This is a genomic window from Mediterraneibacter sp. ICN-202921, assembly GCF_037890075.1.
Taxonomy (GTDB): domain Bacteria; phylum Bacillota; class Clostridia; order Lachnospirales; family Lachnospiraceae; genus Mediterraneibacter; species Mediterraneibacter massiliensis.
Genome location: NZ_JBBKBE010000017.1, coordinates 1 through 57671, shown reverse-complemented (window position 1 = coordinate 57671; position 57671 = coordinate 1). Strand labels below are relative to the sequence as shown.

Below are 57671 nucleotides of genomic sequence, written 5' to 3'. Positions count from 1 at the left end.
TCACTGTATCACTTTCCAAACGGTTAATTCTGTACACAGCTTTCAGCTCTTCTACATCTGCCGCGATCCTGTCGATCTTCCTTTCCAGATATGTCTGCGTCCGTCCGATCTCATCAAGAAGGAAATCTTCTGTTTTAGCAAGCCTTTCATCAATCATCCTTGGCACCTGCTCCTGAATGATCTGCGGCACCTGCTCCTGGATGATCTGCGGCACTTGTTCCCGGATCACATCTGCCATTAATTCTCTTAACAATTTTACATCTTCTTTTTCTATCATACTACACCTCTGCTGTATGCAAAACAATCTCATTTATCCCCTGCATATATTCTAACATATTGCAGACTCTATGGCTATTAGGAAATTTGACAATATTCCAACTACACTTCTCCGCTGTATATGTCCTGACGCCGTGCTTTTAAAAGAGGCAGTTCCTTACGGATCTTTTCTACATAGTCCAGATTAATTTCATTGCTGATGTATCCTTCTTTTTCCTCCATCTCTTCTATAATATCTCCCCATGGGGAAACCAAAAGACTGTGCCCCCAAGCCACATATCCTGCCTCTCTATCTCTGGCGCTCGATGTGCCAGCTACAAAACATTGATTATCCAATGCCCTGCTGCGAAACAGAATCTCCCAATGTGCAGGACCTGTCGTCATATTAAAAGCTGCCGGGACAAGGATCATCTTGGCTCCCTGTTCTACCATCATTCTGCTCAGTTCAGGAAAACGAAGATCAAAACAGATACACACGCCCATTTTTCCAAATTCTGTCTCAAAGACCGTGCTGGAATCTCCGGCTGTCAATGTCTCTGACTCTTTAAAATATTGTCCATTTTCTATATCTATATCAAAAAGATGCGCTTTGCGGTGTTTTGCGATCTGTTCCCCTTTTCTGTCAAACACATACGCCGTATTATATATTTTGCCGTTCTCATCCACCTCCGGCATCGAACCAGCACAGAGATACACCCCATACATACGCGCCAGTTCACTGCATATTTTCCAGCTCTTTTCGCCTTCTCTTTCTGCATACAGCGGAAATTTTTCCGTCTGATAGGGACACGTGAACATTTCTCCCACAGTCACTATGTCCGCCTGCTCATGTGCTGTCCTCTTCAAATATTCTCCCAGCTGAGCAAGATTCTTTTCTTTTTCTTCATAGACACGCATCTGCAGCTGTACAATCTTCATAAGACTCTTATTACTCCTGCATCTTCCAGTATACTTTCTCTGCCGTAATAGGCAGCTCTCGTTCGATCACACCGACGGCATTTTGGATCGCGTTGGAGATTGCAGGCGACGGCGTATTGATCACGATCTCACCGATAGACTTTGCTCCAAATGGCCCTGTCGGCTCATAACTACTCTCAAACTCTACACGGATATCACCCACGTCCAGCCGACTTGGAATCTTATACTGCATAAAGGAATTGCTATAATTTTTTCCTTTTTTATTATAAACGATATCCTCGTACAACGCCATTCCGATCCCTTGCGCGATTCCACCCTCTACCTGGACACGCGCCAGATTCGGATTGATCACAGTTCCGCAGTCTACCACTGCCACATAGTCGATTGGCTCCACTTTCCCGGTCTCCTTATCAATCTCGACTTCTGCCATCCCCACCATAAAAGGCGGCGGAGAGATAGGAGAGGAAAATGCCTCACTCGCCGACAATGCTTCTCCATTGTTACACATGACTTGATTACCTATCTCCGCGCGCGCGATCGTTTCCCCTGTTTTCAGATTTCTTACGCACTGGCCGTCAAATTCTGTATCCTCTATATTACAGCTCAGATATTGCGCCCCACGAGCACATATCTTTTCAATCAGCGCCTCGCAAGTCTTTACCACAGCCATCCCTGTCACATACGTCGTACTAGACGCATACGAACCGCAGTCATAAGGAGAAGAATCCGTATCTACGCCATGCACCACGATATCCTTCATTTCACACCCCAGACATTCTGCTGCCATCTGCGCCAGGATCGTATCACACCCGGTTCCCATATCCGTCGCTCCGATCAGAAGGCTGTAAAAACCATCATCATTCACCTTGATCGCCACAGACGCCGTATCCACAGCGGAGATTCCGGAACCCTGCATGGCCATAGCCACACCAACACCCCGTACTTTCCCGTTGCCCATATCTCGGCACGGATATTTTTCGTCCCAGCCGATCATTTTCTTCGCACGCTCCATGCACCTGTCCAGTGCGCAGCTATTTGCCGGCTCTCCATAATACGCCGGCATTGTCTGTCCTTCGCGCACCATATTCTTTTCTCTGAGCACTGTCGGATCCATTCCCAGTATATCTGCCATCTCATTGACCGCCGATTCTACCGCGAAAATCCCCTGTGTGGCACCATAACCTCGATATGCTCCGGCAGACATGACGTTCGTATAGACTACATCATAAGTAAAACGAAACGCTTCCGCTTTTCCATATAAAGGGATTGATTTATGTCCCGACAGACCAACTGTTGTCGGTCCATGTTCTCCAAAAGCTCCGGTATTAGACAACGTATACAGATCGATTCCCCTTATCGTTCCATCCTTATCCGCTCCCAGGCGGACATGCATTTCCATTTCGTGACGCGGAGAGGAAGCGGTCAGTGACTCTTCTCTCGTATAGACGATCTTCGCCGGCTTTCCTGTCTTCCATGTCACAAGAGCCGGATATACTTCTGATACCGATGTCTGCTTTGCGCCAAAACCACCGCCGATACGAGGTTTTATCACACGAACTTTAGATTTCGGTATATCCAGTGCATTGGCCAAAATCCTGCGGATATGGAAAGGCACCTGTGTGGAGGAAACAATATTCAATCTCCCATAGGTATCCATATACGTATATGTCCGAAATGTCTCCATCATCGCCTGCTGGTTCGCCTTTGTGTGATAGACCCTGTCTACCACATGATCACAAGATTGCAGAACTGCTTCGATGTCTCCATCTTCACTGACTTCATGCGCGCAAAGATTCCTTTGATTATCCGCTCCGACCGGACACAGACTTTTCCAGTTGTCTTCTGGATGTACCAGGATCGGATTGTCTTTTGCCTTTCTGAAATCCAGCACCGGTTCCAGCACCTCATATTTGACTTTTATCAGCTTCATCGCTTTTAGGACTGCTTCTTCACTGTTGCCTGCCACGATCGCTACCGCATCTCCTACGAACCGTACCCGCTCATCTAAGATCAATCTGTCATACGGACTTGGCTCCGGATAGGTCTGTCCTGCCATTGTAAATCGCTTATCCGGGCAATCTTTATATGTTAAGACACACTCAATCCCCGGCACTATCAATGCGCGCGCTGTATCGATTTCTTTGATAAGCGCATGTGCGTGCGGACTTCTGACAATTTTTACTATCAGACAATCTGCGGGAGCCAAATCGTTTGTGTAGACTGCCTTGCCTGTCACGAGCGCTTTATGATCCACTTTTGGTATCGGCTGATTTACCGCTCTCATGCACTCACCTCCTCTGCCTTTCTCTTATGTTCCATATATTTCTGGATTGCCCGCAGCTGTCCCATATAACCGGTGCACCTGCACAGATTACCAGAAAGATATTCCTTAATCTCTTCTATAGAAGGATTGTTCAATTCCCGAAACATCGCAAGTACATTCATGATAAAGCCCGGTGAACAAAAGCCGCATTGTTCTGCCCCTTCATTTGCCAGAAATGTCCCAAACTCTTCCGCTTCTTTTTCTACACCTTCTAATGTCGTGATCTCATGTCCATCTGCTGCCGCTGCCAGAATAGAACAGGAAAGCCTGGACTTTCCGTCCACCCATACAGTACACAGGCCGCAATTCGTTGTCTCGCATCCGCATTTTACACTCCGGCATCCCAGATTTCTTAATACATCCAAAAGGATCGTATCCCCATCTGCCTCCACAGACACTTGTTTTCCATTTAATATAAATTGTACTTCCATCCTCTACTCCTCCGCTAAAATCGCCCGCATCGCGCGACATATCAACACTTCCGCGAGATGTTCGCGATAAGCAGCGCTTCCACGCATATTAGAACCATATACAAAACATGTGGCAGCTTCTCTGGCAAAGTGTGCAAGAGTTTCTTTATCCGCATCCTTCGGTACTTCCCACTGCTTCTCGATCAGAGCTGCTTTCATCGGCCTTGCTCCCACCGAAAAATACCAGGATTCCTGTCCATTTACGATTCCTGTTACCACCGCGCATGCCAATACAGGAAAATCTGTTTTTGTCTGCCTGACCGACTCATAATGAAATTTCCTCTTACTTTTCCGAATGATAACGGAAATAAGAATATCCTTATCTTTTTTCCTGTTTACAAATTCGGAAAGGCGGATCGTCCCACCGTCATATAGTTCTACAAAAGTATCTAACGCAAGCAGTGCGGTCAACACGTCCGAAAAACCGTATCTGCCATAAATACTGCCTCCCACCGTGGCCTGATTTCTAAACTGCACGCCAACGATATGACGGACAGATTCGGCGATTCCGTCCCCGTACATTTCCTTTAATCCTTCACATTCTTCTAACTGACGCAGCGTACACATGGCTCCGATCCTAAAAACATGATCCGTTTCCTCTATTTTGTCCAGTCCAAGTCCGGATAAGTCTATGATCGTCTTAACCTTCGCGTTTCCCAGACGCATCCACATCATCCCGCCCATTACACGGCTGTTTCTCGCCTGATTCAGCTCATATGCCTCCTCCAGGGTCTTTGGCTTCACATAATTACTGATTGTAAGCAAAACAAAGCTCCTTTCTGTATCTCTATACTTTCTTACCCATTTATCCTTTTCACCGCAGAAAAAAAGGTGTAAATGCATTCTCAGTCATTCACACCTTGTAAGCGTTTTTATTCTAGCACACTCTGTAAAAAATGTCAAAAATCATTCTTTATGTTTCACATGTCTGTGTATCACCATTGCCAGCTTAAATATGATCGCCTCATCAAACACCCGTATGTCAAGTCCCGTCAATTTTCTTATTTTTTCCAATCTGTACATCAGTGTATTTCTATGTATAAACAACTGCCTTGCCGTCTCCGAGACATTCAGATCATTTTCAAAAAAACAATTTACAGTATCCAGCGTCTCTTCATCCAAAGAGTCAAACCCACCTTTTATGAAGACTTCATTTAAATATCGTTCGCATAATGGCAAAGGGAGCTGATAGATCAAACGATTGATCCCCAGATGATTATACTGCAGAACTGTTGTTTCATCCTGAAACAAATATAAAAGCGCCAAAACATACAGAGATTCTTTATAGGATTCTTTTAGTTTTCGGATATCCGACACGATATTCCCGATTCCCACCACCGGTGTGGACGCAAACAGAGCTTCTGCTTTTTCCTGGAAATATTTCCCCATTTTCTCCAGTTCTTCTCTAGAAGTATTCGCCCGCACTTCCACGATCAAGATCACATCCGTTTCTGTCATGGCAAAAGCCTCGTATTTCCCTTGTTCTTCCATATCCTGAAAAAGGCTGTTCCATTCCCATTGCGGGTCTATATGACAGAATCGGAGAAGATATACCACCCGTGGCCTCAAAAGCGGAATCTTAAGCATATTAGCCCGGACATTTACATCTTCGGAAAGGATATTTTCCAGAAACAAATTTTTATAAAATAACTGTTGATTATATTTTTCTTCAAAATAAGACTTCATCCCGGTAAAACAAACGGACAAAATAGTAGCGTAATCCTCTGCTTTCTGATCTATGCCGTCTACAAAAACAGCAAATTTTATCACATTATTCTCATAAAAAATGCGATAGGTGTTTTTTCCTACAATAAAACATTCCTTTTCTTCGTTTGTCCTTTCCATCAGATTGAACGTATTTTTCTGTCCGATCAATTCTTGATTGCTGCATGAAATAATTTCCCTGTTGTCGATCACTCCAAAGGTTCTTGGGATACTGTTCTGCAACTGATACACATATCCCTGAAAGAATCTGTCCGCCATTTTTCACACCGCCTTTAATATTCTAACTGCCGCATCTGTAATGTATGCCTGCCTATCCGGGGAATCATTTATCTCCTCAGGTATATGCAAAATACATTAAACATTATACCATTTTCCCTGTACAAAACCAACAGAAAATAAGAGCATTTTTGTGTATCATCGCACTTTTAGAATACACATCCTACACTCTGCAAACAGGCAGAAAGTATACACTTTCTGCCTGTCCTTTATCGTCTATTCAATATAGCCTCTTTCTTGAAGATATTCTTCACTTGCTCCGGCTGCCATCCACCATTTTCTCTTATTTCTTCTAAAGGAGAAGTAGATCAAGAGATATGCCGCAACAACCAGCGCGATTCCTATAATACGCATAGCTCCTTCTGCGGAAAAAGCTTTATACACAAGGTACAATACCGGATTGGTCCCTACCGTCCATGACGCGATCCCAAGTCCTTGTGAAAATGCATTTGCCACAGAGTCCATCTGAGAAGCAACCCCTGCTGATTCAGCTGCTTTGGTAAATGCCGCGCATACGTCAGAATTTAAAACATTGGCAATATTAAACCAGATTGTTCCAGATATGACGGTCATTAAAATATCCCCTCTAAATACACAGATCAGACCTGCCGTCATAAATGCCATAGCCGGGATATCTGCCAGCATCAGAATCTCATTTCCCGGCATGATCAAAGATGTAAAAAATACGATTGGAATCAAGATCAACGCTGCTGCCATGTTGTCCCCATTTCCAAAGAAAACTGCCGGATCCATTGCTACGTGGAAGAATTTCCGATTAGATTTTCCTGACTGTGCTCTAGCCTGCATAGACTGACTTAAAGGAATGAGCCCTTTTACAAACAAACCGGATACCGATGGATAGATCACCATAACACCGGCGATAGTGATAGCAGTTGTCAGGATGCCAGACCAAGTCGTTATGTCTGTAAGCCCTGTCAAAGAACCTAAAACTGTGATCAGGACTCCTACGATCAGGCCGATGATCAAAGGTTCGCCCCAGAATCCAAATTTATCCTGCAGACTTTCTGCACTTACTGGTTTTGTTTTGATCTTTAATTTCATTACAATCCATCTTACGATCATAGCAAAGGGGGCGCCTCCCTGTGGAACACTTGTCAAAGTCAAGTTGTCATATCCGTTGAATTCCTGGAGGGACGGTGCGATGATATCTGCGATCAAAAGAACAACCAAGTTACACATAACCGCAGCTGCAACACCCAATGCAAAACTTCCTGTTGTAAACTGCACGATCACTGCCCAAAATACAAACTGATAATAATTCCATATATCTGTTGGCTGGAAAGTATCTACGATCTTCAGACCGAATAAAAGCAGATTTAATCCCAGACCAAGTACAAGATAAATATATCCTAATGTATTCGAATATACAACGACAGATGCGCCCTGCCATCCGATATCAATATAAGGCAGAGAAATACCAACCGTATCGGCCATTGCTGTTACATAAGGTGTGATCGCAGTCATGAGCACTCCTAAAACTGCATTAAACAACGTCAGGCCAACCGCCATATAGATCGCACCTTGGAAGGATTTTTTCACGCCCACCCGCATACACATACTGATGATAAAAATAATGATCGGCACGATGATCGTACTGCCAAAAATCCCCATCACATTATTGAGGGTATTTCCCAAATCTATTAATATTTGCATATGTTGTTACCTCCTTCTCATTTCTCTCAACTATTTTTTCTGATCGTATCTTTACTCTGCCATGATTCTTCTGATCTCTGCCAACAACTCTTCCGTAAACTGATCTGCTCCTACGCCTGTAAATAATGGAAGTCCTAACATAACCGGAGCGCCTGCCTTGTTCTGCGCATTTGTCTTACCTGTAACAACAATCAGATCATATCCTTCCAAATTTGGTACTTCTGTAATCTTATGCGGCGTAATAGAAAATGCAATTTTCTCTTTTTTCAAAATTTCTTTGATCTTGTCTGTCACGACTGTTGTTGTAAAAATCCCGCCTCCGCATGCTACAGCCATTTTGATTTTTGTTTTCATGTATCGTTTCCTCCTATTTTTTATTTTCTTTTATTCTGTCACCAGGTACGTATCCAGCAATCCTTTCATCTGGTGCATCAATTCTTCAGGGTCTATCATATCTTTTAGCCTTTGGAGTACTTCTTCATCTTGGAAGATTGTACTGAACTTTTTCAGCACAGCTGTCTGGTAACTTGGATCTGTGATGCCAAATAAAAATACAAGCGGTGCATCCACTGTCTCATCTGGATCTCCCATACACTTAAAAGATACAGGTTCTTTTAAAACAGCCATAGAAAAGAAAGATTTCAGGCATCCATCATGAATATGCGGAATCGCAATAGGAACAGCGGTAGGAAGTCCTGTTGGGTATTCTTTCTCTCTTGCCAAAACTGCGGTAATAAATTCCGGTTCGATCAATCCTTGTTCCAGTGCCTTACCGGCAAGCAGACGAATGATCTCTTCTTCGTTTTTCGCCTCTGCTCCGGTCAGCAGCAATGTCTGATTCGTATATAGACCTATCGTTTCCATCGCTTCCTCCTTTACTCTTCTCCAAATTTTGTTTTGATCAAAGCTACCAGGTCTTCCACTGCCGCCTGTTCATCTTCTCCCTCGGCGCTGATCTCTACTGTCGTCCCTTTGCACAATCCCTGGGCGATCAGCATAACAATAGACTTTGCGTTTGCTTTACAGCTGTCTTCTTCATCCATATTCTGGATCGTGATCTTACTTGCATAATTCTTTGCCAGATTTACGAAATCTGAAGCCGGGCGGGCATGCAGCCCTGTCTCGTTTTCAATCTTTACTTGTTTTGCATACATGGTCTTTGCTCCTTTTCATGCCTTACTCTAAAAACTCACTGTTCAGATAATTTTCCACCTGCACAGCTGTAGATAATTCCAATACTGTCCGCGACATCCTCTGCGCTTTACAGATATTCAATTGCGAAATCATCTTCTTGACCGAAGCTATGGAAGATGCGTTCATACTGAATTTCCGAATACCTAATCCTGCAAGAAGGGCTACAGCCTGTGGATTTCCTCCCATCTCCCCGCACACACTTACCGGTTTTCCTTGTCTGGTAAATGCTTCTACGATCTGTTTGATCAATCTGAACATGGCCGGGTGGAAACTTTGATAATATTTTGCCACACTGGGATTCAAGCGATCCACCGCCATTAGATACTGACATAGGTCATTCGTCCCGATACTTGCGAAATCCACTTCAGAAGCCGCAATATCCGCCATTAGTGCAATCGATGGAATCTCCACCATGATCCCTACCTTTACATGTCTCCCGTAAGGAATCTTCTCCTCTTCCAATTCAGCACGCACTTCCTGTACGATCTCCTTGGCAAAACGGATATCGCCTATACTGCCTACCATCGGGAACATGATCCATATATTTCCATAATATCCTGCCCGCAAGATTGCCCGAAGCTGTGTCTTAAAGATTGGTTTCATCTCGAAGCAAAGACGCAGTGCGCGCAAACCTAAGAACGGATTGTCTTCCTGCGGCAGTTCCAGATAGTCTAGCTTTTTATCTCCGCCAATATCCAATGTACGGATAATTACCGGTCTTTCCCCAAATACTTCTGCCACTTTTTTATACACTACAAATTGCTCTTCTTCTGTCGGCAGTTTCTTCTTACTCATATACAAAAATTCCGTGCGGAATAACCCTACACCGTCTGTATACTTCTCTAATTCCAGTTCATTTTTGTCTGCGGATCCTATGTTTAAACATACTTCTATCTTTGTTCCGTCTGCAGTCACCGGTTCAACACCTATATACTGCTTCATATCATTTTTCTTTTTTAGATATTCATCCCGCATCACCTGGTACTGCTTCTCCTGGGCCTGCGTCAGATTTGTCAGCACTTTCCCTGCATGCGCGTCCACGGCGATCTTCTCGCCATTTTCTGTATGTATGAGAATATCCGGCACTCCTAATACTGCCGGTATCCCATAATTTCTCGCAAGGATCGCCATATGAGAGGTATAGCCCCCTATTTCTGTTACAATGGCAAGTACATGCTCTTTTTGCATCGCCGCCGTATCGGAAGGAAGCAAGTCATGAGCGATCAAGATCACATCTCCCGGAAGAGAGGCCAATCCATTTTCTTCTTTTCCTGACAGCAAACGGATCATCCGCAGACTTACATCTTTTAGATCCGCCGCACGTTCCCGGATCAGCGCATCTTTTGCTTTAGAAATAACTGCGATATATCTGGCATAGACTGTCTGGACCGCATACTCCGGTGAAAAAAGATTTTCCCTTATTTCTTCTTCAATCTCCTCTCCCATCGCCTCATCCTGCACGATGTCTATGTGGGCCTGAAAGATCTTTCTTTGTTCTTCTTCTAATTCCTTATCTTCTGCCAGTATCTGCAGCTCTGCCTCTGCTTTCTTTAATACTTCACGATAGGCCTGGATGCTTTCTTCGACCTTTCCCGCTTCTATGAACGATTCTTCCACGCTCCGTCCGCAAGGTCTGTATTGGAACACATTCCCGATCGCTGCTCCGTCAGAAACGGCTGTTCCTTCGTAAACCATTTCACCACCTCATTTTTTATCAGCGTTCATTTTTCCTCGCTGTTCATTTACATAAATGTTTCAATGGCAAATGCCACTCCGCTTTCCTTGTTTGACAACGTAATCTTATCCGCGCAATTTTTCACACTTTCCATAGCATTTCCCATAGCAACGCCCAAACCTGCATATTGCAGCATATGCTTGTCATTTTCTCCGTCTCCGATTGCTATGATCTCATCTGGGGATATTTCATAATACTTAGCAATCCATCTCAACGCACTGCCTTTATCACTGCCTCCGATCTCAAGAGAAAAATCATAGGCTAGCTGGGCGCTCACTCTGCCTTGAAAATGTGTATCGATCCACATTTTTATAGAACGGATCCGCTCCGGTTCATCCAATACTAAAATCTTCCCTAAAGGTTCTCCTCTGTAACAAACTTCTATATCCTCTGTATAGATGACTTTTTGATCCATGCATTTTTCAAATATCTGCAAATACTTACTCTTAAGCTTCGAATAAACATTACCTTTTTGATAAAGCAGCGGTTCAAAGCCGTGTATTTTACAGTATGCTAAAATTTCTCTGCAGTCTGCTTCGCTGATCAGTTCTTCTCTCAATCTTTTTTGTCCTGTACAGTCTAAGATCACACTGCCATTCTGTGTGGCCACCACATCTTTTAGTGCGAGTTTTGCCAATATTTCTTTCAGCGCTTCGTATCCTCTTCCAGAAAACAAGATCACTTTTACGCCATCATCCTGTATTTTTCTGATCGCCTCTATATTCTTTTCAGATATTCTATGTTCCTCATCCAGCAATGTTCCATCCACATCTACAGCTAACAATTTATAGTGGGGTCTGCCTTGTTGCATGCCTTCTTTTTCCCCATGGGCTTTTTCTATCCTCTGTTGCAGACGTCGAAACATCTCCATATCTGCTGCCTTGATCATACCCATCTTATGACCTGGTTTCTTTTGTTCGTCATGATAATCAGAACCCGCGGTCTGGAATAACCTGTATTTTACTGCAATCTGTCTAAAATATTCTTCCTGTTCTTCAGAATGATACGGCGTATATACTTCCATTCCCTGCAGTCCGCAATCTGTCATTGCCTGCAGCTTGCATTCATCTTTTTTTGTAAACCATTCTCCCGGATGGGCAAGTACTGGAATACCTCCCGCTTCCCGGATCGCTCGTATCCCTGTGTAAATATCCACGATATATTCCGGAACATAACATTTTCTTCCTGCAACCAGATAGTCTTTGATAAAACGGATATAAGGTTTGTCTGCCTTACTCCCGCCCGGTCTGTATACGGATAATCTTGGATCCCCGTCGTTACGCGGATCCTGCAATATGGCATTTGCAAAATTAGTGATCACCGGTGGATGCGGATATGCCAATTTTTCAACCTGTGTCATGTCTACATAAAACCCTTCCTCCTCCAGATTTCGTTTAATCTTTGGAAGGATATCGATCCGGGACTTTTGTATCTTCTCGATCAGTCGGGAAAGGCTATGCTCTTTTTCTGTCTCAATCCCATATCCTAAAATATGTACCATCCTATTTTCATCAATACAGGAGAGTTCCAGCGCCGGGATCGTCAAGATCCCGGTACGCCTTACCTGCTCTTTTGCTTCATGGGCCGCCTCACAGGTATCATGATCTGCGATCACGATTGCTTCCATCCCATGTTCTTGCGCCTGTTCAAAAAGCTTCTGTACACTAAATGTTCCATCACTGGAATATTCGCTGTGTATATGTAAATCCACCGTTTTTCTTTTCATACTATCCTACTTCTTTAAATCAAATAAATCCTGATGTACGCCGATTCCCCAAAGATCAAGCGCCACTTTCAGTGACTCGCAGTCTTTTGCAGCCTCCTCAAGTGGGATTCCCTCTGCTGTCGCATCTGCCGCTTTGATCAAACTTTCTACTCCCGCTGCCGCGCCCATTGGATGTGCATGCATAGCAGCGCCTGCAGAAATAGAAAAGTCCATACCAAGATCATTTGCCACATTCGGAATCAGACCTTGATATACGCCTGCTGCCGGTCCCGGGAAGGTACGTTTCATACCACGGAAATCCGTCAGCAGAGACTGTGCGATACGTATGTATCTTTCTCTCTGGATATTCACTTTTCCGTATGCACACGGATAGATCACGATATCCGCGCCGCTCATACGCATAAATTTACCAAGTACAAGATGACTGGAAATCCCTGAATAGTGAGATTCGTACATTGCTCCCGCAAATGCCGGATGTGCCAGGATCGGCAGTCCCACTTCGTCATTTTCCGCAACCATCTGCATTGCCGGCCATCCCACCGTCAATGTATTGATCATCAGAGCCGGGATTCCAAGTTCTTTACACATTTTTGCCTTATCCAGCATTCTGTCCGGTCTGTCTGTAATATTTGGAGAATACAGTACACGTTTTCCTGTCTTTTCATATACATCTTTCAAAATATCTACGGCAATCTTTGCTCTTGCCTCTACCGTGCAGTAATCCGTATCACTGAACAGCTCGTCATCTTTGATCCAGTCGATTCCTGCCATAGCCAGTTCACGGATCAGTTTCCCTGCGTTTTCTGGCGTTGCACCTGTACACGGTTTGATCATGCTGACGATAAATGGCCGTTTCGGTACCCCTGTGATCTCTCTCAACCCATCTACCCCAAATCTTGGGCCTTTGAAACCGTCGGTAAATACCTTCGGGAAGTCAATATCGATCAGTTTTAATTTTCCAGACATTGAAATGTTTCCGATCACAGATGTCAGCACCTGTGGAAGATTAGCCCCCATATTTTCAAATGGGAATGCAATCTGGAAAACTGCCATACGTTCTTTCCCTTCTGCTTCCGGCATACCAAATTCGTAACAAGGGATCTCGTGTACCGCAATGACTTTTCCGCCGTGACGTCTTCTGACTTCCGGTGTCTCAAGAGGCACCGGTGCCCATGTTCCTGTCGTCTGCTCGATAGCCATAGAACCTACCAGATTCAACAGATCGGAGGTATATCCCTGACAGAAGTATGTGCAGATGATGTACTTTTCTTTATCGATCGACTCTGGTAATTTAAAAATGTTCTCATCATATTTCATTTTGTTGTCCTCCTTATTTTATGAAATATTTTTGCTGTCCCGTTACATATATGCGTTCTTATGTTCTCAACTCTATTGGCTGATATACTCTAGAAGCGTCAAAACCTTTTCCTTTTCCGCACAGTTTAGGCCTGCCGCCTCACATGCACACGGCGTCACGATCACATCATGCGCAGGTTCGCTTAAATCCATCATCCTGCGTCCTGCGATCACCGGAAGATTTTCTGGTTCTGCAAGTCCCAGCCCTCCGGCAAGAGAAGAGTCTGTCACATCATAGCCGCTTCTCTTTGGTAAGATCACCTCTGCGTTTGGAAACAGAGTCTGATACTCCACCTTTCTTGTAGGATACAGTCTTTGTATGATCCCGCTTTCATGAAGGACCACTTTATCTGTACCGGGTGCCTGGATTCCGTTTTCTGCCAAAAATGTATCTATAAATTTTATTTTATCTGACAGTTCCGGGAATTGAATCAGAAGTGCATCCAATACAAAACTGTCATCTGTTACGATACAGGTATATTTTGTCAATTTTTCTTTTATGCTTTCTGCATAGTTATTGGCCTCCTCTGTCTGTGCCAATGTCAATAGAAGATATCCACAATCTTTATATTCATTGGTGCAATATGCACACTTCCCTATCTTTTCACAAACTGCGGCAAACTGTGCGGCTGTCTGCTCTGCATGAAAAGAAGCCGGACTGATCAGGAAAAGCACCTCCGCTTCTTCTGCTCCTGCTCTGTATTCTTTATACTGTGCGTATACACACTCCCCCTGCAAAACTTTATCCACAAATGCCTTATATTTCTCTGGAACCTTATCTCCCGCAATGATCTCACTGCGGACATAACGCATCACTTCTGCCACTGGCGTATCGTCAATACTCCTTGTATCGGATTCATAGCTGTCTGTCGCCATAAATGCTTCTTTCGCCACATACTGCATGTCAAAACGGGTACCCATGGCTGTGAATACTGCCCCCATACCGGTGGAAGTATCTACACCCAGCACACGGCTGACCGGGGCAAAATCCGCAATAATATCACTTGTCAGACAGTTAGATGTTCTGTAATACAATTTCGAAAATTCTTGTGTTGCCATTGCCTTTCCCCCATTTCTTTATATTTTTGCAGCCGCGTTTTTACCAGCCAGATAAGCCGATGCGGCAGCGATTCCGGCTCCGCTTCTCTCACTTGCGAAATTTTGTCCTCCAAGAACATCTCCGCATGCAAAAACGCGTCCATTATATTTTGTATCACATACAGACATATCCTCTTTTACCTGTACGCCCATTCGCATGAACTCCTGTCCGGCAGGATGTAGGGCATCTCTGTCCAGCTGCTCTGTCGTTACTTTTCCCAAATGCTGCTCCAGAAGTTCTACCCACACCTCTGTATGTCTCGCTTTGATCCCGCCGCCCACGAAACCGCCGGTTGCCAGGACTACAGCAGGAACTTCTGCTATCTCTGTATGACCGGGATGATACTGATCTGTCAATCCACTTACATACTCTACTTTTACTTTGTCATCTGCCGCCTCTATTTTCTTTACAAAGGAACCACGCAGCAGTTTTGCACCTTTTTGTTCCAATCCTCTATACAAGGCACGTGTAAAGCGATAACCGACAACAGAATTTCCAAGAGCAGCTACCTCTGCGATTTTGCAGCCACACGCTGCCTTTAAATCTGCCAAAATCTCATTATAATGGAGATATCCCAATACAGGTGGGAACAAGATAGTATCAAAAGCGTATCTATTGTTCATACAGAAGGTTTTGATCAAAGAAACCAACTCTTCCTTTCCTGCTTCTGTATCCAGATAATCCGCCAGTTCCCCATCACTTATTTTTCTTCTGTCTCCCCAGCCTTTGATCTGGATCTCTGTGGAAAAATAGGTTGCTTTTCCGCCTAATTTCTTCTGATACTGCTGGTAAGACATTGCCGCTGCCTGCGCGTTAAACGCTACATTTCCTTTCACGCCTACGACCAGGATCCTATCCTGTTTTCCGGGAACAACTGCCCCATCATACGCCATCGAAGGAACATACGCATTGACGGAAAATGTTCCCATCATATTTGGTATCCAGGCATTTTTTCCATCGAACCCTTTCAATGTATAGCCGCCTGCCTGCGCAAGAGAAAGCAGTGCTTCTGTCCCTGCGTCTAATTCCTCTTTACATTTGGCATATACATGATCCGGATATTTTTCAAGAAGCTTTTTGATCCCTTCTTTATATGACGGGCAGATGGAAGGAGTCTCTCCTGGTATTACGCCCATAATATCTATAGCTCCGGCAGAAATCTCACTGCTTCCTCCGTTTGGGAAAACCATCGTCACATGTTTTCCGGCCTGTAAAGCTGCATCTGCAGCAACGCAGGCTGCAGTTCCCCCGCCGATCACAAGCACATCAGTCTTATTCGTATTCATGATTTGCCCTCCTTATTCTAAACTTAATACGTCATAACTGCCTAAGCCTACATACATTTCCTGCATCAGTTCTGACAGTGGAAGCTGGTCTCCATACTGTGCCGCAAAATAGATTCCTTTCCATCTTTCCTGTACATAACCAAGCACACATTCTTCTGCCTGAGCCGGTGTCATATCGAGTGCCTGCTGTGCGATACCGCCTGCTTTATAAATAGAAAATGTTCCTTGTTCCTGCCCCATTCCGATCCGAGTCCGGCGGCGCAGATCTTTGAAATTCTCCACGTCTTCTTCTTGGAAGGAATAACATACTTCAGAGCCGATCATCTGTACTGCATCGTCGATCACATATGCCTGTTCCGGATATTTCTCTAAAATAGCTTTTGCAAATTCACCATAACGTGCGGTAAATTTATGTGCCGCATACCGGGAGATATGATATTTCTCATGGATCTCCTGGGCTTCTTTTTCTGCTTCTTCTTTCGTTGTAGCGCCATAGATCAATTCTTTATCCGACGTACATGGCAGTACTTTGCCTACCAGTTTTTCACAGGCCATATCGACCGCAACTTCTGCCATCAGACGGGCTGTCGCATATTTTCCTCCGGTAATGGTGATCATACCGGATATACCTTCCATTTCTTCATGGTCCAGAAGGAACATTCCACGGCTGATATTTCTTCCTGTCTCCTCGCCTGTCGTGTAGAGCGGACGTACACCGGTACAGAGTCTGAGCATTCTTGCTTCCCTCAGTTCTGGAATGATCTCTGCTACGGAATCTTCCATAATCTTGATTTCGTCCATTCCTGGATCTGCATCATCCGGATCCTCTACGTCTACAGAAGAAGTTCCAAGAAGCGCCGTATTCTGGAAGCCCTGACTCACCAAGCCGTCGCCATCCGCCGGAGTACGTAAGATTCCGATCAATGTCTTAGTCGGACGCATACTATAGATTCCGGTAGAACCTTTATTTGGTTTCATCGGTATAGCAAAACCTGCCATCTCTGTGATCTGTGAACACCATGGTCCCGCCGCATTAATAACTAATTTTGCATACACTTCATAAATCCTGTTTTCTGTTTTATCTAATACTCGTAACCCTACGACCCGATTTTCTTCCATCAGCGCCCCGATCACTTCATGATGTGTACGGATCTGCGCGCCTTTTTTCTTTGCGTCATATGCCTGCGCGATACACAATCTAAATGGATCAAATCCTGTGTCGATCGTACGGAGCGCGAACCGGATATCCTTTGTCAAAAGGGGTTCCTCACTGATTGCCTCTTCTACAGAAATAACTTCATAGGGAAGTCCGATATCATCTGCATTTTTCATCCATTTTTGTGCAAATTCCATCTGCTCATCTGTTTTTGCCACCCAGATGGCATCTGTCGGATCCACTACCTGGGGCACGATCTTGCGGTATACTTGATTTTCCTGCAGACATTCTCTTGCCGTCTGAATATCAGACACCACGTAACGGGAACCTCCATGCAGCGCAGAATGACATCCGCCTGAAGTTCCGGCAGCCAGGTCATCCCTCTCCAGAAGCAGGGAGTTTGTAAAACCACGCAGTACCAGGTCACGTATAACGCCTGTTCCTGTGGTTCCGCCGCCGATAACTACCACATCAAAATTTTCTCGCATAACTTACGCCTCTCTTCCTAATTTTTTTTCGAACCGGCTGAAATTGTCTACATCATATCATTGTTTTTTTGCACAATCAAATCATCTAATTCTTGTGTTTTTTCGTTTTTTTGACGATACTATATACAGACTGCCTCAAATATTATCATTATTTTAGGGCAATCCGTACAGTTTCTTTCTATATTCCCCAAAAAATCTCTAAAACATTTTACATAGTGCTCTATTCTGGCCTCTTTTTTTCTACCTATAAATTTTCCAACTTTTTCTATTTTCGTATCCTTGTTTTTGTTGCAAATAAAGAAAGCAGCAATTTGTTTAAATTGCTGCTTTCTAACATTCTATCTATAAAAATATACCTATGCAAAAACTATCTTTTCGCACTTTCCCGCTCCACGCTATCTGTAAAGAGCATCCTCCTGCGGCAAGGCTATCTTATTCTCCCATAACCTTCACACAGATTTTTTTCTTGCGTGTTCCGTAAAAATCTGCATAAAAAATCTGTTCCCAATTTCCCAGGTCCATCTGCCCCTCCGTCACTGAGATTATTTCACTGCGTCCCATAAAGTTTCGCTTTAAATGTGCAGGGGCATCTTTTTCACTTTGGTTATGACGATAACATGGAACTTTGCAGTCTGGAATCAAGGAATCTAAAAATTCCAGCGTATCCTCTATCAGGCCTTCTTCATCATCATTAATAAAAATAGACGCCGTCGTATGCTGCACAGATATAATGATGACGCCCTCTTGTATACCACTCTCCTCCAGGATCATTTCCACATGGTTTGTAATATTTTTGACCGTCTCTTTCTCATTAAATTTAAATTCCAGATATTTACGATATGAAATCAAACTATATGCCTCCTACTTCTGCCCATAATAAGCATTCGGTCCATGTTTTCTGTAATAATGTTTATCCTGCAGTTCCTGCGGCGCCGGCTTTACATCTGGATTTATCCTCTCTGTCTGTGCCGCCATCTTTGCCACTTCTTCCAAAACGACCGCGTTATGTACTGCCTCGTGCGCGTCTTTTCCCCACGTAAACACGCCGTGATTCTTACACAGAACTGCCGGCATCGCCATATATTCCCTTTCTTTAAAATGCTCTACGATCAGAACGCCTGTATTCTTTTCATATGCCTCGTCAATCTCTTCCTTTGTCAGATTTCTGACACAGGGAATTTCTCCATACATATAATCCGCATGTGTAGTTCCATAACAAGGGATACCCCGTCCTGCCTGTGCCCAGCTTGTTCCCCAGGGCGAATGTGTATGCACGATCCCTGTGACTTCCGGCATGCCTTTATAAATTTCCAAATGCGTCGGGGTGTCAGAAGACGGATTATATTCCCCTTCGATCTTATTTCCTTCCAGATCCATCACAACCATATCTTCCGGTTTCAATTTCTCGTACTCTACGCCGCTTGGTTTGATCACAAAATATCCTGTCTTTCTGTCGATCTCACTGACATTTCCCCATGTAAAAGTCACAAGCTGATATTTAGGCAGAAGCATATTCGCCTCATATACTCTTTGTTTTAATTCTTCCAGCATGATTTTTCTCTCCTTTTTCTCTCTTCTATAGCTTTCTGTATCCTGTTTTTGGTAAAAAATTCTATTGCTTCCTATCCAAAATGGCACGCATCTTCTGATTCGACTGCGCCAAATCCTGTTTCCAGTTTTCTCCGCCCAGATACCAAAATTCTGTCACATACTTGCGGATCCCCATTTTCCATGCCTTGTCAATGATTTCTTCAAACGGCACATGTCCCTGTCCATACAGAAGATCCCGGAAAATGCCTGGTTTTGTCTCTTTTAAATGCATGGCTGCCATATGTGCTCTTCCTGTTTCTATATCGTCCAATACATTTTTCCCATAAGAAACAGCTGCATTCATAATGTTTCCACAGTCTGGATAGACATTCAGGTACGGCGATTCATTTGCCTTTACATACGCCATAGCCTTTTCCACCGTATTCATAAATTCTGTTTCCATCGTTTCAAATCCCATCACGATCCCAAGACTGGAGGCCATCTGCACCGCTTTTGTGAGATTCTTTGCAAAACGTTCCCTCGTCTCTTCACTGCCTTCTTCATAGTAGACATCATATCCGGCGAGCTGAATGATACGGATCCCCAGATCATCTGCGAGCACAAGCGCCTTTTCCATGATCTCCATACCACGTCTGACCGTCTGTTCATCATTGCTTCCAAGAGGATATTTCCGGTGCCCGCTTAAACACATCGTACGGACAGGCACACCTACTTCATACATGGTCCTTACTAATTCCAGACGTTCTTCTTTTGTCCAGTTCAGACGCCCCAGCTTTTCCTCTGTCTCGTCAATACTGATCTCCACAAAATCATACCCTGCCTCTTTTGCCGCCTTAAGCTTCTCTTTCCACGTCAAAGAGGACGGCATTGCCTTTTCATAAAGCCCTATCGTATACTTTTTCATAAATCGACACTCCATTCTCTCTTAGTTACACTATCTTTTTGGTCCAACAGTGTCCAATATAAATATATACTTTTTTTCAAAGTTCTTCAATTAATTCTTAAAATACTTCCAGGCAGAACACAGTCCATCAATAACCGCTCTGTACCGCTGATACTTTTCCTCATATACCTTGGCGTACTCCTTACGCGGGTAAATGGTCTTGCTGATCTTAACCGTCCGTTCGACCGCCGCCGTATAATCTGGATAAATACCTGCGGCAATTCCTGCTGCCATTGCCGCCCCCTGCGCGCCCAGCTCCTTATCTTCTATGACATCCACCGGGATCTGCAGGACATCTGCAAATATCTGTACCCATACGTCGGAATTCGCCGCCCCTCCTGAGAGACGGATAGATTTTGGCTTCTCCCTGTTTACCAGGAGCTTCTGCACATGCGTATAATGGGAAAATACGATTCCCTCATAGACAGCCCGCAGCATATACTTTTTATTATGATAAGCAGTCAGACCTACAAACGTCCCCTTTGCCAGCGGATCCTCGTTGGAACCATTTAAAAATGGAAGGAAAATAATATCGCAGTCCTGTGGTTCGATCTCTGCCACCCATTGGTTCGTCATATCATAGACAGACTTTCCTTCCTTCTTTGCTTCTGCTTTTTCATAAGACAGCAGATTGCGGATAAACCACTCCATATTTCCCGCGGAAGTAGGGCTGCTCTCCTCTATCAGATAATACCCTGGTATACAGAACATAGAGTTTAAAGCGACTGTCCCGTTCGTCACAGGACTTCTTCGAATAAATTCATTGATACTCCAGGTTCCTGCCACCATACACATCTGCTCTTCATCCGACAGTCCGGAGGCGATACCGCAGGCATTGACATCAAACATCCCCGCCGCCACCGGGATCCCCGCAGGCAGCTTCGTAAATTCCGCCGCTTCCTTTGTCACATAACCGCATATATCTGACGAATATCTAAGCGGCGGAAGTTTCTCATAGATCTCTTCCAGTCCAAAGCAGCCCAGCAGTTCCCGGTCATACGCATGGGTCGTCAGATTCACCAGATTTGCCCCGGAAAAATCTGTATACTCAGCATACGCTTCTTTCGTCAGCATGTAGCGGATATAGTCTTTGACTGCGAAAATATATTGGGTATTTTCCAGCGCCTGCGGTGCGTGATCTTTCATCCAGGCGAGGATACTGACAGGCTGACAGGCAAGGATATCCTGAAAAGTCTTCTGATAGACTTTCTCCTTTGTCCCGTCTTTCTCCCATCTCTCCACATACTCCCAGGCGCGGGCATCTGTGGATATGATCCCGTTGTATGCCGGATGCCCGTCTTTCCCTACCAGATACAGTCCTTTCCCATGACCGGACAAAGATACACCTGCTATGGACTTTGGATCGATCCCGCTTGTTTCCACTGCACTGCGCACCGCCTTTGCATTGACCTGCCAAAGTTCTGTCATATCCCGCTCTGTATAGCCAGATTTCGGAGTAATTGTTACCGTAGGTACACTTGCCACAGAAATCTGCCTTCCATCCTCGTCAAATACCGCTGCTTTTGAAAATGTACCGCCATTGTCAATTCCGGCTAAATATCTCATATCTGCCTCCTTGGATTTTTTTCTCCAGGCCAGCCGCCCGTTTCTGGGATTATTATAGCATGGTTTCCATCCAGATACATCAAAAACTCTCTTTCTGGAAACCATATAAAAAACAGACATCCTGTATACACCGCATCGTCTTTGTGCTTTACCGGACATCTGTTTTTCTATTGTTTTTTATTTCTCTTGTTTTTTCCAAAGTATGGGCGCTTTTAAAATCCCCGTCTTTTTCAGCTGATACTCATAAGACCAGCTGTCCAGTGTCGTCCTCCATGCATTCGGATCAAAGTAAATCTCCTGCTCGTCACAGTCATGTACCGCTCCGAATGTATTGACCCGGTTTCCAAAACTTATGATCTCTATCATATGTTTCCCGGTATGTTCGATCTCAAAAGAGACTCTATACGGAGACTTGAAGATCGCCCCCGCTTCTTTTCCATCTACCTTTACCCGCAGAAGAGGAGCACGGAATTTAGAGACTTCCAATACATACTTTCCTGCCTCCAGCGCAAGTTCTGTCCTGTAGATTGCATTGCCGCCGTAAAACGGCATGCCCTGCTCTGTCAGGCTGCCCCAGAAAAAGGTCTTTCTTTCCTGTTCAAGTACGGCAGAGCTGCCTTCCACACGTACAGAAAATGCGCCTAGCAGATATATAACTTCCAGATTTACCTTTCTTGTAAAATCGACTTCCAGTGTAAGTACATGTACACCTTCCCGCAGTGCCGGCAGAGCCACTGTACGGATACATGGATCTACAAAATAGCCCGTTTCTTTTTTCGAAAGTTCCATACCATCCAGCAAGATCTTCGCGCTGTCCGGCATTTCCAATCCCAGAGAAGCGCCTTGTATCACGTTCCTGCATAGGATCTTATATTGGAGCAGGATCTTATGTGCTTTTTCCTCTTTCCTCTGTGTCCATGGCTGTGCCAAAGCAGCTCTTCTAAGCGGCAGATGAAGCCGCATACGAATCTTATTATCTGCCCGCAGTATCTCTTCCGGACCTTCCAGGTGCTCCCCGTCGAAACAGTATTTCGGCATATCCAGTATGAGTACATTTGGTTCTTCCCGTTCTATCTCTACCTGACTTTCAAATAGATCTTTTGCCTGCCATCCCTGCTGCTCTTTTAAAACATATGTCTCTTTTTTTGCAAACGCCTCCTGCGGCAGGATTTCCTCTTTCGTTTTTCCTTCATTCTTCTCCGGCTCCAAGTATAAGAGCAGACTGTCATGACTGTAGAAACGGTGATAAAGAATCGTCTTATCTCCTTGTATTTCTGCTTTTTTGCCGCTGATCTTTCCGGTCATGGTATCCAGCTCTGTCACCTTCCAATGACCGGCCAGTTCTATCTTCACATCATCCGGCAGGATCAAGTCAGGATGATCCTGGGCACGGCCGTTTGCGATAAACAGCCAGCGTCCCTCTCCTTCCCGGCGCAGCTGATAGATGTATTTCTCTGTCCGTTCGCCGTTCCAGTTCTTCTTATGGTTCGGTTTTTTCAAATGTTTTTCTCCGTGAAAACGCATTTCCAGCAGTCTGTACGGCTCCAGTTCTTCCAGCAATTCCTGCTTGGCATATTCGATCCGGGCGCATGTATCGGCAAACTGTTCTGCCGCGGTACTTGGAGATGCATCGATATACCGAGGCGGTTTTCCCATGAAAATGATCTTCGTCCCCGCCTTTTTCATCTCTTCTAGTATCGTGAGCGTCGTCTGCCTCAAGGTCAGACATCCGGGAACGATCACCGCTTCATACTCCATCTCTCCGACTCTATGCCCATCCCATTCTTCCGGAAGCAGGCTCTCTGAGATATAGTCAAAATCCTGGTTATTGAACAACAGCCATTCTGTCACATCTGCAAATCTTTTATCTAATTCCTGACGCTTCTGCCCGGTCTGCTGGTTCGGACCAAATAAGAGCCAGCAGGATTCGACCGGATGGATCACACCGATCTTTACCACCGGTTTTCCTCTTCTAAGGGCCGTATTGACCCGGGCAAAATGGGTTTCGATCCGCCCGTATTCTTTATACCAGGGGGATTGGAAGCCAATAGCCGCCGGATAATCTCTTTTTGCTTCTCCCCCCATGCTCATCCAGTTTAAATGATGGACACGATGGGTGATCCCAAGAGCTGCCTGCCAGTCTCCCTGCAGTTTATGTCTGCGGAAATCAAAATCCCAGTTGGTGACGCCATACAGTTCGCTGGCGACACCATCCTTTCCATACTGATGGCAGATGCTCTCCGCCTGTTTTGCCGTCGTATATTCCCGGGCGTCACAGAGCATATCGATCCCCGGAAGGGAAAATCCCCGCAGACTGCGCATGACTTCTCCTAATGCCTGGGTCTGCGACTGTAAAGTCGGTTCCTCCATCATATGTCCCGCAAGACGGATTCCATTTTCCCGGCACCAGCTTCCCACCTGATCAGAATAGGCCTTTGCAAATCTTTCCGTCACATGATCGTGATACCAGTATCGATACCTGGATACCCCTCCTTCGGGCAGTTCCCACAATACTTCCGGTATATGATCCAGCAAGTCTTCTCCGTATGCCGCTTTATAACTTTCCGCAAAATCTTCTGTGTAAGGAAGCATCACCTCTTCCTTGGAATCTGCCGTCCCCAGACATCTCTTTCTTCCAAACTGCGGTTCATCTGTAAAGATAGAAGGAATGGTTTTTCCAAACTCTTCGCCCACCGCCTTTTTATACTCTTCGTGAGTCACGTCCAGAAAATAACGGATCGCCTCAGGATTTAAAGAGTCTACATAAGACTGATCGTTGAACCAGGGACTGTCATGTGCAATCTCCAGATAAACGTACCAGATCTGATACCCCGGTTTCTCCACCGCGTTTTCTTCACACCGCACGTAAGAAGCAAGCGTTCCGTCCGTATGCAGTCTGACATAATACGCCGCCAGAAAACGTCCGTTTCCCTGGGGAGAAGCAGAAGCCATAGAATCTGTACTCCTGTGCGTGTATGTCTTCGTCCCTTTTTTATATGTGGTGATCAGTAAATTCCTGCTCCTGTATTCCTGCCTGCTGGTCACCTTACCGCCGCCATATCCGGAAGGCCAGCGGTCTTCGTCATACAGACAACTGTATACATCTTTTTCTTTCGCGATCTCTACAGCCTTTTTCACACAGTCCATGTACTCTTTTCCCATGTATTCTGTATCCAGCCCGACACGGGTATGCATATAAAAACCACCCATGCCCATCTCTTTAAACTGCTCGATCTGCTCTTCCAGGCAGTCTTTACACAGCTTTGTATTCCATGACCAAAAAGGAGTTCCGCGGAACTCCTTTCCTGGATTTTTAAATATGTCTTCAAATTTCAAACTTCTGTTTGTCTTTTCCATTTTCCCCTATCCTTTCACAGCGCCTGCGGTAATCGAACGCACGAATGTCTTCTGTGCAAACAGATAGATGATGACAAATACCATGGCGCTCACAGTCAGAGCCGCAAATACCGGCGTATAACCGATCGTCGCGATCTTATCCCGGATAACGGCGATTCCCACAGAGAGCGTATATTTGGACGTATCACTGATGGATACCAGCGCCCACATATATTCGTTCCAGGCATTCATACCGCCTAAGATCGCTAATGTTACCAGCATAGGCTTTACAAGGGGCACCATGATCTTCCCAAGGATACGGAATGTGCCGCAGCCATCGATCTTGGCAGATTCAATGATCTCATCGGGTATGTTGTCCATATAGCCCTTGATCAGTATCAGTCCAAGCGGAGCAAACCCTTGATAATAAGGAAAGACGATCGCAGCCAGGGTATTCTGGATTCCCAGATCTACTACCTGCAGATACATCGGAAGAAGAATGATCGGCGTAGGGATCAGCATATTGATCAGGATCATATAATAGAAAAACTTTTTAAATTTCATCTTCAGCTTGGAAAATGCATATCCAAGGCAGGTCACAAGCACAAGATCCACCACGAGAGTCGCCACGGTGTTGACTACCGTATTTTTCAGATATACTGCAAGGTTTGCCTCCTGGAAAGCAGTAACAAAATTATCAAAGTTCAGAGAAGTCGGCAGCGACCATATACTCTGCAAAAACTGTCCCTCTGTCTTAAAGGACTGGATGATCACCCAGAGCAGCGGATACACTGAGATCAATGCTATGAACAGCATGATAATAAAGGTGATGACAGACGTTCCGCCTTGCTCGTCCGCTCCTTTTTTTGTTTTCCATTTTTTGCTCATACTCTTACTCACGATTCTTTCCACCTGCCTTTTTTACCAACTGTAAGATAATTGTAATACTGATCATGACTACCATCATGATGATCGACGCCGCTGTTGCGGGACCGAATTTCTGGGACTGGAACGCATTAGAATATACGTAAGAAGTCAGGACATCCGACGCGCCGCCGGGGCCTCCCTGGGTCATGACCCATACCATATCAAACGCGCGCAGGTCATTGGTCACTGTCAGGATCCCCAGTGTAATGAAGGTTGGGATCATATGTGGGATGATGATATAGCGCAGTCTTTGCAGTTGGGAGGCGCCGTCCATTTCTGCCGCTTCCAGCTGGTCTTTCGGAAGCGTCATGATATTTGCATAGCAGATCAGCATATTGAAAGGAATGGTCCTCCATATCCAAGTCACGATGATCGCAGGCAGCGCCGTTCCTACCTGGGACAGCCAGGGCTGAGCAAGACCTCCCAGGCCGATCATCTCCAGGATCTGGTTTAACGGTCCGATCGTAGGATCGTAGATGATCCTCCAAATACATCCGATCACGACCATCGAAATTAGATAGGGAATAAACAGTGCTGTGTTAAAAAATCGTTTCAGGCGGATGCCTTTGAACAAAATATACGCCAAAATAAAACCGATCGTAATAGAGATCAGCAGATCACAGGCGATCAGCTTAAATGTATTGCCAAATGCGCGGTAGAACTGTTCGTCCTGCAGCACCTTGATATAATTATCCAATCCTACATAGTTTCTAAGTTCTCCGTATCCTTTGTACTTATAAAGACTGATACGGAATGCATTTGCAAACGGAATAAACAAAAAAATGATCAATATGGCTATAGTCGGAAGAATTAATATATAAGCCGGTATGCTTTCTTTTAACTCTTGTAAAAGCCCTGCCTTCTTTTTCGTATTCACCCTGCTCCCTCCTTCTTTTGGCGCTGTGCCTGTCTTTTCTGTTCTTTGTTTTCCGGCAGGAAAAAGGGCGGCTAACTGCTCTTTAAGCCGCCCTTATCCCGCTTCTTTTATTCTTTATCTTCCAGATATGTATCGTATGTCTCCTGCAGTTCTGCTGTCATATCCTCCAGGCTGATCTGTCCAAGCAGATAGTTCGGGATCAGATCTTCTTTGAAGGCTGTGCTGATCTCTGTCGTGATCGTCGTCGGTACGAATGTTTCCGGACAGAAGCCGTTTTCTGCCGCCGCATTGTAACCTGCCAGGATCTCGTCCAATGCAGGATCCCTTTCTACGTTCACCAAACCAGAGCTGGAGTACTTAAGACCTTCATCTGTTGTAAAGTTTGTCTTAGATGTCAGATACTGTACTAATTTTACTGCCGCATCCGGATTTTCTGTATCCGCGCTTACAGCAAAGATATTGCTGGCGCCGCCCAGTGTTCTGGATGGAAGCCCTGCGATCCCCGGCAGTACATATGTGCCAAGTTCCATTGTATCCGGCGCATTGTCCATGATGTATTCCAATTTATCAGGAGCGATCAGGACTTGCGCCAGTTTGCCCTGCAGGAATAACTGTGCTGTCGTATCCAGATCAGATGTCATGAAGTTTTCTGGAAGATAGCCTTTGTCCCAGATTTCTTTATATGTTTCCAGACCTTTTTGTACAGATTCTGTCTGGAATGTCATTTCACCGGTTTCAAATGATTTATTTTCTTCTTCGATCTCTTCCCGACAGAACTGATCCCAGAATAATCTTGGCAGCCAGTCGATACATGTATTAGACTGTACTGACAAAGGTGTGTATCCTGCTCCTTTGATCGCTTCACAGTTTGCCATAAAATCTTCCCAAGTCTCCGGTACAGATAAGCCCAGTTTCTCATACATCGCCTTATCATACATCACCGCAACTGTCGTCATCGTAAATGGTACTCCGTAATCATAGGAATCCATTTCTCCGCAGCCCTTTTCTACGATCGACTGTAAGTTTTCCAAAAGAGCCGGTACATATGTCTCTCTCCATACCGTGTCTCCTTCGTAGTTATCCCCATCCAGATATTCTGAAATATCAAGCAGAAGTCCTTCATTGATCTGATCACAGTAGTATCCTGCCTGTGTCCAGAACACATCCGGCACTTCATTTGAAGAAGCCAGCGCCGCAAATTTTGCAGAGTAGTTTCCAGAATCTACATAATCAAACTCTACATCAATATCCGGATTTTCTTTTTCAAATGCCTCGATCATATCCTCATCTACCAGTTCCATCGCGGATAAGAAACGGATCTTTGTCTTTCCGTCTTCTGTCTTAGCATCATTTTTGTTTCCTGAACCACAGCCGGCGAGAAGTCCGCCGATCATTGTTGCTGCAAGCAGCACAGAAATCACTTTCTTTTTCATGTTTTTCCTCTCCTTTTGTCTTGTTTCTTTTTGATGGTTTTATTGTAACACATGTCAAGTGGACTTTTCTTGGCTCGTATGGTATACTTTTCTTAGATTTTTACAAGGAGGTACACCTGTGAAATTACGCCACAAACTGTTTCTTATCCTTCTCTTCATGGCACTGCTTCCCACCATCTGCATCACTGCGATTTCCTACTATCGCTACCAAAAAACTTCCCAACAGCAGGTGCAGGAGTACTCGGTCAATCTGTTTTCCAAAGCCGTACAGCAGACGGACGCGGCTCTTGCTGAACTGGAGAACGCGACCAATCTGTTTGCCTCCTATTCTTCCGGCGATTATTCCCTGACCCAGAACCTACGCCCTTTTTCTGTCCAAGGAGTCAGCCCAGATGACTTAACGACCTATCAGACACAGCAGAATATCCGGTATCTGTGTCAAAATATCATCAATACGTATGACTTTATTTACGGTATCTACATCTTCACCCCCTCCGGGATCCAGTTCACTTATGAAAATACACAAAACGATCGGCTCAATTATGGATATACGCCGGAAGGTACTCCTTGGTATACACGCACATTAGAAAATGCCGGCCAGCTCTATGTCAGTGATATCAGCCCTCACAAAGATATTTTTTATGGTAAAACAGACAGCTTCTTTATTTCCAAAAGCCTCTATGATATTTATGCTTCCAAAAACCTGGGCGTTCTTTTGATCAACTGTGATCCAGCTATTTTCGACCTGAGTTCCTTAAATACGATCCCGGATGTAACTTCTATTGCGATTGCGGATACCCAGTGTGAACAGATTATTTATTCTACGCCTCCTCTGAAAGAAAAAAATATACCTTCCTTCCAGGAAGTCGAAAAAAACGCCGCTTACTCTACCAAGTTGGATCTTTCTTCGTTAAGTCTGTATACCTCCGTAGATTACAGCAGACTCTATCGGGAATTCAGCACGACCGGGATCATGCTGGTTTCCATCTGTGGTATCTGTATTTTGATCGGTATCACGCTTGCCCTGTACTTTTCTAAAACCGTCACGAAACCAATCGAGCATTTAAGCCGAAAAATGTCGCAGCAAAGCGGCACCCATTTATCCGGCAGTACATTATATCTGAACCGTACAGATGAGATCGGCGTCCTCTATAATGAATATAATGCCATGGTGGAGCAGCTGGATGCGGCGATCAAGACAAACTATCAAAGCAAGCTGATCTCTCTGGACGCACAGATGAAATCTCTGGAAGCGCGTATCAACTCCCACTTCCTGTTCAACACGCTGGAAGCGATCAACAGTATCGCCAGCATAGAGGGGAGCGAGCAGATCATGACTATGGCCATGTCTCTTGGCAATATGTTCCGCTACGCCATTAAAACACAAAGTGAACTGGTCACTTTACAGGATGAGATCGATCATGTCATGGATTATATTTCTATTCAGTCTATCCGGTTCAGCCACCGTTTCCGTTTTACTTTGCACATCCCGGACAATATGCGGTATCTAAGAGTACTGAAGCTGATCCTCCAGCCCATCGTGGAGAATTCTTTCTCCCATGGACTGCAAAACTGTCAGTTCGGACATCGCATTTGCGTATATGGCTTTTTACGGGATACCTATTTTCTGCTCTGTATCGTAGATGACGGAAAAGGCATGACACCCGAGCAGCTTTCGGAACTGACCCGGTCCCTTCAGGAAGAGCCTGCCTTCACAGAACTCGGCCACCGGACAAACCAAAGTATCGGGTTGAAAAATATTAATACTCGGATCGAATTATATTATGGGAAAGGGTATGGGCTGACCGTACAGAGTAAACCCGACCGCGGAACACTGATGCAGATTAAACTGCCACTCGTAGAAAAAGCAGATCTGCCGGAACAAAACTGATGCCGATATAGAAAACCTTTTTACCAAAACGCACAAAGGAGAAACTTATGTATCAATATATTATTGTAGATGACGAACCCCTGATCCGCCGGGGAACAAAGAAAAAACTAGAGGCTCTGTCTGACCGGATCTCTTGCGCAGGTGAGGCGGACAACGGCGCCCAGGCAGTAGAACTTGTCAAAACCCTCTCCCCGGATTTCGTCATTTTAGATATGGAAATGCCGGTGATGGACGGAACTGCACTGCTTTCCTATCTTTCCCAAAATCATCCCGACCTGCAGCTGATCGTCATCAGCGGTTATAAAAGCTTTGACTACATCAAGCATGCCATATCCGCCAATGTCATCGACTATATCCTCAAACCCTTTACCGCAGAACAGATCCAGCAGACAGTCTGCCAGGCTATTTCTCGCCTGGAGACCTCTGCGTCTATTGACGCACGCATACGTCTTACGGAGGAAGAAAAAGAAGTTGCCTGTTATGAGCATGACACCCAGCTTCTGCAAAATTTAATTCTGGGATACGCCGTTTCCGACACAGACATCAGCTCACAGAAATTATCTTTTCTGACACACTCGGATCGTCTGTGCCTCGCCGTCGTATACGCCGGAAAGTCCTTGTCAGATTTCCGCCTGCAGCAGCAGATCAACGATTTTGGTTTTTCGGAAATGGCAGTCCATCTGCCCCATCCATCCAACTTCCGACTTGGTTTTTTTATCCTTGCGCTTCCCAACGACGCCTCCTTTTCTCCAAAAGACTTCTATACCAAATTTGTACAGGATTTTATCGCTTATCTGCATACCTATGATACGGTATCGTATTGGGGGCTTAGCGATACGATCACCGGACTTTGCCAACTGCATGCCGCCCATGAACAGGCCTGTACGTCACTGAATTCCATGCCGGTCACACAGAGTTCTTCTCAAGTATATATATGGCAGCCGGATATGGGGACAGCTCTGCATGAGATCTCATGGGAGAAAAAGGAAGAATTCCTTTTCCGTGTAGAAGCCGGCATGACAGAAGAGGTAGGCAGCCTGCTCTTATCACTGCATACCTATTATCAGGAAACAAAAAACCTCTCTCTGGCAGATGTCAAATATCACTATCATCAGCTTACACAGGATTGTCTTTTGATCTTGAAACAATATCTGCACCAAAGCACGTCTTCCCAGAGCATGCAGAATATCATAAAAGAAATGTTTACAGTCGAAGAACTCTATCAGTACTACCGGCAGTTTTTCAGCAACCTTTCTGAAATGCTCAAGCCGCAGAGTGTATATGCTGTAGAAGATACGATAGAAAAGATAAAAATCTATATACAGCGTAATTATCATAAAAACCTGACGGTAGAATTTCTTGCTTCTCTGTTTTATATGAACAGCAGCTATCTAAGCCATCTGTTCCGTAAGACAACAGGAGAAAAATTTGCACAATATGTCAATGCCGTACGCATTGAAAAAGCCAAAGACCTGCTTGCCTCTACTGACCGCAAACTCTACCAGATCGCCAAGGCAGTCGGATACGACAACAGTAAATACTTTTTCCGCGTATTCAAAAAGTACGAAGGCATGACGCCCGAACAATATCGTCAGGCAGCCCAGTAGAAAAATCTCCGGATATGCATTATTGCGCGATAGCACGCACGCCTGCAAGACATGGCGGAAACGGTAACATTTTTCATCCAGACATTGACATCGTACTCTGCAAGTGTTATTATTTTTTATATATGGAAACGTAGATAGAGGTTGCATTTTTCATCAGTAGGATGCCGGATGTTTCAGGGACAGAAGAAGACATTCCAAAGGGGAAGATGCCGAAAGGAGAAGAGGCCTGACATCTTTTCCTTGGGCATGGCGTGAAGAACGACATGACTGTCATCGCAAGATGGAGGGCTATCTGATTTATACGACTTATGTATATGTTGGAACGGCGCATCTTGCCGTTTCTTTTTGTGTTCACCATATGTATAGGAGGAAGAAAGAATGGCAATTTTTAAAGGCGCTGGTGTAGCGATCGTTACACCAATGAAAGAAAACCTGGAGATCAACTATGAAAAGTTGGATGAAATTTTAGAAGAACAGATCGCAGAGGGTACAGATTCCATCATTATCTGTGGTACAACTGGAGAATCTGCTACCATGTCAGAAGAAGAGCATGTCAAAACGATACGTTTTGCCGTAGAACGGGTCAAACACAGAATCCCGGTCATTGCAGGCACTGGTTCTAATTCTACTAAAACAGCGATAGCATTATCAAAAGAAGCGCAAAAAGACGGCGCAGACGGCATCCTCATTGTGACGCCATACTATAATAAAGCGACACAAAAGGGTCTGATCGCACATTATACAGCCATTGCAGAATCTGTTGATATCCCGCTTATCATGTACAATGTACCAAGCCGTACGGGATGTGCGCTTCAGCCGCAAACGATCGCTCATCTCGTAAAAAATGTAGAGAATATCGTAGGGGTAAAAGAAGCTTCCGGAGATATCGGCAATGTGGCAAAGATCATGAATTTATGTGACGGAAACATTGAATTGTATTCCGGAAATGACGATCAGGTCGTTCCGCTTCTCTCTTTAGGCGGAATCGGCGTAATCTCTGTCCTGTCCAATGTAGCTCCTAAATACGTACATGATATGGTATACAAATATCTGGAAGGCGACGCAGCAGGCAGCTGTAAAATGCAGTTAGATGCGATCCCTCTGTGCGACGCTTTATTCTGTGAGGTCAATCCGATCCCGGTCAAGGCCGCAATGAACCTGCAGGGTAAAAATGTAGGCGGTCTACGTGCTCCGCTGACCGAGATCGAACCTGCACACAAGGAACTGCTTGAAAAAGTCATGAAAGAATTCGGCTGTTTATAAAGCACTGTGCTTATACACGGACTGCCATGAAAATGAACTTCTCTTTGTTTTCATGGCAGTCCTTTTTATTCTTCCGCTATTTTTACCGGCACAAATGTCTCTTTTCCTTCCAAACCTTCTCCGCACGCATAGGTATCTCCGGTCCTGGTCAGGATATAAGTGCGGTCTGCCATGTAGACATCCGGCCCTTCTGCCTGATACCCTTGATATTCATAGGGAGACGAAAAAGCAAGTCGGTCTATCCACACCATCCTTACCTCTTCTCTTACAAGAGTCGGTTTCTCCAATACCGATGCAGTCCGCACACTCACTCCGCACTGCTGCCGGACATTATCTCCCCACATCCAGAGCGATCCATCTGTCTGGATCACCGCCATCGCATATCTTCCTGCCGTCACGAAAGCAGCATGCTCCATCACCTTTTCAAAACCAGCATAGGTACAGATACTGTTTCCTGCCTCATCATACAGCGTACCGGCACACCACACGCTCCCGTCCTCCTGCAAGGCGATCAGCCCTGCGTTACTGCATTTTGCATATTGTACGTCTTCCAATAACAGTACAGGTGTATAAGAACTGCCTGCTGCCGGAAGATTCCCCGTCCCAAACAATTCTCCTTTCTCATTGATATAGACCATAAAATCCTCTCCCAGAGCTACGTGTTTTACATCCCGTGCCACTTCCATTTCCCGGTAGAAGCCTTTTGCTGTCATATATTCCTGTGTATCTCCCAGTCCCAATTCCCCATTATGGTTTGCCGATGCACCATACAGAATACTGTCAGCTCCGATATAGAATCTGCTTTCCTCATTTGTCTCATTCGAAGAATAGCAGTCCTGGATATATATATCCGTCATTGTCAGATCCAGCGCATACAAATCCGGCGTCTGCACATAAACCGGCTGTTTCTCCCCTATTTCTCCTGTCTGTTCTTGCTCTGCTCTGACACTCTCCCGCCCCGTCTGCGCATTTTTCACAAAATATGTATAACCTGTCAAAACAGCTCCTACAACGCCCGCATACACCAAAAGCAGCAGAAATGTCTGTCTGTCCTCCCGTACTCCTTCTATATCTATAAAGGCATATTTGCGGCCCGCATATCTTTGTAAAACAGCGCGCAGCTGCCCTGTATCCTCCTGGGAGAGCGCATATTTCCCCAGGTACACATTCCCCAGCACGAAGAAATCTTTTCCCTCATAGATCTGCCGGATCTGCTGCCAGGTCTTACGAAACCGCCGTCCTTTTCTCTGCAGATACAGACCGTCCTTTCCGATCTCCAGACGCAGCTTTTCCCCTTCCGCTCTTCGTCTCTCTGCTCTTTTCCAGCTTATTTTTGCCGCCGCCATCTGTACAACACGTATACATATGCCAGATCCAACTAAGAAGATACAGCCTGCCTTTCCTATTTTAGAAACATGTTCACTTCCCAGGACAGCCACGGAAATGAGATAAAACAAAGCGCCCCCTGCGCCCCATATTTTTGCCTCTGAAAAATACACCTGCCGCCTATAGCCCGCATACTGAAAATAGGTTCTTCCGGCTGCACTGCGTTCCTCTGCGCTCATAGCCGGATCCAGCAGGATCTCTAACCGCAGGTTTTCCGTCTTTTCCTCAAAATATTGTTCATAACACTCTTTACAGTACCGCATAAACTGATGACGTATGGAACGCACGGCGTCTCTTTGTAAATACATCTTCGGGATATCCAGTTCTCCTGTCTGCCCCAGTACACAGAATGCTTTTCCCGTCTCTTTCACACTGCTTATATCATTGTAATAATACCACTGCTTTTCGCCTGCCTTTGTCTCGATCAACAAAAATTCCGGGTAAAAAGCCCCTGAAAACCAACCGCTCTCCGCCGTTTGTATTCTTTTCCCATATTCTCTTTTTATCCTTCTTTCCTGCCATTTTGCCGCTGTCCACAGAATTCCTGTTCCAACAATGACCAGTATAAGATCTGCCGCCGCCTGCTGCCAAAAAGCCTCTCCCTTCTGTATGATCTGCGGCAGGCGCAGCAGCAAAATCCCCACTGTCATCATGCTCTCTGCAAATATAATCGCAGCCGCCTTATATTTTCCCTTTCGTTGTGCATATCGTATCCATACATTATAAGGTACTGGATCACAGATAAAATCCGGCTCTTTTTTATATTCCATTTTGTTTCCTTTCCCTGTCCATGTGCTGTGTGTGATCAGATCCCTTCTCCAGCTTTGCTTACTGCGCCGGTACAAAGAAGTGATACTTTTCATCTTCCTTCGTGTCCCGTTCCTGCCTCATGGCCGGAGGGTCTAACCCTGCGGCCGCGTCGGTTCCATAACCGACCGGGCAGAGCAGATATACGCCCTCTCCTTTCATAACACGAAAAGTCGTCTCCATATCTGCCTGGGAATCTTCCTCGGCAGAACCAGTATACGTCTCCCGGCTCTTCACCTGTACGACACAGTCATAGCTGTCCCCTGCGGTCAGTTCCATATGCAGGATCTGACAATCCACATCTCCGCCGTTGGCAGAAAAGATTTTTAATCGTTCCTCCATGGCACAGCGCACGATCCAAAATATGTCCGTCTCTTCAGTCTCTATCCTGATCCCGCCATAAACCGTAGATTCATACTCTGCCAGTGTGGGATCAGCTTTTAAAACCTCTTTCATTTCTTTTGCCAGCGCCTTGCCAAGCTCTTGCGCGTCCTCGGCTGCTGACTTCTCCATCCACTCTCTATCGGGAAGTTCCCCTCTTGTAAAATGTACGGGCGCAGACTTTTCCATCGTAACTTTACAAAGAGCAACTGTGCCAGACTCAATGTGGTCTGCATCTGAAATCCGGCAGTCCTCTTCCAGCGCCAGCGTCCACTGCGGCAGACCTCCTTTACAAAGTGCGATCGCAAGCGTTCCAAACTGCACACATTCGTCAAAGGCATAGGTTTCTTCTCCCTCCGACGGCGAAACCACGGTAATTCCCTCTGGACCAGTCTTTAATTCCCATCCGGCTGTATTTTTCCCTTCTGCGCTCCATCCTCCCTGTACAACGTTATAGACATAATAGGTCGTGATCCCGTCCCCTCTGTCTCCATAGGTCAATACATATTGATGGACCTGCCCATCGTCCGGAGACTTATAGGTCACTGCACAGACATCATCCGCAAGCCACTGCATTTTCATGTCTTCTTCCGCTGTATAAGGGAATGGATCTGATCTTCGGGCAAACCATAGTTTCTGATTCTGATAGGTCAGCACCCTGCCTGTTTCTTTCTCATATTTTAACACTGCCATATGTCTATGATCCGGCGAAACACTCACGATCGTTCTCAATGCGTAAGGCTTCACCGCCGCATATATTCCCAGTACAAGAAACAGAAGCAGAACACCTGCGCCCATCCCTGCACAAATGAATCTTGCCAACCGTTTCTGCAGGCAGATACACAGCGCCCCTGTCACAGAGAGTACCGCCACTGAAAAAAACAGCCAAGGAAGCCATTCTGTAATATATTCGATCTGATAGCTTCTCCGCACATACAGAAAAAGGATCTGCATACACAGCACGGCTATCGCAGGCAGAAGCGCCAATGTGCCCAAGAAAAATCTGGCTCTGCCGTCTTCTTCCCCTATCCTTTTCTCTGTCCCGGCTGTGCCTGCCGTTTCTTCTCGAACATCCTTCTCTTTACTTTTTCTATCTCTTGACCTTCTCTGCAAGAGTATCGTCTTTTCATTCCCTGCATTATCTATATACGCTCCATCTAACAGTTCATCTACACTAACTTCTAGTATCTGACTTAATTCTTTCAGTACACTGACATCCGGCATTCCGCCTCCCGTTTCCCATTTCGAGACAGCTTTATTCGTCACGCCAAGCTGTTCAGCCAGTTCTTTCTGTGTAAGTCCGATCGCCTTCCTTCGCCTGGCTATAAATTGCCCTGTTTTATTTTCCATTTTCCTGCCTCCTGTCATTTCTGCCCATTCTTTTCATATACCGTAGCTTGTACCAAATTTATTGTAGCAAAACCTCTGGATTTTACAATACACGGTTTGTTGTAACCATATCTACGCAGCGTGGAATCCCTTGAAAACAGGCACCATTCCAGACAGGAGTCAAACATAAAAACCAAAAACATTTTACAAAGAACAAGGATACTCCATATCCAGCAGATCTTGAATGGTCACTTCTCTTAGCATATTATCCAGTGTTTCATGCACACTGTCATAATCCCCTCCTATCTGACGGAGTATAGGAGCATATTGCCTGCCGGTTGTCTTGTCCATGCTGTCCCGGGGAAGTTTCATTTTTCGTTCCATCATTTCAATAATGTCTAGTAACGAAATCGTATCCAGTCTCTTTTTCAATTCAATACCGCGTTTTTCTTCTAGATAAACTGTAACTACTTTTTCTTCCTGTAGCGCTTCCGTGATCTTACCTACATAATTCTGAGAAATATGGAGCTGTTCGGCTATTTCTTTAGATGGTACAGGATACTTTTGCTCTGCAAGATACAGGAGTATCCGAACTGCATAATCTGCTAATATCTTTAGTTGCATGTCTTTCTCCTCCTATCTGTCATCTTTTCTTTCTGTACGTCTAAAATACCGAATCGTTTATAATAAATCCATAAAAATCATATGCTCTCATTATTTCAGGCTATTATTTACATAGAATTTCTCTCTATATACATGCCAAATTTTCCTATTTACCAGTTTTTCTTTTGATTGTATAGATTCAGCTTTTCTTGTAAAATACATCAATATTCCTCATACTTTTTGCCAAACAATGTATTTTTCGCCTGTAAAATGCTATATTGATAGAACAAAAGAAAATTAAATTATACAAAGGCGGTACCCAGTATATGAATCTCACCAAAGAGGAACAAAAGAAACTCAAATCACTCCATGTTGTTTTAAAAATGTCCGTCTATATATCGGATCTCCATTTTAAACGACTGCACTCCTATTATTCCAATACATCACACGAATTTCCTTATGATTTTTCCAGAAAAGAACTCCCTAATCGTTATCTGTGGTTCGATTATGGTGTTTTTAAGGAAGTGTTCATCTCTTTTAAATATTCCGATGTGATTATTACGATCGGCCCTTTCCTTACGAATCCGATCACACATTCCCGTTTTCTTTCTTTAATGCAGCGTCCTTCGTTTGCCCATTTATCTGCTGCAGATAAAGAAAAATACTGGCAATATTACAATACCCGTTTCATTTATTCATTGGGAGATATTCGAGACTTTATGACTCTTCTCGGAGATTTGTTCCACTTAGACCTAGAGCAGTCTTATTCTGACGATCTGCACGAACAGGTTCGTATGAATGAATTAGAAATCATGAATGAACTTTTAGATGATACCGATTTGAATTTCTTACAGGCAGAAAGATATGCATTTTATTACGAAAATCAAATTTTAAAGCTTGTTATATCCGGTGACCTTTCCCGCCTAAAACAGGGAATCGCAGACATAGGTCATAGTGTTGTCCCTAAATCGTCCGGCAATCCGGTCCGTGCAGAAAAAAATTATACGATTGTAATCCTGGAGAAATTATCTGCTCTGGCAATACACCTTGGAAAAGATATACTGGACATGATCAAACTGCGAGATTTTTATATCAGAAAAGTAGAAAGCAAGACAAAACTTGCAGATATTCTTGTCGTGAGAGACAGTGCGATCATACATTTTACAAAAGAGTTATATGGGTTTGCAGACAATAAGTGCTCTCCTATGATAGTATCTGTTCTGCAATATATTAATTTGAATATATATGACTCTTTCAAAATATCTGATCTCGCACAGCGTTTCTTTATCTCTGAAAGCGCACTGCGGCGTAATTTCAAGAATGAACTGGGGATCAATATCACAGAATATATTAACAAACGAAAAATCGCATTAGCGAAAATATTTTTGGGCGCAGATATTCCCATCTCCGATATTGCCCACCGCTTAGGTTTCTTTGACGCTTCTCATTTTCATCGGGTATTCAAAAAGTTCGTAGGCACAACGCCGAAACAATATCAAGAATCGGAAACCGCGCGCATGAAATGTTATGGACTGTACATACGGAATTAACTCTTTAGAATTGTAGTTTCTGTAAAAAACAGGAAGTAAACTAAAAGATAGAATTTCTTAATAATTTTTCATGCCATCTTTACTTATTTAACACACATTCTTCACACTTTCGCGTTATATTACATGTAAACAAAGCAAAACGCTTTTTTACATATATTTCCTCTTATTCTGCCGGGTCATGTATCCCGGCTTTTTTATACGGTCGTAAAGACTGCGCTCAATCAAGATTTACGGTTTTTAAGAAAAGTGCTTGACAATCAAAGCTTAGCAAAGTATAATAATTAAGTGGCTGACAAAACAGTCCGCAAAAAGTAGGGGATTGGTCAAATGGTATGATAGGGGTCTCCAAAACCTTTGGTGGGAGTTCGATTCTCTCATCCCCTGTTTTGACATGTGCCAGAAACGTTGATTTTACGGCGTTTCTGGCTGTTTTTCTTTTTAGGAAAAACAAAAGGGAATCATCAATAATAAACTGCTGATTTTACTTGCTCCAGTCTTTTTGCTCTCCGTGCTACGCCTATATGGACTTTCAATACAAAACACAGGCATGCCCATCATACCTAAAAAAGTCTCCTCCTTGAGAGTTTCTTTTACGTGTGTGATATCAGGATGTTTTCTTTGGTACAAATTCAATCTTCAGCATCATTCCCATGTCTTCTGCAAGACGCTGCAAAGGCTTAATGGAGGGGATTCTGGTTCCGTTCTCCAGTTTGCTGATGTCAGCCTGATCGATACCTGATCTTTCTGCTAACTCCTTTTGGGTCAAGTTTTGTGAGATTCTTGCATCTACAATAGCTCAAATCACATCCATCTCAACCTTGATACCGCTATCTCATATCGTATTTTGCCTATTTCATCACATATCTTGCTCTTATCTGTCTGCACTATTTACATTTTTCTATGAAGCCTTTATTATGTCTACGCCAGAATAATCTTGAGAATCATGCTCGCTTATTCACTATAGTATCAAAAATAGCATTTATAATTAATCAAGAAGGGAGCTAAAAATGGAACAATTCATCAAAATGCTCACCACATTCGGAATCCTTGCGGGAGTTCTGGACATGGTATTAAAAAACCAATGGAAATTAGGCGACAAATTCCAGCAGGGCTTCAACATGATGGGATCTATGATGATGTCTATGGTCGGTATCCTCATGATTGCGCCTGCTACAGCAGCATTTTTAAAAAATATCGGAACTCCTTTTTTCCACGCACTCAATATGGATCCCTCTGTCTTAAGCATCCTCTTCAGCTGCGATATGGGAGGATTTGCATTGTCTCAATCTCTCGCAGAGGATCCCGCTGTCGGCCTTATGCTTGGAATGATAACTGCCGGGATGTTCGGCGGCGCTCTCACATTCACGATTCCCTTAGGATTCGGCATACTGGGGCGAGAAGTCATCCCCAACTTTTCCCGTGGTGCGCTGTTCGGTCTCGGATGTATACCTATAGGAAATCTTATAGGCGGACTGATTCTTGGAATTCCTTTCATCACCATTGTCTGGAACAGTCTTCCGGTAATTATACTTTCTCTCCTTATCATCATAGGTATGATCAAACTGCCTGACAAAATGGTAAAACTCATGGAAGGGCTTGCATTTCTCATCAAGCTGCTAGGATTAGCAGGTATAGTACTAGGCTGTCTGGATTATCTACTTAATATCACCATCTTTCCTGACATGGAGCCACTAATGGACGCTATGCTTCTCGTATGTCAAATGACCATCACTATGATCGGTATGCTGCCGGTTATGGAACTTGTCTCCCGACTACTGAAAACTCCTCTCACATGGATCGGAAATTGCATAGGTCTTGATGTCATCAGTATATCCGGTCTCCTGTTCACACTTGTCTCTTGCGCTCCCGTATTTCCCATGATGAAGCGCATGAATACAAAAGGACAAATTATAAACGGCACATGGGCAATTCTTGTAGCTGCTGTATTTGGAAGTCAACTCGGTCTTGCCATGAGTGCATGTCCCGAAGTGCTCCCTGCCCTCTTTGCCGGAAAGTTTGCCGCCGGTATCACAGGCATTATTGCAGTTCTGCTTTTTCTAAAAGGGAACCGGGAATGTGAATTATAAGAAAACCGACAGAAATATCTACTATTTCGGATATTTCTGTCGGGCACTCTGCATTTTTTCTTATGCTAGTTCATTTCAGCCTAGTCCACTTCTACGATATTCGCTTTCTTTCTTCTTTCTACCACAATACGCACTGTTTTTACAATAATAGTAATGAACATAACTACTCCAACGACACCGCTCAATGGTTGGAGGATATTGACAAACTGTGAGAAAGGAAGCACACTCCCCAAGCAAATACCAAACACAGTCAACAGTACGATGAATATCTTGCTTCCTGTAGATTTTTCTTTCTTTTCAAAGAAAATATGATTGATAGACCATAAAAATCCTGTATATGTTGTAAAAATTCCAATGAAAATAATAAATGCATATGTCCAACTTCCTGTCGGCCACAGCGCATCCACTGCCGCAACTGCCGGGAAAGGCTTCATTTCATTTGTCGCCGGATTAATCACAGAATCAAAATTCATCATTACCAACAAAAGTACCAAAACGACACAAGCAAAAAAAACAATCGAACTAAATATTGCAGATCCTACTGCTTCTCCGTTCTTTTTTGAACGCTGTCCCAATGTCAGATAAAACGGAAACCCCGTCGTAATACAAAGTGTCCCATACAATACACCTTCCAGAACCGGTGAATTCCATTCAGAGAGCTGTGGAATCAGGCTGAATGGGAAAAGATCGAACATATTCGCCTGATAAACCTGTCCTGCCTTGACCATATCTGCAACTCCTGCTGCCTGCTCCATACTGGATGAAGGATTGAACATAGAAATCACCCCGAAAATGAGTACATACACGAGTATTACTATTCCCGCATATCCCAGCACATTCTGCACTCTTGCCAGTCCTCCCAGAACCACAATCACAGCGGTTGCTCCAAGCAACACAGCCCCTACCCACTGTGGAAGACCAAACATCTGCCAAAGAAGGGAGCCTGCGCCTGAAAAAAACATCATCGCAGTCGCTGCCGTAAGAACCACAACAAATATCTGAAAAAACCGTCCTAAAATTTTTCCGCCAAAAAAGTTATACGTCTCGATCGAACTACCGAAATTCACACTTTGGCCTACATAGAAAAGGCAGACACAATAAATAACTGTTGTAACAAAGCCGGCAAGCACTGCCGCCACGGTTCCTCCCCCCCAAGATCCAAAGAACTGAAGAAGTTCGTTGCCGGACGCGAAGCCTGCACCAACATTAAACGAAACAAAGGCTCCTGCTGTAAGGAGTATTGTTTTGATATTAATTTTATCTTTCATGCTCATTCCTCCATTTACATTTTGCACATATTTTTATAGTTATAGGCGCCTTTTGTTATCTATATAATACATATATATTTTGCGTACAACAATGCATATTATTGCTTTTTACCTTACATATACTGTCCATATTATATTTATCGTTCATTTTTCTAAATCGCAAAAAAATCACCGCCGAATTCACAGTATTTCTGTTCCTTCGGCGGTAATAAAATTAAACTTATTTATCAAAAAACTGCGGATACTGTACCGGTTGTATTGCTCTTGCCACCATATGGGCAAGACCGATAAAGTCGAATACAGGACGTCCTGTTCTTCTTGCAACTTCTCTTGCAAACGGCGGAATGTCGCTGCACTCAAATACAAAACAGCCAATATCAGGATACTGGGCGATCAGATCTTCTGCTGCCTGTACAACTTCTGCCTGCATCTTTTCTGGATCAATAGTCTTTTTCTTACATGTTACATGTACATTATAGAACTCTTCCGTCTTCTGCAGACCGCCAACTGCATAATTCACTGTCTCATCAATACCGACTTTCTTAAGGAAATCTCCTTTTAAGTGATCGCCTCCAGCTGTGAGGATACCTACACGATTACCTGCACCCATCATTCTGGAAAGCATCGGTACCATCAAAAGAGGGGACAGAAATACTGGAATATTAACTGCGGCTGCAACTCTTTCCTGGTAGATAGCGAAAAATCCGCACCCTGATGTAATTGCTTTGCAGCCTTCTGCCTCAAGTTCTTTCGCCGCTTCTATAAATACCTGACATCTGGACTCATCCGGCCCGATCTCATCCTGCCACCAGTCAGCCGGCAGCCCCTTAAGTACCTTATACCTCACCGGGAAATTATATGACATTGCGTTCCCTACATTTCCCGGGATCAACGGTGCTGCCATATCCAGCATCAATACCCCTACAAGATCTCCATAATACGGTCTTCCTCCTACATATTCCATAATTTTTTCTCCTTTCTTTCTCTGCTTCCTGAAATACGGATACATCCGAATTCCAGTACACTTCATTTTTAATGCGTTTTATATATGTTCTGTGGCACCTTCTGTGCTCTCACATTCTATCCCTTCAGTCTTTGCTTCCTTCACCGAAGATTTTTTCTTAACATGCGCAAGGGCAACAAACACAAGAACGATAAGTAAGATTCCTACAACCCCTCTGACCGGAAGAAGTACATTAATCATATTCGAGAACGGCAGTACGCCTCCCAACAGAATACCGATTACGATCATCCCGATCTGGAAGATCTTACTATTTCTCGAAGTAATGTTTTCTTTAAACACCATCTCATCCACAGCAAATAAATAACCTGATATCGTAGTAAACACTCCTAGAAAACATAAGATTGCATATGTCCATGCCAATATAGGTATTAGTTTTGTCACTGCCGCCAATGTAGGGAATGGATTCATTTCATATGTAACAGGATTCATGATAGAATCAAAATTAAACATCAATACGACAAGAGATACACATACACAGAACATATAACCCAGATCACCTGCAAGCCCACAAACTACTGCTTCTTTCTTACTCTTACATCTCTTCGCAAGCATGATCAAAAATGGGAAAGAGCAAAAATTCGCCTCTGCTCCGTAAACCACGCCATTGATAAATGCATTATTATGTTCTGCCAATCCGGGAATCCAACTAAACGGCGGCAGTGAGAACAGGTTTACCTGCATGATCTCTCCCGCCTCAACAGCAGCTTTAGCTCCATAAATGTTATCAAGATTGGGTTCTGTTGTAAAAAGCGTCACAACACCAAACACAAGCAAATAAACCAAAATAATAATTCCTATGGAACCCAATACTTTTTCCAGTGATTTTAATCCACCTAACAGTGAAATAAATGTTACCACCCCTGCTAAAGTCGACCCCACCCAATTCGGCAGTCCATACTGCTGATTTAACAAACTGCCAGCTCCTGCAAACATGGTCAGAAAATTAAGCAGCAGCATAATGCCTGTAAAAATCTGGACAAACTTTCCAAAACCTTTTCCGCCTACCGCGCGGTACCCGTCATCACTTCCGTCAAACTGAAGCTCATAACTCAACAGATACACACCTACTGCGCCTAAGAGAAGTACTAATACGGCACCGAGTACTGCCCAGCCCACATCTTCTCCCCATGAGCCAAAGATCTGGATACATTCATTTCCCGATGCAAATCCAGCTCCTATACGGTAGGATATTACCGCACCGGTAATTGTTACAACCGTCATAAAACTGACGGCATTCTTCTTTTTCTCCATTCCTACTCTCTCCTTTTCTCTGAAAATCTACCTTTGTCCTTTCAATATTTTCAGTAAATCTTTCATTACTATTTGTAGGATATATCCATCTTTTTCATCGCGATTCTTTATTTTCTATATATTATCACTATTAAAATATGTATCCTATTAACATAATTGCTCTAATCATTACATTTTTGCACAATTCAATATAATATACTATTTTATCTGTTTTTAGTACCCCCCCCCAGGTATTTTTGTCAGTATATTTAAAATGTTACCACACAAAAACTGCCACCAGGCGAATGCACCCCATTAAGGTACCATTCGTCTGGTGGCATAATTTTTTCTTTCCTTTATGCTCCTTTTCGTACTCTATCAAACAAGGCATATCTCTGCCCTTCGATATGCAGCATAGCTGCCTGCTCTGCAAGCTGGGAATCTCTTTTTTGCAGGGCTTCTATGATTCTCCCATGTTCGACAGTCTGACTCTTTGCGTTTGCTCCAGCACTGCACGCTCTGGTCCTGTATCCATACGCAGATTTTTCCAGCCCGTAAAGCATCCTCAGCAGCACAGGATTGTCCGCAATACGAAATATTTCCTCGTGGAACCGTTCGTCTGCGTGCGCACCTTTTGAAATATTTCCAACACACAGGGCATTTCCAAACTCTGCATTGATTTCTTTAAGCCTCAGTATATCACTTTCCTTTACACTTCTGCATGCAGTGACAACAGCCAGTCTTTCCAATGATTTACGTATTGCGATGACTTCTGCCATCTCCCGTCCCAGAAAATCCTGTACGATTGTTCTCCCATTTCGCCTCATGACCAATCCTTCGTTCTCAAGGCGAATAATCGCTGCACGTACCGGAGTCCTGCTCACCCTAAGTGTTTTTGACAGCATGTATTCTTTCAAATGCTCTCCTGGAAGTACCCTGCCGCTTATGATCGCATATCGCAGAATATGATAGACCATCTGATGCAATGGCTGCGCAGAGTTATTATCATTCATACCCGGATTAAAATCCAGAAGATCTGTCAATCTATTTTCGGCGCACAACTCCATGTGATCACCGCCATATCTGTCCCAATATTCGTCAGCTCATGAGGCTCGCCTTCATATACGAGAATCGTATCTCCCTCATGCAGCTCATAATATTCATCCGTGTCCGTATTATGCATCAAAACCTCGCCACGACTCACATAAAAAATCTCATGTCCTTCCGGATGTCCTGGATCAATACCACCTGTCTGTCCTGGGTGAAGTGTAGAGGAACCAAACACGATCTTAGGCGTAATGACATATTCCCTGCATACTTCCGGTCCGTCTAAATATACTCTTGCTTCTTCTTTTTTGATCACTTTCATCTACATATTCTCCTTTAATATTCTTTTTCATGGTAAATCAATGGAATTGCTTCTTTTTTCTCGCCGCTCTTCACGTTACCTATAAATAATACATGGTCACCTTCGTCAATCTCCCGTGTCAATGTACACCACAGATGTCCTGCCGTACCATTTACTACAGGCACGTCGTCCTCTATACAGTAGTCCATATCTTTTGACTTATCCGTATTTTTTCCTGACGTATATCCACACTTCTTTGCCAACTCTTCCTGTCCTGCTCCCAACACATTAACCGAAAATTTTCCTGCTTTTCGTATCATCTCGGCTGTATGATGCTTTTTCCCAACTGCCAGTAAGATTTTCTTGGGATTCCCTGATACCTGGGTAATCCATGCAGCTGTCATAAAGTTTACTTTCTCCGCGTCTTTTACACCGATCAGATATACTCCTTGAGTCAGTGCGTCCATATAATTTTCCATATCATCCACCATCCTCTTCATTTGATCTAATGAATCGATCTCAATGTGTCTTTCTGTATCATGCTTGATTGCCCGATAAAGTCTATATAAAGTCATACCGTCCTGTCAAAACACTCCGTCAGATCTTGGAACAGCTTGCAGTACATCTCATAGTTTTTATCATAGATGGCTTTGCGTTCGGACTGTGCCTGATACTGGTCTTTCACTTTGATCATATTCTCCACTGCATCTTCTACACTCTCAAACACACCTGTCGCCGTACCTGCCAATATTGCTGCTCCAAGGCAAGCCGCTTCTTTAGACTGCACAGTCACGAGTGTGATGTCATTTGCATCCGCTTTAATCTGATTCCATACACGGCTCTTAGAGCCTCCTCCCAAAGAGCGTACCTCTTTCACACTGATTCCCATATCTTTTAATGCTTCCAGATTTCTTCTCAGGATAAATGCAAGAGATTCCATAATAGCTCTTGCAAAATGTGGTTTTGTATGATTTAAGCTAAAGCCAAACCATACTCCCTTTGCCTTTGCATTCACGTCCGGTGCCAGAGAACCGGACAGATGCGGCAGCATCACAAGTCCATCACATCCCGGTGCGATCTTCTCTACTTCTTTACTGATCAGATCGTAAGCATCTCCCCCGCCACTATTCTCCACAGCCATTTCGTCTGCACAAAACTTGTCACGGAACCAGCGCAGCGTCATTCCGCCTGTGGTAAAGGTATGGATCATATACGTATCCGGCAGTGCAAAATAATGAAGCGGCATCTTCTGGTTTGGATCAAATACCGGTCTGGAAACCGGCGCACAGATTGCAAGCGCCGCACCAATCGTCTCTGAGAACATCCCCTCGCGGATATTTCCCGCACCGATCGCACCTGCCACCTGATCCAGAGCCCCGGTAGAAACCGTTACTTTACAAGGAAATCCTAATTCTTCTCTCACTTCATCAAGCATCTCATCAACTACTGTGGCAGATTCCACAACCTCCGCAAGCTGATACTCACTGATCCCGATAAACTCCAACATTTCCTTCCAGTAACATTTATTCAGAATATCCCAGTATACAGAAGAACACACAAGAGAACCTTCTGTATTGAAACTTCCGGTCATCCGGTAAATCAGATAATCTTCCAGGAGCAGGAATCTATCTGTACGTTCGAATACTTCCGGCTCATGATTTTTGATCCACAGAATCTTCGGCGCCGGCCAACAAGGCTCAAAACTTACCTGACCCGTCACTTTATAACATGTTTCATTTCCAAAATGTTGTTCCATGGCTTTCGCCTCATCCACCGCGCGATTATCCATCCACACAATTGCCTTTCGCAATGCCCTGCCAGTTTTTTCAATGCAGATGAGCGTTTCTCCCTGTGCAGAAATCGCAAGCGATATCTCATCCTCCGGCCGTATCTCATAGTTCTGTCTAATCTCCTCCAGACCGCTCTTAAATGCCTGCCAGTAGACCTCCGCATCTACCTCTACATAATTTATCTGGGGCGTTTCCAATGCGTATTCCTGAGTTGATACTCCTAAAAGCTGCCCTTTCGCATCAAAAAGCGCTACCTTTAATGCAGTCGTTCCTGCATCCAGTCCGAGTAATAACTGCATAGTATCCTCCTATCTGATGAATGTCATCTTGATTTTTTTCTCCGGTAACGGCTGGGCGACCCTTGCCGCTTTTCCTGCTTCTATACATTTGAGCATCCACGCCATATTCTTTCCGAGAATACGTAGCGTCTGCACACCTTCTTCGTCTTTTAACAGTTCTTCCGGCGTACGTCCAAATATCATATTGTAGTAGTTTGACGAAACAACCGGCATACCCACAAGATTGAAATATCTATGGATCACATCAATAGACGGCGTCATCCCCGCTCTTCTTGCAGTAGCTATAGCTGCTGCCGGCTTCAGGACAAACCGGTTGCCCGCCATGAAGATCCGATCCAGAACAGAGACAAGAGATCCTGTCGGTGAAGCAAAATAAACAGGAGTCCCCACGATCAGCGCATCGGAATCTTCCATTTTATCCAGGATTTCATTTACAATACCGCCATCAAACACACATCTGTGGTTCTCGGAGCAAGCGCCACATCCGATGCAGCCTTTTACACAATTTCTTCCCACCTGAACGATCTCGGAATTGACATTCTCTGCGGCAAGTGCCTCTGCTACCACCTCCAGAGCCGTGTATGTACATCCCTTCTCATTTGGGCTTCCATTAATCATTAATACTTTCATACTCTGTTTCCTTCTTTCTTTTATTATTACATGAAAAATAGCCACAGTGAAAAAACCGCTGCGGCCACCTTTCTTTCTGGTACGCTTGCAGCGTACATATATGAGGGCTGGTCGCGGCCGCCTGTGTCCTAGACACATGGCAGATCTTAATATAGCAGGCAGCCGCAACCCTAAAAAATAGAAAATTATCAACCTAAGTTCAATGTTTCGAATCCCATATAATCACAGAATGCTTCCATCTCTTTTGTATAGTCGCCTTCCTTGATCACAAAATGATGGTCCATACCGCCCTTGATGAGCTGGTCGATCACAGAACGTGCCGGCACATCATACTGGAGGTTTACCAGAAGTTTTGATCCGCCTTCTACCCATTCTTCATGGGTTACGCCCAAAGTTCTTCCTTTTGCGACAAATACTTTATATTTTCCGCCATTTCCTACGATCGCGCAAGTCGTTACTGTATCAAGCGCCTTGTGAGGAACTCCGACAAATGTACCCAGCTCTCCACTCGGATTGATCTGTGCTCTGCTTAGATCATCTGCCAGGGACATCGGTGTGCTTCCTTCGTGAGCGACCGGAATAAGATTTCTCTTTTCATCAATGCTCCCTGCCTCTCCGAGGGCGACAACTCCGCCTCCTGCAAACTGATTCAGAGTATTGATGATAAAGGTATGCCCCAAATCTCCTTCTGTATCCAGATAGAAGCCTTCATCTCCCAGCCAGGAAGCGATCAGATTCATCAATCCTCCGTAATTTGGATAACACTCTGCTGCAAGGGAAGTCAATTGGTATTTTGCGATAATCTCTTTTGTCGCCATATAGACTTTTGCATTATAGAGGAGAGCCGCATCAGAAGCAACCGACTTTCCACTTCTCTTTTTCAGCCCTTCCAAAGTCACAGCAGCATCGGCATCCGAAATCTGATCTGCAATCTCTGTAATTTCTTCCATCTCAATATGAACAAAAGATACACCCGTCTTGATCGTGAAATCCCATTCTTCTTTACTCATGTCCTGTGGACCTGCCACTCTCCATGTCTGTCTCGGACCTGCAAGTCCGATGATCATGTTCTTTGTATTTTCTACTGCAGCTCCAACTTTTGCATACGTGCGGATTCCCTCGATCACTTCCGCCTCTTCCGGAAGTCCATATACATAACCATATGTAAATCCCATCGCCTTCAGGATGGAGCCGTAATGCTGAATACAGCCGATAGAAAATGTCTCTGTATATGGAACTGCCCAGTATACAGTCGGCACCTGAAGTTGTGTTGTGAAGATATATTTCATAGAATCAACAACCCATGTGATGTCCATAACAACAAGAGAATTGATTTTCTCCTCTTTCAGTTTTGCGCATGCATCGATTGCCGCAGCAGCGTCCCAGATCAGTTCAGGATATGTCACTACTTCCATGCCGGCATCCGTGATCGCCTTTTTTGCTCTTGCGAGAAGATGGTCTCCTCTCTCCCCTCCGGACTCTACCGGACTTGCTACTGCAACCAGACCAATCTTGATTTTTTTCATATTACCTACCCCTTTCCTGGGAACGCCTCGGGAGGGTGGCGTTCCCAATCAGTTTTTCTTTCTCTATTTTAAACCTGCAATCTTCAATGCTTCTTCTATTTCTGCCTCCTGCTCTGCCGTTGCCGGGATCATTGGAAGTCTTGGATCTCCTGCTGCATGACCCATCATCTCTGTCGCTTTCTTAAGAAGTGATGGGAAGTTTGCCTCATCTCCGATGACGCGAGTCAGCGGGGCAAGATTCCAATAGATCTTCTGTGCCTCCTCGATCTTTCCTTCATTCACAAGATCCATAATATCGATCACCTGCTTTGGCGCTACATTTGCTGTAGCAAGGATGATTGCCTTTAATCCGATCGCACAGGATGGGAGTGTTAAGTCATCGCAACCCGTGAATAAAGTAATCTCATCTGTACTGTATCTTCTCAGAATCTCTGCCAGGAATGGAAGGCTTCCGCTTGTCTCTTTCATACCTACTACATTCGGAATCTGGATGAGACGATCAAACATATCTATGTCAATCGTAATGCCTGTAGCTGCCGGATGATTGTAAAGAAGAAGTGGAATACCGACTGTTCCCAGTGTCTCATAATGTTTCACCATGCCATCTGCTGTTGTATTGCCGATCGGGGAAAGTACAAGAGCAGCATCAGCTCCCGCATTTTTCACATCTTTTACAAGTTCCAAAGTTTCTGCAGTCGTCAGCGCACCTGCCCCAGCTATCACATAACCATTTCCGATCACCTCACGGCACGCTTTAATTCCTTCGATTCTCTCTTCTCTTGAAAGAAATGCGTGCTCGCCGCTGGACCCGCTGAAGCATACGCCTGCGCAGCCTACGCTCATGTAATACTTCACACTTTCTTTTAATCCTTCAAGATCAATGCTGCCATCAGCCTTGAAAGGTGTGATCAGTGCCGGAAATACTCCTTTGAATACAATTGATTTCTTCATTTTTTGTCCTCCTATGTTCTGATAAATAAACTAAAAGATTAAAAATATTTCTTTATAATGATCCTCCCGGAAGCGAAAGGAAACATTTCTTTTATTTGAGCAGTCCTAACACATACTCCAGATTCTCACGGAAAGTTCCGTCCTTTACAAAGTTCTTATTAAATAGTGCGCTTCCCATCGTAAATGTCCATGGGTTCATCTTCAGCACCTCTGCCACTCTCTCATCGCTGCCGACACTGCCTGCGAGGATCACCGGCTTTTTAGCCTTTGCAACATACTCTGCCGAAAGCGCTGTCGGATCACCGTCCACATATCTGTAGCCAAGCAAATCTGTTCCATCGCACCCTTTTTCTGCAAACATCGCTTCCTGATCCAGCATCTCTTGAGCTGTCCCTTGAAGAATGCTCGGGTTCTGCGAAACTTTTCCGGCAAATGGGCAGTATTTTAAGTCTGTCGTTTTTATGTACTCATATACACTATCGTAGAAAAGTGTTCCGATCAGATAATCAAACCCACATTCAACAGCTAGTTTTGCTCCTCTCATACACTCTTCCTCCGTGTAGCTCACAACTTCAAGGAATGTTATCTTTCCATTTTCTTTCATATACTGTGCAAGTTCTTTCATCTTCGTCGGTTCCATACCGTGATCTTTATATCCCCAGTATTTCACCGGCATATCTTTGCACTCCTCAAAAGTTTCCCTTGCATTTGGTACTGTTACATCGTTGTTTGTCAACATGACGATCAATTCTGACATTTCAACACATCTCCTTTTCTTTTTTTGTTTCTCCGTCTCTTTTCTTACTCCTCAATTATTGCTTTTGCTTAGCACACTCTTATATTATCCTCTGTCTACATTCCTTGTCGATTAAGTATATTGCCCGTGGTATTACTTATTTTGCTTTCGTCTGTTTCTTCCTAATAATATATCTTTTTATGTTCTGCATTATCTTGCCATATGCATTACATATCTTGCTATTTTAGTATCTTTTAATTGTGAATCTATTTCCGTTGTGCTATGATTTCCTATAACAATTATTGCTTTTACTGTTTACAAAAAGGAGGTTGTTTCCATATGGATAAAGCATTGTTTCTATCGCAGGCAGATGTTTATAATGGTCATTATTGTATTACAAAACGGGATGCATCCCATGAATTCACAAAAGAACTTCACTATCATGATTTCTATGAAGTCCAATTCTATCTGTGTGAAACTGCAAATGGCATCATCGGAGATATCATGATCAATGGGCAGAAACGTACCCTGATGCAGGGTTGTCTCGTATTGATCAATATGTTTGATCCACATCAGATCCACATTACCTGCAAAGAGCCTTACACGAGATACTGTATCTCTTTTGATTCCAGCCTCCTCCTTTTTGCCTGTTCAGAGAATACGAATCTATTTAACATCTTTTCAGGATGTGCAGACGTCAAATATTCCAGACCACTCACCCCTGAACAAATTAAAGCTTTCGTAACGATTTATAACAAACATGAGTCTCTCAATGTCCAAAATGGGAGGGATATTCTGGAAAAAGCTATGATTCTCGAAGTATTCGCCCATATTTACGACATTTTTTACACCGGTCAGGAAATCAGTTCCACCGATTCCAGAAGCATGGAAGTTGTCACAAAACTGATCGGTTATATCGATGCCCATATTGCCGAGGATCTTTCCCTAGAGACGCTCTCTGAATATGTCAGCTTCAGCACATTTCATCTAAGTCGGATGTTTAAGCGTTACACCGGCACAACATTAAACAAATACATCATCAACAAGCGTATCGACAAGGCCAAACTTCTTTTAAAAGGACCAATGTCGATCACCGCTGTCAGTAAGGAAGTCGGCTTTAACAATTACAACCATTTTTATCGAACATTCAAAAATGTTACCGGAACAAGTCCTGCCGACTACAAAGAATCAGAAGAAAAGGAGATATCCCTATGAAAGAATTTACACAAAAATATTTTGTCGGCGATGCCGCCGCACATTCACGTTCCGTATACAAGGGAAGTGGATATGACCCTCAAGACCTTAACCGACCACATATCGGTATTGGAAACACTTTCAGTGAAAACTCAGCCGGACATGCTCATCTTCGTGAACTGGCAGATGCGGTCAAATCTGCTATCTGGCAAGCAGGCGGAATTCCTTTTGAATTTGGTCTTCCCTCTACCTGCGCAGAGGTCGCTATCGGATCAGATACTATGTGTATGGATCTCGCCATGAGGGACATTGTAGCTGCCGGAATTGAGGTAGTCGCAAGTATACAACATTTCGATGGTCTTGTACTGCTTTCCGGATGTGACAATATCGTTCCGGGCACTTTGCTTGCTGCAGCACGCCTGGATATTCCCACAATCTGCTGCACAGGCGGTCCAATGCTCTCAGGTCGCCTAAACGGAAAGCAGTTCCTTCAATGTGACGTAACAGAATTTTCCTATGGACAGATTTCAAAGGGAAACGCAGACAAAGAAGCAATCCTTCAGGCAGAATGCCAGGCTTGTCCGTCCATGGGGGCCTGCTCTAATATGGGGACCGCCAACACCATGCAGATCTTAACTGAGGCGCTCGGCATGACTCTGCCCGGTTCTTCAACAATTCCAGCAGTCTATACCGATAAAATCGTAAGCTGCAAACATATCGGACGCAGGATCGTTGAAATGGTCTTTGAAGATCTAACTCCTTCAAAGATCATCACAAGAGAAGCACTGGAAAATGCAATCCGCATGGATCTTGCCATCGGTGGATCTACCAATGCAGTCATGCACATCCCGGCACTTGCAAATGAACTGGGTATTGATATGACAGCTGATGAATTTGAAAAATTCAACCGCACAACTCCCTGTATCGCCAATGTGCGACCCAGTGGTATTTATGCCGTAGATGACCTGCACTTTGCAGGAGGTGTTCCCCAACTCTTCAAACAACTGGAACCTCTGATCCATAAGGAATGTCTGAACGTAAACGGACAGACTCTTGGTGAAATTCTCGAACATGTAAATAGTTGTCCAAGCGACGTTATCCGTTCTATGAAAAATCCAATCTCGGAAAACGGCGGACTCTGTATTTTAAAAGGGAATCTTGCGCCCAATGGTTCTGTGGTACGCTCGTCTACAGTTAAGAAAAGCATGCTCCACTTCAGGGGAACAGCCAAAGTATACCAGAGCGATTCTGAAGCTCATCAGGCAATCATCTCTGAAAAAGTACAGCCCGGCGATGTCGTCGTTGTCCGAAATGTAGGACCTGTTGGTGCTCCGGGCATGGTAGAAGTCATGGAAGCAACAGAGGCGATTGTTAACCTCGGTCTGGATGAAAGTGTTTCCTTAATCACGGACGGACGTTTCTCAGGATTCTGCCACGGTCCTATTATCGGGCACGTGTCTCCTGAGGCGGCAATCGGCGGAGCAATCGCTCTGATTAAAGACGGTGATATGATTGAGATTGATATACCAAACCGTTCTTTGAAACTGGACGTATCTGAAGAAGAACTCGAAAAGAGAAGAAAAAATCTTGTTCTTCCCGAACCAAAAAGGAAAAAGGGATTCATGAGAACATATGCCAAAAATTGTCTTCCCCCGGAAAAAGGAGCTGCTATGCAGAGCTGGGATTAAAAAGAAGAGGATGGTGTGCCAAAACGGCGCTCCATCCTCTTCTTTTTTACCTATTAGAAATAGAATTATTTAAAATCGTTATAAACAAAACGGCAATCCCTTTCTATTACTTGGATTGCCGCCTTTATTACATTCTTTGTTCATTGTTAAGAAATTCTGCCACACCATCATGATCACAATCTGGAAGAACTCCTGTCACCATTTGTTTAATCTCCTCCAGAGCGTTTTCCGGAGCATAACTCCTGTCCGCGATTTCTATCATGGGAACATCGTTATAATTATCGCCAAATACGACAAGTTCTTCGCATCCCACCATTTCTTTCAGTCGCAGCAACGCATTTTTCTTGCTTGCTTTTTCGCTGAATATTTCCATACAATACATTCCATTGTATATATTCAGATAAAACGCGATGCTTACTCCCGATATTTTTTCTATTTCTTCTTTTACCGGAGTCAGTTCTTCCTGGTTTCCCGTCAATGCAAAGTAAAATACGCCGCCCTTGTCCATTTCAGCCCTGTAATCTTTTGTATAAGCGACTTCCTCGCATTCTTCCAACGCACGGTTACTGTAATACTGTGTCTGTTCCTTTAGTTTTTCGCTTCCATAATATAATCTTATCCTATTTCCTGTCAGAATATACATAAAACATTCTAAACCGCATCTTTGAAAGGCTTCTGTAACTTTTTCTGCCGCCTGTCTCGGAATCATCTCCGCGTGTAAAAATTCCCTGTTTCGAAAGTCATAGATAAACACACCGTTTGTCAATATTCCCGGTGTACTCATTTTAAGTGCATCCAGCCGATAATCACATCCATACGGCATTCTAGCTGTCGCCACAGAAAATAACATTCCTCTTTCTATACATCCATTCAACAGTTCAACACTTCTCGCACTTATTTCTTTTTTACTATTAAACAATGTACCATCCAGATCTGAGACATATAACGTTTTCATATTTTCCCTCTTTTCTTTCACAAACTGTATTCTTTTTCAAGACTATCCAGATAATCCGTCTTCTCGTCCTCTCTTATCTCTCGAATTACTCGACACGGCGCTCCCGCTGCCACTACGTTTGCCGGAATATCCCTGGTAATTACGCTGCCGGCTCCAATAATCGTATTATCTCCTATAGTAATCCCATGATCCATGTGGACACCACCACCCACCCATACATTATTTCCTATCTTTACTGGTTTCGCAAAGCAGGCTCCTGCTGCTCTCTCCCGCGCATCATAAGCATGACGAGATGTATAGATAGAAACACGAGGACCAAACAGCACATGATCTCCTATGATAATCTCACCTGGATCCAAAAGTATACAGCCAAAATTAGCATAAAAGTTTTTCCCCAATGTAATGTTGAAACCAAATTCACAATGAAAATCTGGTTCGAAAAAAGCTCCCTCCCCTGCATGTCTGACCAATCTGCGCAGGATTGCTTCCCTTACTTCCGAAGCTTTTCCGTAACTTGCATTGTATTCCTCTGTCACTTCCACCGCTCTTCGTCTTGCCTCAACCAGTTCCGGCGTCAGATCATTGTACATTCTGCCAGATAAAATTCTTGCTTTCTGTTCTTCAAACGTCATAACCGCACCTCTCTTCTACTCCATAAACACTTAAGAAAAGTATAGTCTATTTTCTCCTATCTGACTATGATTTAAATCGCCATCTACATAACATTTTTTGCTTTGATTTACCTCATTCACAGACCTAATTTTATGTAAACACAAGATTTCTACTCTGCTTTTAATGCATTTTCTGAAATCATCGCCGCATCTAATCGCCTCATATCTTCCTCAGCGATCTCATACCCCTTACCGTCTGTTTTGATCACATGCAGGGTCACATTCTCCACTTCTCCGTATTTTAATCCTTCGTCACAAGCCTTCTGCAAAACTTCATAATAAATCTGATACACTTCCTTTTGCATTTGCTCGTCTGTCGGTATCTCGCCCCCTGCCATGACTTCATTTGAAACCTGTTCTGCATATTCTTTTGCCTTCTCCTGGAAAGTGTCATATGTATCATCAAATAAGGTAATTGGTTTTACCATGACATTAACCGTATAGTTTCCTTCCTTATCTTTCACTCCTTCTTCCACTGTATAATTTACTTTCTTAGCAATATTTTCAAAGAGTACCCTATATTTTCCTGCCAGATCTTCCGGAAGTTCTAAAGACTCGAATTCTTCCATTGTTACATCCAGATTTTTTTCAAAAATCTGTTTCGCCTCTTTTTCCGATGCATCTGTCAGCTCTATATATTCTTTTATCTGTTCTTTATACGATACGTCCAAGACTGCTTTTACATAGGCCTGTGCATTAAAACGGTTTATGTAGACATAATAACCGGCTGCGGCTGCAGCTGCTATAATACATATCAGCGCTATAAGCCAATACTGTTTCTTTTTCTTCATTTCTTTGTCCTCCTTTTCCCTTATGGGCTTGCCACAGTGTACCATATTTCATAAGAGAAAAAAGGAGAATTGTGTCAGAAAGGTTTAATATTTATCATTTTTTATTTATCAAAAAAACACCCAGAAGTAAAAACTTCCAGGTGCCTTTTCTCTCATTCTTCAAGGGTTATATACCTTCAAAACTACATACAAAAGATCTTTTTCATCCATTCTCCTATCACCTTGTTTGGTTATGCCCTCGACCTATTAGTAACGGTCAGCTCCATGTGTTACCACACTTCCACCTCCGCCCTATCTACCTCGTCGTCTTCAAGGGGTCTTACTAACTTCT

Annotated in this window: 48 protein-coding genes, 1 tRNA gene, 1 pseudogene and 1 riboswitch (1 of these 51 running past the window's edge); of the genes and pseudogenes, 8 read left to right on the top strand and 42 right to left on the bottom strand. The window is 44.0% G+C overall.

The annotated features are described in order from the left end of the window. From WKT01_RS11685 to WKT01_RS11570, 24 genes are all read right to left on the bottom strand, one after another. Window positions 1–277: the 5' portion of a hypothetical protein gene (locus WKT01_RS11685; protein WP_059066164.1), read on the bottom strand. It extends 71 nt beyond the left edge of the window; 277 of the gene's 348 nt are visible here — the first part of the coding sequence; its start codon is at window positions 275–277; its stop codon lies off the left edge, out of view. A gap of 101 nt (window positions 278–378) precedes the next feature. After that, window positions 379–1194: a carbon-nitrogen hydrolase family protein gene (locus WKT01_RS11680; protein ID WP_270395818.1), complete on the bottom strand. Its 816-nt coding sequence runs from the start codon at window positions 1192–1194 to the stop codon at window positions 379–381. A gap of 10 nt (window positions 1195–1204) precedes the next feature. Beyond that, window positions 1205–3478, bottom strand: coding sequence for a xanthine dehydrogenase family protein molybdopterin-binding subunit (locus WKT01_RS11675; protein ID WP_117975311.1), 2274 nt, complete (start codon window positions 3476–3478; stop codon window positions 1205–1207). Next, the gene (locus tag WKT01_RS11670; protein WP_059066161.1) at window positions 3475–3948 is read right to left on the bottom strand and encodes a (2Fe-2S)-binding protein; all 474 of its coding nucleotides are present in this window, start codon (window positions 3946–3948) and stop codon (window positions 3475–3477) included. Before WKT01_RS11670 ends, WKT01_RS11675 begins: the two co-directional genes overlap by 4 nt. Before the next feature lie 3 nt (window positions 3949–3951). Further along, on the bottom strand, window positions 3952–4752 hold the full coding sequence (locus WKT01_RS11665) for an FAD binding domain-containing protein (protein WP_059066256.1): 801 nt from the start codon (window positions 4750–4752) through the stop codon (window positions 3952–3954). A gap of 141 nt (window positions 4753–4893) precedes the next feature. Continuing rightward, a complete protein-coding gene (locus tag WKT01_RS11660; protein WP_340312441.1) occupies window positions 4894–5970 on the bottom strand; it encodes a PucR family transcriptional regulator in 1077 nt (358 codons plus the stop codon). Between the two features lie 234 nt (window positions 5971–6204). Then, window positions 6205–7662 carry a PTS transporter subunit IIC gene (locus WKT01_RS11655; RefSeq protein ID WP_059066159.1) on the bottom strand — a complete coding sequence of 486 codons (1458 nt, stop codon included), beginning with the start codon at window positions 7660–7662 and terminating at the stop codon, window positions 6205–6207. Window positions 7663–7713: 51 nt separating this feature from the next. Next, entirely contained in the window at window positions 7714–8016 is a 303-nt protein-coding gene (locus tag WKT01_RS11650; protein WP_059066158.1) for a PTS sorbitol IIB subunit, read from the bottom strand. A 30-nt stretch (window positions 8017–8046) separates the two neighbouring features. Further along, complete coding sequence (locus WKT01_RS11645; protein ID WP_340312439.1) at window positions 8047–8526, bottom strand: PTS sugar transporter subunit IIA; 480 nt, start codon at window positions 8524–8526, stop codon at window positions 8047–8049. 11 nt (window positions 8527–8537) lie between these two features. Further along, window positions 8538–8816: an HPr family phosphocarrier protein gene (locus WKT01_RS11640; RefSeq protein WP_059066156.1), complete on the bottom strand. Its 279-nt coding sequence runs from the start codon at window positions 8814–8816 to the stop codon at window positions 8538–8540. A gap of 22 nt (window positions 8817–8838) precedes the next feature. Then, window positions 8839–10551: a phosphoenolpyruvate--protein phosphotransferase gene (gene ptsP, locus WKT01_RS11635; RefSeq protein WP_340312438.1), complete on the bottom strand. Its 1713-nt coding sequence runs from the start codon at window positions 10549–10551 to the stop codon at window positions 8839–8841. Window positions 10552–10598: 47 nt separating this feature from the next. Then, window positions 10599–12317, bottom strand: a complete 1719-nt coding sequence (locus WKT01_RS11630; protein ID WP_340312437.1) for a Cof-type HAD-IIB family hydrolase — start codon at window positions 12315–12317, stop codon at window positions 10599–10601. Between the two features lie 6 nt (window positions 12318–12323). Further along, window positions 12324–13634 carry a RuBisCO large subunit C-terminal-like domain-containing protein gene (locus WKT01_RS11625; protein WP_270395809.1) on the bottom strand — a complete coding sequence of 437 codons (1311 nt, stop codon included), beginning with the start codon at window positions 13632–13634 and terminating at the stop codon, window positions 12324–12326. A 72-nt stretch (window positions 13635–13706) separates the two neighbouring features. Further along, on the bottom strand, window positions 13707–14732 hold the full coding sequence (locus WKT01_RS11620) for a hypothetical protein (RefSeq protein ID WP_117975309.1): 1026 nt from the start codon (window positions 14730–14732) through the stop codon (window positions 13707–13709). A gap of 18 nt (window positions 14733–14750) precedes the next feature. After that, entirely contained in the window at window positions 14751–16058 is a 1308-nt protein-coding gene (locus WKT01_RS11615) for an FAD-binding protein (protein WP_117975308.1), read from the bottom strand. Between the two features lie 12 nt (window positions 16059–16070). Then, window positions 16071–17702 carry an FAD-dependent oxidoreductase gene (locus WKT01_RS11610; protein WP_059066151.1) on the bottom strand — a complete coding sequence of 544 codons (1632 nt, stop codon included), beginning with the start codon at window positions 17700–17702 and terminating at the stop codon, window positions 16071–16073. Between the two features lie 432 nt (window positions 17703–18134). Further along, window positions 18135–18551, bottom strand: coding sequence for a secondary thiamine-phosphate synthase enzyme YjbQ (locus tag WKT01_RS11605; RefSeq protein ID WP_059066149.1), 417 nt, complete (start codon window positions 18549–18551; stop codon window positions 18135–18137). A 12-nt stretch (window positions 18552–18563) separates the two neighbouring features. Continuing rightward, window positions 18564–19253, bottom strand: coding sequence for an L-ribulose-5-phosphate 4-epimerase (locus tag WKT01_RS11600; protein ID WP_059066148.1), 690 nt, complete (start codon window positions 19251–19253; stop codon window positions 18564–18566). A gap of 61 nt (window positions 19254–19314) precedes the next feature. Next, entirely contained in the window at window positions 19315–20157 is an 843-nt protein-coding gene (locus WKT01_RS11595) for an L-ribulose-5-phosphate 3-epimerase (protein ID WP_117975307.1), read from the bottom strand. Window positions 20158–20247: 90 nt separating this feature from the next. After that, on the bottom strand, window positions 20248–21762 hold the full coding sequence (locus tag WKT01_RS11590; RefSeq protein WP_340312435.1) for an FGGY-family carbohydrate kinase: 1515 nt from the start codon (window positions 21760–21762) through the stop codon (window positions 20248–20250). 177 nt (window positions 21763–21939) lie between these two features. Next, complete coding sequence (locus tag WKT01_RS11585) at window positions 21940–25119, bottom strand: glycosyl hydrolase (RefSeq protein WP_117975305.1); 3180 nt, start codon at window positions 25117–25119, stop codon at window positions 21940–21942. Window positions 25120–25125: 6 nt separating this feature from the next. Then, a complete protein-coding gene (locus tag WKT01_RS11580; protein ID WP_117975304.1) occupies window positions 25126–25998 on the bottom strand; it encodes a carbohydrate ABC transporter permease in 873 nt (290 codons plus the stop codon). After that, window positions 25991–26902, bottom strand: coding sequence for a carbohydrate ABC transporter permease (locus WKT01_RS11575; RefSeq protein ID WP_117975303.1), 912 nt, complete (start codon window positions 26900–26902; stop codon window positions 25991–25993). Before WKT01_RS11575 ends, WKT01_RS11580 begins: the two co-directional genes overlap by 8 nt. A 107-nt stretch (window positions 26903–27009) precedes the next feature. Further along, the gene (locus WKT01_RS11570; protein WP_117975302.1) at window positions 27010–28335 is read right to left on the bottom strand and encodes an ABC transporter substrate-binding protein; all 1326 of its coding nucleotides are present in this window, start codon (window positions 28333–28335) and stop codon (window positions 27010–27012) included. Window positions 28336–28453: 118 nt separating this feature from the next. Here WKT01_RS11570 and WKT01_RS11565 point away from each other — a divergent pair, with 118 nt between their 5' ends. The 3 genes from WKT01_RS11565 (at window position 28454) to dapA (ending at window position 33096) form a co-directional block, all read left to right on the top strand. Next, complete coding sequence (locus WKT01_RS11565; protein WP_340312434.1) at window positions 28454–30226, top strand: histidine kinase; 1773 nt, start codon at window positions 28454–28456, stop codon at window positions 30224–30226. 47 nt (window positions 30227–30273) lie between these two features. Then, window positions 30274–31833 (top strand): response regulator transcription factor, encoded by a 1560-nt coding sequence (locus WKT01_RS11560; RefSeq protein ID WP_340312433.1) that lies wholly within the window; start codon window positions 30274–30276, stop codon window positions 31831–31833. Window positions 31834–31960: 127 nt separating this feature from the next. Next, window positions 31961–32132: riboswitch (Lysine riboswitch) on the top strand. A gap of 79 nt (window positions 32133–32211) precedes the next feature. Then, on the top strand, window positions 32212–33096 hold the full coding sequence (gene dapA / locus WKT01_RS11555) for a 4-hydroxy-tetrahydrodipicolinate synthase (RefSeq protein ID WP_117975299.1): 885 nt from the start codon (window positions 32212–32214) through the stop codon (window positions 33094–33096). Between the two features lie 65 nt (window positions 33097–33161). Here the strand turns inward: dapA and WKT01_RS11550 are convergent, their stop codons facing one another. The 3 genes from WKT01_RS11550 to WKT01_RS11540 form a co-directional block, all read right to left on the bottom strand. Further along, window positions 33162–35345 (bottom strand): hypothetical protein, encoded by a 2184-nt coding sequence (locus tag WKT01_RS11550; protein WP_340312432.1) that lies wholly within the window; start codon window positions 35343–35345, stop codon window positions 33162–33164. Beyond that, window positions 35311–37020: a helix-turn-helix domain-containing protein gene (locus WKT01_RS11545; RefSeq protein WP_340312430.1), complete on the bottom strand. Its 1710-nt coding sequence runs from the start codon at window positions 37018–37020 to the stop codon at window positions 35311–35313. The genes WKT01_RS11550 and WKT01_RS11545 overlap by 35 nt, the downstream gene beginning before the upstream one ends. A gap of 183 nt (window positions 37021–37203) precedes the next feature. Continuing rightward, window positions 37204–37623, bottom strand: coding sequence for an RrF2 family transcriptional regulator (locus WKT01_RS11540; protein WP_340312429.1), 420 nt, complete (start codon window positions 37621–37623; stop codon window positions 37204–37206). A 305-nt stretch (window positions 37624–37928) separates the two neighbouring features. Here WKT01_RS11540 and WKT01_RS11535 point away from each other — a divergent pair, with 305 nt between their 5' ends. Together WKT01_RS11535 and WKT01_RS11530 are read left to right on the top strand one after the other, a co-directional pair. Then, on the top strand, window positions 37929–39152 hold the full coding sequence (locus WKT01_RS11535) for a YSIRK-targeted surface antigen transcriptional regulator (protein WP_340312428.1): 1224 nt from the start codon (window positions 37929–37931) through the stop codon (window positions 39150–39152). Window positions 39153–39465: 313 nt separating this feature from the next. Beyond that, window positions 39466–39536 (top strand) — tRNA-Trp (locus WKT01_RS11530). 220 nt (window positions 39537–39756) lie between these two features. Here WKT01_RS11530 and WKT01_RS11525 read toward each other — a convergent pair. Continuing rightward, window positions 39757–39975, bottom strand: a pseudogene (locus WKT01_RS11525) (helix-turn-helix domain-containing protein). Window positions 39976–40159: 184 nt separating this feature from the next. Here WKT01_RS11525 and eutH point away from each other — a divergent pair. Continuing rightward, window positions 40160–41239 (top strand): ethanolamine utilization protein EutH, encoded by a 1080-nt coding sequence (eutH, locus tag WKT01_RS11520; RefSeq protein ID WP_059066135.1) that lies wholly within the window; start codon window positions 40160–40162, stop codon window positions 41237–41239. An 80-nt stretch (window positions 41240–41319) separates the two neighbouring features. Here eutH and WKT01_RS11515 read toward each other — a convergent pair whose 3' ends face one another. The 11 genes from WKT01_RS11515 to WKT01_RS11465 form a co-directional block, all read right to left on the bottom strand. Then, window positions 41320–42507, bottom strand: a complete 1188-nt coding sequence (locus WKT01_RS11515) for a hypothetical protein (protein ID WP_059066134.1) — start codon at window positions 42505–42507, stop codon at window positions 41320–41322. A gap of 220 nt (window positions 42508–42727) precedes the next feature. Beyond that, window positions 42728–43471 (bottom strand): aspartate/glutamate racemase family protein, encoded by a 744-nt coding sequence (locus WKT01_RS11510; RefSeq protein WP_270395782.1) that lies wholly within the window; start codon window positions 43469–43471, stop codon window positions 42728–42730. A gap of 78 nt (window positions 43472–43549) precedes the next feature. Next, the gene (locus WKT01_RS11505) at window positions 43550–44782 is read right to left on the bottom strand and encodes a hypothetical protein (protein WP_270395781.1); all 1233 of its coding nucleotides are present in this window, start codon (window positions 44780–44782) and stop codon (window positions 43550–43552) included. Between the two features lie 335 nt (window positions 44783–45117). Continuing rightward, window positions 45118–45828, bottom strand: coding sequence for a GntR family transcriptional regulator (locus tag WKT01_RS11500; protein WP_117975292.1), 711 nt, complete (start codon window positions 45826–45828; stop codon window positions 45118–45120). Beyond that, entirely contained in the window at window positions 45801–46130 is a 330-nt protein-coding gene (locus tag WKT01_RS11495) for a cupin domain-containing protein (protein ID WP_117975291.1), read from the bottom strand. Before WKT01_RS11495 ends, WKT01_RS11500 begins: the two co-directional genes overlap by 28 nt. A gap of 14 nt (window positions 46131–46144) precedes the next feature. Beyond that, the gene (locus WKT01_RS11490; RefSeq protein WP_117975290.1) at window positions 46145–46684 is read right to left on the bottom strand and encodes a flavin reductase family protein; all 540 of its coding nucleotides are present in this window, start codon (window positions 46682–46684) and stop codon (window positions 46145–46147) included. Further along, window positions 46681–48198 carry a xylulokinase gene (locus WKT01_RS11485; protein WP_117975289.1) on the bottom strand — a complete coding sequence of 506 codons (1518 nt, stop codon included), beginning with the start codon at window positions 48196–48198 and terminating at the stop codon, window positions 46681–46683. The genes WKT01_RS11490 and WKT01_RS11485 overlap by 4 nt, the downstream gene beginning before the upstream one ends. A gap of 9 nt (window positions 48199–48207) precedes the next feature. Further along, complete coding sequence (locus WKT01_RS11480; RefSeq protein WP_340312426.1) at window positions 48208–48828, bottom strand: flavodoxin family protein; 621 nt, start codon at window positions 48826–48828, stop codon at window positions 48208–48210. A 188-nt stretch (window positions 48829–49016) separates the two neighbouring features. Then, complete coding sequence (locus tag WKT01_RS11475; RefSeq protein WP_117975287.1) at window positions 49017–50354, bottom strand: hypothetical protein; 1338 nt, start codon at window positions 50352–50354, stop codon at window positions 49017–49019. Window positions 50355–50417: 63 nt separating this feature from the next. After that, window positions 50418–51305 (bottom strand): dihydrodipicolinate synthase family protein, encoded by an 888-nt coding sequence (locus WKT01_RS11470; protein WP_059066125.1) that lies wholly within the window; start codon window positions 51303–51305, stop codon window positions 50418–50420. Between the two features lie 91 nt (window positions 51306–51396). Further along, on the bottom strand, window positions 51397–52062 hold the full coding sequence (locus tag WKT01_RS11465; protein WP_059066124.1) for a hypothetical protein: 666 nt from the start codon (window positions 52060–52062) through the stop codon (window positions 51397–51399). A gap of 318 nt (window positions 52063–52380) precedes the next feature. Here WKT01_RS11465 and WKT01_RS11460 point away from each other — a divergent pair, with 318 nt between their 5' ends. Together WKT01_RS11460 and ilvD are read left to right on the top strand one after the other, a co-directional pair. Further along, window positions 52381–53256 carry an AraC family transcriptional regulator gene (locus WKT01_RS11460; protein WP_270395777.1) on the top strand — a complete coding sequence of 292 codons (876 nt, stop codon included), beginning with the start codon at window positions 52381–52383 and terminating at the stop codon, window positions 53254–53256. Next, window positions 53253–54923, top strand: coding sequence for a dihydroxy-acid dehydratase (gene ilvD / locus WKT01_RS11455; RefSeq protein ID WP_340312420.1), 1671 nt, complete (start codon window positions 53253–53255; stop codon window positions 54921–54923). The genes WKT01_RS11460 and ilvD overlap by 4 nt, the downstream gene beginning before the upstream one ends. A 127-nt stretch (window positions 54924–55050) precedes the next feature. On the opposite strand, the gene WKT01_RS11450 is transcribed toward ilvD, so the two are convergent. The 3 genes from WKT01_RS11450 to WKT01_RS11440 form a co-directional block, all read right to left on the bottom strand. Further along, window positions 55051–55878: an HAD-IIB family hydrolase gene (locus WKT01_RS11450; protein WP_059066121.1), complete on the bottom strand. Its 828-nt coding sequence runs from the start codon at window positions 55876–55878 to the stop codon at window positions 55051–55053. A 17-nt stretch (window positions 55879–55895) separates the two neighbouring features. Then, window positions 55896–56510, bottom strand: coding sequence for a sugar O-acetyltransferase (locus tag WKT01_RS11445; protein WP_082667400.1), 615 nt, complete (start codon window positions 56508–56510; stop codon window positions 55896–55898). A 149-nt stretch (window positions 56511–56659) separates the two neighbouring features. Then, the gene (locus WKT01_RS11440) at window positions 56660–57340 is read right to left on the bottom strand and encodes a hypothetical protein (protein ID WP_270395774.1); all 681 of its coding nucleotides are present in this window, start codon (window positions 57338–57340) and stop codon (window positions 56660–56662) included. Window positions 57341–57671: the final 331 nt, after the last annotated feature.

Coding starts and splice junctions, on each gene's coding strand:
- WKT01_RS11640 (WP_059066156.1), bottom strand. CDS start 8,816: ATGTATGCAAAACAAGTAAAGATTGAAAACGAGACAGGGCTGCATGCC.
- WKT01_RS11570 (WP_117975302.1), bottom strand. CDS start 28,335: ATGAAAAAGAAAGTGATTTCTGTGCTGCTTGCAGCAACAATGATCGGC.
- WKT01_RS11515 (WP_059066134.1), bottom strand. CDS start 42,507: ATGAAAGATAAAATTAATATCAAAACAATACTCCTTACAGCAGGAGCC.
- WKT01_RS11465 (WP_059066124.1), bottom strand. CDS start 52,062: ATGTCAGAATTGATCGTCATGTTGACAAACAACGATGTAACAGTACCA.
- WKT01_RS11510 (WP_270395782.1), bottom strand. CDS start 43,471: ATGGAATATGTAGGAGGAAGACCGTATTATGGAGATCTTGTAGGGGTA.
- WKT01_RS11670 (WP_059066161.1), bottom strand. CDS start 3,948: ATGGAAGTACAATTTATATTAAATGGAAAACAAGTGTCTGTGGAGGCA.
- WKT01_RS11680 (WP_270395818.1), bottom strand. CDS start 1,194: ATGAAGATTGTACAGCTGCAGATGCGTGTCTATGAAGAAAAAGAAAAG.
- WKT01_RS11660 (WP_340312441.1), bottom strand. CDS start 5,970: ATGGCGGACAGATTCTTTCAGGGATATGTGTATCAGTTGCAGAACAGT.
- WKT01_RS11550 (WP_340312432.1), bottom strand. CDS start 35,345: ATGAAAAGTATCACTTCTTTGTACCGGCGCAGTAAGCAAAGCTGGAGA.
- WKT01_RS11445 (WP_082667400.1), bottom strand. CDS start 56,510: ATGACGTTTGAAGAACAGAAAGCAAGAATTTTATCTGGCAGAATGTAC.
- WKT01_RS11645 (WP_340312439.1), bottom strand. CDS start 8,526: ATGGAAACGATAGGTCTATATACGAATCAGACATTGCTGCTGACCGGA.
- WKT01_RS11440 (WP_270395774.1), bottom strand. CDS start 57,340: ATGAAGAAAAAGAAACAGTATTGGCTTATAGCGCTGATATGTATTATA.
- WKT01_RS11480 (WP_340312426.1), bottom strand. CDS start 48,828: ATGAAAGTATTAATGATTAATGGAAGCCCAAATGAGAAGGGATGTACA.
- WKT01_RS11470 (WP_059066125.1), bottom strand. CDS start 51,305: ATGAAGAAATCAATTGTATTCAAAGGAGTATTTCCGGCACTGATCACA.
- WKT01_RS11460 (WP_270395777.1), top strand. CDS start 52,381: ATGGATAAAGCATTGTTTCTATCGCAGGCAGATGTTTATAATGGTCAT.
- WKT01_RS11630 (WP_340312437.1), bottom strand. CDS start 12,317: ATGAAAAGAAAAACGGTGGATTTACATATACACAGCGAATATTCCAGT.
- WKT01_RS11590 (WP_340312435.1), bottom strand. CDS start 21,762: ATGAGATATTTAGCCGGAATTGACAATGGCGGTACATTTTCAAAAGCA.
- WKT01_RS11625 (WP_270395809.1), bottom strand. CDS start 13,634: ATGAAATATGATGAGAACATTTTTAAATTACCAGAGTCGATCGATAAA.
- ptsP (WP_340312438.1), bottom strand. CDS start 10,551: ATGGTTTACGAAGGAACAGCCGTTTCTGACGGAGCAGCGATCGGGAAT.
- WKT01_RS11540 (WP_340312429.1), bottom strand. CDS start 37,623: ATGCAACTAAAGATATTAGCAGATTATGCAGTTCGGATACTCCTGTAT.
- WKT01_RS11615 (WP_117975308.1), bottom strand. CDS start 16,058: ATGAATACGAATAAGACTGATGTGCTTGTGATCGGCGGGGGAACTGCA.
- WKT01_RS11620 (WP_117975309.1), bottom strand. CDS start 14,732: ATGGCAACACAAGAATTTTCGAAATTGTATTACAGAACATCTAACTGT.
- WKT01_RS11560 (WP_340312433.1), top strand. CDS start 30,274: ATGTATCAATATATTATTGTAGATGACGAACCCCTGATCCGCCGGGGA.
- WKT01_RS11500 (WP_117975292.1), bottom strand. CDS start 45,828: ATGGAGTTGTGCGCCGAAAATAGATTGACAGATCTTCTGGATTTTAAT.
- WKT01_RS11495 (WP_117975291.1), bottom strand. CDS start 46,130: ATGAAAGTGATCAAAAAAGAAGAAGCAAGAGTATATTTAGACGGACCG.
- WKT01_RS11490 (WP_117975290.1), bottom strand. CDS start 46,684: ATGACTTTATATAGACTTTATCGGGCAATCAAGCATGATACAGAAAGA.
- WKT01_RS11485 (WP_117975289.1), bottom strand. CDS start 48,198: ATGCAGTTATTACTCGGACTGGATGCAGGAACGACTGCATTAAAGGTA.
- WKT01_RS11535 (WP_340312428.1), top strand. CDS start 37,929: ATGAATCTCACCAAAGAGGAACAAAAGAAACTCAAATCACTCCATGTT.
- WKT01_RS11650 (WP_059066158.1), bottom strand. CDS start 8,016: ATGAAAACAAAAATCAAAATGGCTGTAGCATGCGGAGGCGGGATTTTT.
- WKT01_RS11655 (WP_059066159.1), bottom strand. CDS start 7,662: ATGCAAATATTAATAGATTTGGGAAATACCCTCAATAATGTGATGGGG.
- WKT01_RS11505 (WP_270395781.1), bottom strand. CDS start 44,782: ATGGAGAAAAAGAAGAATGCCGTCAGTTTTATGACGGTTGTAACAATT.
- WKT01_RS11450 (WP_059066121.1), bottom strand. CDS start 55,878: ATGAAAACGTTATATGTCTCAGATCTGGATGGTACATTGTTTAATAGT.
- WKT01_RS11475 (WP_117975287.1), bottom strand. CDS start 50,354: ATGAAAAAAATCAAGATTGGTCTGGTTGCAGTAGCAAGTCCGGTAGAG.
- WKT01_RS11600 (WP_059066148.1), bottom strand. CDS start 19,253: ATGCTGGAAGAATTAAAACAAAGAGTATATGAGGCGAATATGCTTCTG.
- WKT01_RS11675 (WP_117975311.1), bottom strand. CDS start 3,478: ATGAGAGCGGTAAATCAGCCGATACCAAAAGTGGATCATAAAGCGCTC.
- ilvD (WP_340312420.1), top strand. CDS start 53,253: ATGAAAGAATTTACACAAAAATATTTTGTCGGCGATGCCGCCGCACAT.
- dapA (WP_117975299.1), top strand. CDS start 32,212: ATGGCAATTTTTAAAGGCGCTGGTGTAGCGATCGTTACACCAATGAAA.
- WKT01_RS11585 (WP_117975305.1), bottom strand. CDS start 25,119: ATGGAAAAGACAAACAGAAGTTTGAAATTTGAAGACATATTTAAAAAT.
- WKT01_RS11610 (WP_059066151.1), bottom strand. CDS start 17,702: ATGCGAGAAAATTTTGATGTGGTAGTTATCGGCGGCGGAACCACAGGA.
- WKT01_RS11595 (WP_117975307.1), bottom strand. CDS start 20,157: ATGAAAAAGTATACGATAGGGCTTTATGAAAAGGCAATGCCGTCCTCT.
- WKT01_RS11545 (WP_340312430.1), bottom strand. CDS start 37,020: ATGGAAAATAAAACAGGGCAATTTATAGCCAGGCGAAGGAAGGCGATC.
- eutH (WP_059066135.1), top strand. CDS start 40,160: ATGGAACAATTCATCAAAATGCTCACCACATTCGGAATCCTTGCGGGA.